The sequence below is a fragment of the Bradyrhizobium sp. Unk1 genome, assembly GCF_059512345.1.
Genome location: NZ_JCAMOP010000024.1, coordinates 57672 through 111768 on the forward strand (window position 1 = coordinate 57672; position 54097 = coordinate 111768).

Annotated in this window: 58 protein-coding genes (2 of these 58 only partly in view); 29 read left to right on the top strand and 29 right to left on the bottom strand. The window is 64.4% G+C overall.

Annotated elements, in window-relative coordinates; all coding sequences use genetic code 11:
• Positions 1–401: the beginning of a GlxA family transcriptional regulator gene (locus AC5ZFO_RS28000; RefSeq protein WP_282519500.1), read on the bottom strand. Its footprint begins 538 nt before the window's first position; the window shows 401 of its 939 coding nt (coding positions 1–401); the start codon lies at positions 399–401; the stop codon falls past the left edge of the window.
• A gap of 94 nt (positions 402–495) precedes the next feature.
• Here AC5ZFO_RS28000 and AC5ZFO_RS28005 point away from each other — a divergent pair, with 94 nt between their 5' ends.
• A complete protein-coding gene (locus tag AC5ZFO_RS28005; protein ID WP_282519501.1) occupies positions 496–1182 on the top strand; it encodes a DJ-1/PfpI family protein in 687 nt (228 codons plus the stop codon).
• A gap of 312 nt (positions 1183–1494) precedes the next feature.
• The gene (locus AC5ZFO_RS28010) at positions 1495–2142 is read left to right on the top strand and encodes a glutathione S-transferase family protein (RefSeq protein WP_282519502.1); all 648 of its coding nucleotides are present in this window, start codon (positions 1495–1497) and stop codon (positions 2140–2142) included.
• 349 nt (positions 2143–2491) lie between these two features.
• Here AC5ZFO_RS28010 and AC5ZFO_RS28015 read toward each other — a convergent pair whose 3' ends face one another.
• Positions 2492–2899, bottom strand: coding sequence for an NADH:ubiquinone oxidoreductase subunit NDUFA12 (locus AC5ZFO_RS28015; RefSeq protein ID WP_028148726.1), 408 nt, complete (start codon positions 2897–2899; stop codon positions 2492–2494).
• A 246-nt stretch (positions 2900–3145) separates the two neighbouring features.
• Between AC5ZFO_RS28015 and AC5ZFO_RS28020 the strand changes: the two genes are divergently transcribed.
• The 4 genes from AC5ZFO_RS28020 (at position 3146) to AC5ZFO_RS28035 (ending at position 11385) form a co-directional block, all read left to right on the top strand.
• The gene (locus tag AC5ZFO_RS28020) at positions 3146–3772 is read left to right on the top strand and encodes a BA14K family protein (RefSeq protein WP_282519503.1); all 627 of its coding nucleotides are present in this window, start codon (positions 3146–3148) and stop codon (positions 3770–3772) included.
• Positions 3773–4018: 246 nt separating this feature from the next.
• Complete coding sequence (locus tag AC5ZFO_RS28025; RefSeq protein WP_496122840.1) at positions 4019–4432, top strand: response regulator; 414 nt, start codon at positions 4019–4021, stop codon at positions 4430–4432.
• On the top strand, positions 4429–6687 hold the full coding sequence (locus AC5ZFO_RS28030; RefSeq protein ID WP_496122841.1) for a CHASE3 domain-containing protein: 2259 nt from the start codon (positions 4429–4431) through the stop codon (positions 6685–6687). Before AC5ZFO_RS28025 ends, AC5ZFO_RS28030 begins: the two co-directional genes overlap by 4 nt.
• Positions 6688–7023: 336 nt before the next feature.
• Entirely contained in the window at positions 7024–11385 is a 4362-nt protein-coding gene (locus AC5ZFO_RS28035) for an autotransporter domain-containing protein (protein ID WP_282519506.1), read from the top strand.
• Positions 11386–11400: 15 nt separating this feature from the next.
• Here AC5ZFO_RS28035 and AC5ZFO_RS28040 read toward each other — a convergent pair whose 3' ends face one another.
• On the bottom strand, positions 11401–12297 hold the full coding sequence (locus AC5ZFO_RS28040) for a DMT family transporter (protein ID WP_282519507.1): 897 nt from the start codon (positions 12295–12297) through the stop codon (positions 11401–11403).
• A gap of 757 nt (positions 12298–13054) precedes the next feature.
• Between AC5ZFO_RS28040 and AC5ZFO_RS28045 the strand changes: the two genes are divergently transcribed.
• The 6 genes from AC5ZFO_RS28045 to AC5ZFO_RS28070 all read left to right on the top strand — a co-directional run bounded on the left by AC5ZFO_RS28045 (position 13055) and on the right by AC5ZFO_RS28070 (position 22946).
• Positions 13055–16822 carry a vitamin B12-dependent ribonucleotide reductase gene (locus AC5ZFO_RS28045; protein WP_282519508.1) on the top strand — a complete coding sequence of 1256 codons (3768 nt, stop codon included), beginning with the start codon at positions 13055–13057 and terminating at the stop codon, positions 16820–16822.
• A gap of 24 nt (positions 16823–16846) precedes the next feature.
• Positions 16847–17617: an ImmA/IrrE family metallo-endopeptidase gene (locus tag AC5ZFO_RS28050; protein ID WP_496122842.1), complete on the top strand. Its 771-nt coding sequence runs from the start codon at positions 16847–16849 to the stop codon at positions 17615–17617.
• A 72-nt stretch (positions 17618–17689) separates the two neighbouring features.
• Positions 17690–19189 (top strand): KAP family P-loop NTPase fold protein, encoded by a 1500-nt coding sequence (locus AC5ZFO_RS28055; protein ID WP_496122843.1) that lies wholly within the window; start codon positions 17690–17692, stop codon positions 19187–19189.
• Between the two features lie 1398 nt (positions 19190–20587).
• Positions 20588–20761: a hypothetical protein gene (locus AC5ZFO_RS28060; RefSeq protein WP_166096372.1), complete on the top strand. Its 174-nt coding sequence runs from the start codon at positions 20588–20590 to the stop codon at positions 20759–20761.
• 131 nt (positions 20762–20892) lie between these two features.
• Complete coding sequence (locus AC5ZFO_RS28065) at positions 20893–21609, top strand: phasin family protein (protein ID WP_282519511.1); 717 nt, start codon at positions 20893–20895, stop codon at positions 21607–21609.
• A gap of 281 nt (positions 21610–21890) precedes the next feature.
• Entirely contained in the window at positions 21891–22946 is a 1056-nt protein-coding gene (locus tag AC5ZFO_RS28070; RefSeq protein WP_282519597.1) for a hypothetical protein, read from the top strand.
• Between the two features lie 219 nt (positions 22947–23165).
• Here AC5ZFO_RS28070 and AC5ZFO_RS28075 read toward each other — a convergent pair whose 3' ends face one another.
• The gene (locus tag AC5ZFO_RS28075; protein ID WP_282519512.1) at positions 23166–23669 is read right to left on the bottom strand and encodes a hypothetical protein; all 504 of its coding nucleotides are present in this window, start codon (positions 23667–23669) and stop codon (positions 23166–23168) included.
• Between the two features lie 278 nt (positions 23670–23947).
• Between AC5ZFO_RS28075 and AC5ZFO_RS28080 the strand changes: the two genes are divergently transcribed.
• Entirely contained in the window at positions 23948–24745 is a 798-nt protein-coding gene (locus AC5ZFO_RS28080) for a transglycosylase SLT domain-containing protein (RefSeq protein WP_282519513.1), read from the top strand.
• A gap of 232 nt (positions 24746–24977) precedes the next feature.
• Here the strand turns inward: AC5ZFO_RS28080 and AC5ZFO_RS28085 are convergent, their stop codons facing one another.
• The 4 genes from AC5ZFO_RS28085 to AC5ZFO_RS28100 all read right to left on the bottom strand — a co-directional run bounded on the left by AC5ZFO_RS28085 (position 24978) and on the right by AC5ZFO_RS28100 (position 27258).
• Complete coding sequence (locus AC5ZFO_RS28085; RefSeq protein ID WP_282519514.1) at positions 24978–25265, bottom strand: hypothetical protein; 288 nt, start codon at positions 25263–25265, stop codon at positions 24978–24980.
• 191 nt (positions 25266–25456) lie between these two features.
• Positions 25457–25738, bottom strand: a complete 282-nt coding sequence (locus AC5ZFO_RS28090) for a hypothetical protein (protein ID WP_071914421.1) — start codon at positions 25736–25738, stop codon at positions 25457–25459.
• 66 nt (positions 25739–25804) lie between these two features.
• Positions 25805–26470 (bottom strand): cell envelope biogenesis protein TolA, encoded by a 666-nt coding sequence (locus tag AC5ZFO_RS28095; protein WP_282519515.1) that lies wholly within the window; start codon positions 26468–26470, stop codon positions 25805–25807.
• A gap of 254 nt (positions 26471–26724) precedes the next feature.
• On the bottom strand, positions 26725–27258 hold the full coding sequence (locus tag AC5ZFO_RS28100) for a helix-turn-helix domain-containing protein (protein WP_282519516.1): 534 nt from the start codon (positions 27256–27258) through the stop codon (positions 26725–26727).
• Between the two features lie 209 nt (positions 27259–27467).
• On the opposite strand from AC5ZFO_RS28100, the gene AC5ZFO_RS28105 reads away from it, so the two are divergent.
• Positions 27468–27818, top strand: a complete 351-nt coding sequence (locus AC5ZFO_RS28105) for a zinc ribbon domain-containing protein YjdM (protein ID WP_282519517.1) — start codon at positions 27468–27470, stop codon at positions 27816–27818.
• A gap of 20 nt (positions 27819–27838) precedes the next feature.
• Here the strand turns inward: AC5ZFO_RS28105 and AC5ZFO_RS28110 are convergent, their stop codons facing one another.
• From AC5ZFO_RS28110 to AC5ZFO_RS28120, 3 genes are all read right to left on the bottom strand, one after another.
• A complete protein-coding gene (locus tag AC5ZFO_RS28110) occupies positions 27839–28240 on the bottom strand; it encodes a VOC family protein (protein WP_282519518.1) in 402 nt (133 codons plus the stop codon).
• Positions 28241–28314: 74 nt separating this feature from the next.
• Positions 28315–29235: a DMT family transporter gene (locus AC5ZFO_RS28115; RefSeq protein ID WP_282519519.1), complete on the bottom strand. Its 921-nt coding sequence runs from the start codon at positions 29233–29235 to the stop codon at positions 28315–28317.
• Positions 29236–29326: 91 nt separating this feature from the next.
• Positions 29327–29743 carry a nuclear transport factor 2 family protein gene (locus AC5ZFO_RS28120; protein WP_282519520.1) on the bottom strand — a complete coding sequence of 139 codons (417 nt, stop codon included), beginning with the start codon at positions 29741–29743 and terminating at the stop codon, positions 29327–29329.
• 122 nt (positions 29744–29865) lie between these two features.
• Between AC5ZFO_RS28120 and AC5ZFO_RS28125 the strand changes: the two genes are divergently transcribed.
• On the top strand, positions 29866–30447 hold the full coding sequence (locus AC5ZFO_RS28125) for a bifunctional transcriptional activator/DNA repair enzyme AdaA (RefSeq protein ID WP_282519521.1): 582 nt from the start codon (positions 29866–29868) through the stop codon (positions 30445–30447).
• Between the two features lie 25 nt (positions 30448–30472).
• Here AC5ZFO_RS28125 and AC5ZFO_RS28130 read toward each other — a convergent pair whose 3' ends face one another.
• The 3 genes from AC5ZFO_RS28130 to AC5ZFO_RS28140 all read right to left on the bottom strand — a co-directional run bounded on the left by AC5ZFO_RS28130 (position 30473) and on the right by AC5ZFO_RS28140 (position 31527).
• Positions 30473–30619, bottom strand: coding sequence for a hypothetical protein (locus tag AC5ZFO_RS28130; protein WP_167541704.1), 147 nt, complete (start codon positions 30617–30619; stop codon positions 30473–30475).
• Between the two features lie 283 nt (positions 30620–30902).
• On the bottom strand, positions 30903–31157 hold the full coding sequence (locus AC5ZFO_RS28135) for a hypothetical protein (RefSeq protein ID WP_282519522.1): 255 nt from the start codon (positions 31155–31157) through the stop codon (positions 30903–30905).
• Between the two features lie 205 nt (positions 31158–31362).
• On the bottom strand, positions 31363–31527 hold the full coding sequence (locus AC5ZFO_RS28140; protein WP_028169565.1) for a Flp family type IVb pilin: 165 nt from the start codon (positions 31525–31527) through the stop codon (positions 31363–31365).
• Positions 31528–31834: 307 nt separating this feature from the next.
• On the opposite strand from AC5ZFO_RS28140, the gene AC5ZFO_RS28145 reads away from it, so the two are divergent.
• Positions 31835–33157, top strand: coding sequence for a hypothetical protein (locus AC5ZFO_RS28145; RefSeq protein WP_282519523.1), 1323 nt, complete (start codon positions 31835–31837; stop codon positions 33155–33157).
• A 6-nt stretch (positions 33158–33163) separates the two neighbouring features.
• On the opposite strand, the gene pdxY is transcribed toward AC5ZFO_RS28145, so the two are convergent.
• The 3 genes from pdxY to AC5ZFO_RS28160 all read right to left on the bottom strand — a co-directional run bounded on the left by pdxY (position 33164) and on the right by AC5ZFO_RS28160 (position 35509).
• Positions 33164–33982 carry a pyridoxal kinase gene (gene pdxY, locus AC5ZFO_RS28150; protein ID WP_282519524.1) on the bottom strand — a complete coding sequence of 273 codons (819 nt, stop codon included), beginning with the start codon at positions 33980–33982 and terminating at the stop codon, positions 33164–33166.
• Positions 33983–34126: 144 nt separating this feature from the next.
• Positions 34127–34768, bottom strand: coding sequence for an FMN-binding negative transcriptional regulator (locus AC5ZFO_RS28155; RefSeq protein ID WP_282519525.1), 642 nt, complete (start codon positions 34766–34768; stop codon positions 34127–34129).
• 96 nt (positions 34769–34864) lie between these two features.
• Positions 34865–35509, bottom strand: a complete 645-nt coding sequence (locus AC5ZFO_RS28160) for a TetR/AcrR family transcriptional regulator (protein ID WP_282519526.1) — start codon at positions 35507–35509, stop codon at positions 34865–34867.
• Between the two features lie 97 nt (positions 35510–35606).
• On the opposite strand from AC5ZFO_RS28160, the gene AC5ZFO_RS28165 reads away from it, so the two are divergent.
• The 3 genes from AC5ZFO_RS28165 to AC5ZFO_RS28175 all read left to right on the top strand — a co-directional run bounded on the left by AC5ZFO_RS28165 (position 35607) and on the right by AC5ZFO_RS28175 (position 37408).
• A complete protein-coding gene (locus tag AC5ZFO_RS28165) occupies positions 35607–36272 on the top strand; it encodes an O-methyltransferase (RefSeq protein WP_282519527.1) in 666 nt (221 codons plus the stop codon).
• Positions 36273–36494: 222 nt separating this feature from the next.
• On the top strand, positions 36495–36839 hold the full coding sequence (locus tag AC5ZFO_RS28170; RefSeq protein ID WP_282519528.1) for a DMT family transporter: 345 nt from the start codon (positions 36495–36497) through the stop codon (positions 36837–36839).
• The gene (locus AC5ZFO_RS28175) at positions 36839–37408 is read left to right on the top strand and encodes a TetR/AcrR family transcriptional regulator (protein ID WP_282519529.1); all 570 of its coding nucleotides are present in this window, start codon (positions 36839–36841) and stop codon (positions 37406–37408) included. The genes AC5ZFO_RS28170 and AC5ZFO_RS28175 overlap by 1 nt, the downstream gene beginning before the upstream one ends.
• Positions 37409–37420: 12 nt before the next feature.
• Here the strand turns inward: AC5ZFO_RS28175 and AC5ZFO_RS28180 are convergent, their stop codons facing one another.
• Entirely contained in the window at positions 37421–37795 is a 375-nt protein-coding gene (locus AC5ZFO_RS28180; protein ID WP_282519530.1) for a hypothetical protein, read from the bottom strand.
• Positions 37796–37883: 88 nt separating this feature from the next.
• Positions 37884–38090 carry a hypothetical protein gene (locus AC5ZFO_RS28185; protein WP_167768232.1) on the bottom strand — a complete coding sequence of 69 codons (207 nt, stop codon included), beginning with the start codon at positions 38088–38090 and terminating at the stop codon, positions 37884–37886.
• Positions 38091–38201: 111 nt separating this feature from the next.
• Here AC5ZFO_RS28185 and AC5ZFO_RS28190 point away from each other — a divergent pair, with 111 nt between their 5' ends.
• Positions 38202–38480: a DUF3551 domain-containing protein gene (locus tag AC5ZFO_RS28190; RefSeq protein WP_282519531.1), complete on the top strand. Its 279-nt coding sequence runs from the start codon at positions 38202–38204 to the stop codon at positions 38478–38480.
• A 15-nt stretch (positions 38481–38495) separates the two neighbouring features.
• Here the strand turns inward: AC5ZFO_RS28190 and AC5ZFO_RS28195 are convergent, their stop codons facing one another.
• From AC5ZFO_RS28195 to AC5ZFO_RS28205, 3 genes are all read right to left on the bottom strand, one after another.
• A complete protein-coding gene (locus AC5ZFO_RS28195; protein WP_224580733.1) occupies positions 38496–38723 on the bottom strand; it encodes a hypothetical protein in 228 nt (75 codons plus the stop codon).
• Positions 38724–38944: 221 nt separating this feature from the next.
• A complete protein-coding gene (locus tag AC5ZFO_RS28200; RefSeq protein ID WP_496122844.1) occupies positions 38945–39964 on the bottom strand; it encodes an SH3 domain-containing protein in 1020 nt (339 codons plus the stop codon).
• 156 nt (positions 39965–40120) lie between these two features.
• Positions 40121–42043 carry an FAD-binding monooxygenase gene (locus AC5ZFO_RS28205; RefSeq protein WP_496122845.1) on the bottom strand — a complete coding sequence of 641 codons (1923 nt, stop codon included), beginning with the start codon at positions 42041–42043 and terminating at the stop codon, positions 40121–40123.
• A 106-nt stretch (positions 42044–42149) separates the two neighbouring features.
• On the opposite strand from AC5ZFO_RS28205, the gene AC5ZFO_RS28210 reads away from it, so the two are divergent.
• A complete protein-coding gene (locus AC5ZFO_RS28210) occupies positions 42150–42614 on the top strand; it encodes a MarR family winged helix-turn-helix transcriptional regulator (RefSeq protein WP_496122846.1) in 465 nt (154 codons plus the stop codon).
• Between the two features lie 121 nt (positions 42615–42735).
• Positions 42736–43167, top strand: a complete 432-nt coding sequence (locus AC5ZFO_RS28215) for a COG4315 family predicted lipoprotein (protein ID WP_282519534.1) — start codon at positions 42736–42738, stop codon at positions 43165–43167.
• 67 nt (positions 43168–43234) lie between these two features.
• Here the strand turns inward: AC5ZFO_RS28215 and AC5ZFO_RS28220 are convergent, their stop codons facing one another.
• Positions 43235–43852, bottom strand: coding sequence for a L,D-transpeptidase (locus AC5ZFO_RS28220; RefSeq protein WP_282519598.1), 618 nt, complete (start codon positions 43850–43852; stop codon positions 43235–43237).
• 335 nt (positions 43853–44187) lie between these two features.
• On the opposite strand from AC5ZFO_RS28220, the gene AC5ZFO_RS28225 reads away from it, so the two are divergent.
• Together AC5ZFO_RS28225 and AC5ZFO_RS28230 are read left to right on the top strand one after the other, a co-directional pair.
• On the top strand, positions 44188–45216 hold the full coding sequence (locus AC5ZFO_RS28225) for a hypothetical protein (RefSeq protein WP_282519535.1): 1029 nt from the start codon (positions 44188–44190) through the stop codon (positions 45214–45216).
• 376 nt (positions 45217–45592) lie between these two features.
• A complete protein-coding gene (locus AC5ZFO_RS28230) occupies positions 45593–45823 on the top strand; it encodes a DUF6894 family protein (RefSeq protein WP_282519536.1) in 231 nt (76 codons plus the stop codon).
• 95 nt (positions 45824–45918) lie between these two features.
• Here the strand turns inward: AC5ZFO_RS28230 and AC5ZFO_RS28235 are convergent, their stop codons facing one another.
• Positions 45919–46701 carry an SDR family NAD(P)-dependent oxidoreductase gene (locus AC5ZFO_RS28235; protein ID WP_282519537.1) on the bottom strand — a complete coding sequence of 261 codons (783 nt, stop codon included), beginning with the start codon at positions 46699–46701 and terminating at the stop codon, positions 45919–45921.
• Between the two features lie 129 nt (positions 46702–46830).
• Between AC5ZFO_RS28235 and AC5ZFO_RS28240 the strand changes: the two genes are divergently transcribed.
• Positions 46831–47220, top strand: coding sequence for a hypothetical protein (locus AC5ZFO_RS28240; protein ID WP_282519538.1), 390 nt, complete (start codon positions 46831–46833; stop codon positions 47218–47220).
• A gap of 110 nt (positions 47221–47330) precedes the next feature.
• A complete protein-coding gene (locus AC5ZFO_RS28245; RefSeq protein ID WP_282519539.1) occupies positions 47331–47579 on the top strand; it encodes a hypothetical protein in 249 nt (82 codons plus the stop codon).
• A 22-nt stretch (positions 47580–47601) separates the two neighbouring features.
• Here the strand turns inward: AC5ZFO_RS28245 and AC5ZFO_RS28250 are convergent, their stop codons facing one another.
• From AC5ZFO_RS28250 to minC, 4 genes are all read right to left on the bottom strand, one after another.
• Entirely contained in the window at positions 47602–47787 is a 186-nt protein-coding gene (locus AC5ZFO_RS28250; protein ID WP_282519540.1) for a hypothetical protein, read from the bottom strand.
• Between the two features lie 239 nt (positions 47788–48026).
• Entirely contained in the window at positions 48027–48308 is a 282-nt protein-coding gene (minE, locus tag AC5ZFO_RS28255) for a cell division topological specificity factor MinE (RefSeq protein WP_028151783.1), read from the bottom strand.
• Positions 48305–49120, bottom strand: coding sequence for a septum site-determining protein MinD (minD, locus tag AC5ZFO_RS28260; RefSeq protein WP_282519541.1), 816 nt, complete (start codon positions 49118–49120; stop codon positions 48305–48307). Before minD ends, minE begins: the two co-directional genes overlap by 4 nt.
• A gap of 21 nt (positions 49121–49141) precedes the next feature.
• Positions 49142–49840, bottom strand: coding sequence for a septum site-determining protein MinC (gene minC, locus AC5ZFO_RS28265; RefSeq protein WP_282519542.1), 699 nt, complete (start codon positions 49838–49840; stop codon positions 49142–49144).
• 371 nt (positions 49841–50211) lie between these two features.
• On the opposite strand from minC, the gene panB reads away from it, so the two are divergent.
• Together panB and AC5ZFO_RS28275 are read left to right on the top strand one after the other, a co-directional pair.
• On the top strand, positions 50212–51033 hold the full coding sequence (gene panB, locus AC5ZFO_RS28270) for a 3-methyl-2-oxobutanoate hydroxymethyltransferase (RefSeq protein WP_282519543.1): 822 nt from the start codon (positions 50212–50214) through the stop codon (positions 51031–51033).
• Between the two features lie 204 nt (positions 51034–51237).
• Positions 51238–52725 (top strand): DUF1254 domain-containing protein, encoded by a 1488-nt coding sequence (locus tag AC5ZFO_RS28275; RefSeq protein ID WP_282519544.1) that lies wholly within the window; start codon positions 51238–51240, stop codon positions 52723–52725.
• A gap of 94 nt (positions 52726–52819) precedes the next feature.
• Here AC5ZFO_RS28275 and AC5ZFO_RS28280 read toward each other — a convergent pair whose 3' ends face one another.
• Positions 52820–53836: an ABC transporter substrate-binding protein gene (locus AC5ZFO_RS28280; RefSeq protein ID WP_282519545.1), complete on the bottom strand. Its 1017-nt coding sequence runs from the start codon at positions 53834–53836 to the stop codon at positions 52820–52822.
• 99 nt (positions 53837–53935) lie between these two features.
• Here AC5ZFO_RS28280 and AC5ZFO_RS28285 point away from each other — a divergent pair, with 99 nt between their 5' ends.
• Positions 53936–54097: the start of a TetR/AcrR family transcriptional regulator gene (locus tag AC5ZFO_RS28285; RefSeq protein WP_306664245.1), read on the top strand. 501 nt of this gene lie beyond the right edge of the window; the window shows 162 of its 663 coding nt (coding positions 1–162); it begins with the start codon at positions 53936–53938; its stop codon lies beyond the right edge, outside the window.

A 54097-nucleotide genomic window follows, 5' to 3' on the forward strand; every position in this document is an offset into this window, starting at 1 on the left:
GGATAGCGCGCGACGAAATCCCGTGTGCGGCCCCAATGCGTGGTGGCGCGGCGCCCATCGAGCAGGCCCGCCTCGGCCAGCACATAGGCGCCCGAGCAGACGCTGGCGACCCGCACGCCGCGCCGCGCCAGCCGCTGCACGAAGGCGCGCGTAACCTCGCAGCGTGCGGCCTCCGTCACGCCTGCGCCACCCGCGATGACCAGTGTGGTGATCGCGTTCGCCGACTTGAAGTCGCGCGCCATCATTTCCACGCCGGACGAGCTGCGCACGGGCCCAGCGTTCAGTGCCAGTACGCGGATCGCAGGTAGCTTGCCGGTGGCGCGCGCCGCGATCTCGAACACCGAGATCGGGCCCGCCGCATCGAGCAACTGGAAATCGGGGAAGATCAGGATGCCGATCATGGTCATGTCCGAAAGTGAGGGAATTACGCCATTTTGGACGGAAGGGCATCATGAGAGGCTGCGTCCGTCAAGCTCATCTTTGGAGGACCTGCCCATGTCGTCACCGCTCCAGATCGGTCTTTTGGTGTTTCCGCGCGTCACCCAGCTCGATTTCACCGGTCCCCTGCAGGTGTTTGCCAACGTGCCCGGCGCAAAACTGCATCTGATCTGGAAGCGCATCGAGCCGGTGCCGAGCGACTCCGTGCTGACGCTGACGCCGACCACGACGTTCGCCGACTGTCCGCAGCTCGACGTCATTTGCGTGCCCGGCGGCGCCGGCACCAACGACCTGCTCAATGACGAAGAAGTGCTGGATTTCCTGCGCAGACAGGCCGAAGGCGCCAAATACGTCACCTCGGTCTGCACGGGGGCGCTTGCGCTCGGCGCGGCCGGCCTGCTCAAGGGCTACCGCGCCGCCACGCATTGGAGCGCGATGGAGATGCTCGGCCAGTTCGGCGCCACGCCGACCAAGACGCGCGTCTGCAACGACCGCAACCGCGTCACCGGCGGCGGCGTCACCGCCGGGATCGATTTCGCGCTGACGCTGGTGTCGATCCTGGTCGACCGCACCACGGCGGAAGCGATCCAGCTCCAGATCGAATACAACCCCGCCCCGCCGTTCACGTCCGGCTCGCCCGACACTGCGCCAGCCGAAGTGCTGGCCTTGCTGAGAGAGCGCGGCGCCGCAAACCAGGCCCGCCGCCTCGAGGCGGTCAAGCGCGCGGCTGAGCGGGTGATGTAGCTCTCATGTCCCGGACGCGGTGCAGCGTGCAACGCTGCGCCGCAGAGCCGGGACCCACACCACACGGATTGCTGAGAGAAATGGGCCGCGGATCAGCAGCGCACCACTTCGTGCTGCGCTGCGTCCGGGCACGAGACACCAACACAAATCCCCAACAGAAAAAAGCTTCCGGCTTCCCAAGCGGCCTTCTGTCTCACGGAGCGCGCCGCTTCTTCAGCACCGCACTGCTGACATGACGCTGTCAGGAGCCTGTCGCGACAATCCGGATCGCGCCCAACACCCACGGTCGCGTGCGCACAGGAGAATCTGACCATGGCGCGATACCGGCTGCATTGCATCGGGGCTTCGGGCAATTCGTTCAAGGTCGCGCTATTCCTCAACTGCGCCAGGCTCGACTGGGAGCCGGTCGGCCTCGACTTCGCCGGCGGCGAGACCCGCACGCCTGACTGGCGGGCCGCCACCAATGTCATGGGCGAAGTCCCTGTCCTCGAGGTCGATGGCCGGCACATGAGCCAGTCCGGTGCGATCCTGCTGTGGCTCGCCGAGACCCACGGCGTGTTCGGTCCGACGCCCGAGGAGACGTTCGAAGCCACGCGCTGGCTGCTGTTCGACAATCACAAGTTCACCGCGAACTTCGCCCAGCACCGGTTTCAGCGCTGCTTCATGCCGGAGCCCGCCCATCCCGCTGTGCTCGCTTACTTGCGCGCGCGGACCGACAGCGCCTTCTCGATCGTCGACAGACACCTCTCCCACCGCAGCTTCATGCTAGGCGATCGGCCGACGATCGTCGATTTCTCAATGTTGGGCTATCTGTACTATCCGACCGAGGAGACGGGCTTTGATCTTGCCGCGACTTTCCCGGCGATTAATGCCTGGCGCCGGCGTGTCGCCGAACTGCCGGGCTGGAAGCCGCCCTATGAGATGATGCCAGTCGGCAACTCACCGACGCTCCATCTCTGAGAAGCGAGCAGAGCAACAGATCAAAGAAAAAGGCCGCTCGGTTTCCCAAGCGGCCTTTCCTGTCTTACGGCGGCTGCACATTCCATCGGGCGATTTCGAACTTCCAGACCGGGGGCCTATCTCCCGATCGAGTCCTGGTCGGCGGCCGCTGCATCTCGGGACAGTCGCGAACTGTTGCCCGAACCGAACGCGATGGTCTCCCATCTCCGTAAGATGGGACCATTGAGCCGCATCGCCCACGTAGCCGCAACGCCCGCGCAAGCGCTGTCCCCGCTGTTCCCGTTGTCCACAGCAGAATGAGGCGGATGCTGGTGCATCCACCCCTACGGCAAGGATTCGGACGGAGAAGCTAGCCAGGCGTCCAGGGCTGATAGTCGCCGGTCGCCTTGGGACGCTTGCCGCTGGCAAGCGTCGAGCCGGAGGGCCGATAGGCGTTGGGCGTACCGGTGGGGTTCGGCTGGTGCGGCTTTTGCCACTCGCGCGGTTGGTAGTTCTCTTCAGTCGGCGGCACATCGACGACGTGATGCATCCATCCGTGCCAACCCGTCGGAATGCGGCTTGCCTCGGCGTAACCGTTATAGATGACCCAGCGTCGCTCGAATCCGAGCGTCGGATCGATCGCGCCGCCGCGGGTCCGATAATAGCGGTTTCCCTGCTCGTCCTGGCCGACCAGTTCGCCGTACCGCTTGGTCCAGAGCTGGGTGCCAAAGGTCTGGCCACTCCACCAGGTGAAGAACTTGAGGAAGAATTGTTTCATACGGCTAGGGCCCTGCTTCGTGAGGCCCTGATGCCATCCGGGCGGCAAAATGTCCAGTTCGGCGGGGGCGGCCGTGCCCCACGCAAATGTGTGCTCCGTCGCAGACAGAGCCGCAAATCGGACGCGATCCGTTCATGCCGGGTACAGCGGCCGCGTGAAAATCTCCCCGTCACACGCGCACAGCCGCGTGAACCCTGGAACCGCAGGCCTTTCAAGAGGTTTGCTTCCGGGAAAAGGAGTTTGAAAATGAACAGTCTGAGAGTTTTGAGCGCCGCGGCAGCAATCGCGTTGGTTCTTCCGTTGGCGACGCCGAGCTTCGCCCAGGGCCGTGGCGGCCACGGCGGCGGTGGCGGCGGCGCTCATTTTGGCGGTGGCGGTGGCGGCGCTCACTTTGGTGGTGGCGGCGCCCGCATGGGCGGCGGCAGCTTTGGCGGCGCGCGGATGGGTGGCGGCGGCGGCAATTTCGCGGGCGGCGCGGCCATGCGCCCGAGCGCCGGCGTAGCCATGCGTCCGACCGCAGGACCAGGCTTTAGTGGTGGCGGCGGCCGTCCCCTCGCAGTCGCGGGTAACAACTGGCGTGGCGGCGGCGGCAACTGGCACGGCGGCGGCTGGCATCGTCGCGGTGGATTCTGGCCCGGCGTCGCCGCGGGTGCGGCCATCGGCGGCCTCGGCTCCTACGCCTATTACGGTGGCGGGTACGACAACGATCCCTACTACTATGGTGACGACAGCTACTATGACGAGCCGTCGGTCGCGGTGGTGCCGGACGGCGGTGGCGACTCGTCGGCTTATTGCGCGCAGCGCTACAGGTCCTACGATCCGGGCTCGGGCACGTATCTTGGGTATGACGGCCAGCGTCATCCCTGCCCGTAAGCAGATCGACAACGCTTGAAGGAAGAGGCGTCGCATCGGTGCGGCGCCTCTTTCGTTTGTCGCGCGCTCATCGCCTGTTTCGCGCGCAGCCCGCGCATCGCGCGCGAGAATCTATGCACCCGAGCGCGAGGGACCTCTATTCACCGCACCGTGCATATCTACAATGATCCAATCCCAAATTGACCCGTCCCGCGATTCGCCTATATCACCGATGAATGTTGGGACTTCGATCTACTGGGAAATGTCATGCCGCGTATCCTCGTGGTAGATGACGATCAGATGGTCGGCGCGACCATCGAGGTTCTGCTCCAACGTCAGGGCTTCGATGTCACGATGGCTGACGGCGGCGAAACGGGCCTGGCTGCGCTCGAAGCGCAGACGTTTGACGTGATGCTGGTCGACATCTTCATGCCGCACATGCGCGGCTTCGAATCCATCCGCATCTTTCACGAGCGCGCGCCGGCGATCCCTCTGATCGCGATGTCCGGCTACGCCTTCGCCTCGTCTGCCTCGCCCTCCCCCGATTTCCTTCGCATGGCACTGGAACTGGGCGCGACACGCTGCCTGCGCAAGCCGTTCACGCCGGACGCGCTCCTGACCACGATCCGGGAATGCCTCGGCGAGGCCACGCAGCCGAAGGACAAGAAAGAAGTCCCTTGATCCCAACGCAGCGCGTCATTCTCGGTGCTGGACTTGCAATCCTCCTGATCATCACCGCCGCCTCGATCGGACTCGACGTCAAGTCGCGGTTCGATGCCGCCTGGGTCAATCACACCATCGAGACGCAGAAGAAGATCTCCGATCTGCGCGTGCTGATGCGGCGCGCAGAGAGCGCCGCGCGCGGCTACGAAATCTATCGCAACCCGAGCTTCAGCGACGAGTTTCAGGCGGTACACGCCCAGATCGCGCCGGCGCTCGCCGACCTCAAGCGCAGCCTGCGTGACAATCCCGATCAGGTCGAGCTCATCGAGGGCACCGAGCCGCTGGCGCTGCGCCGGGTCGAGATCGCCGCAGAGGTGATGCGCCTGCGCGCCGAGAACGACCAGGCCGGTGTTGCCGCGCTCCAGGGCAAGGCCGAGGGCCGCGGCCTGATGGACACGGTGATGGACAATCTCGATCATCTGAGCGCGGAGGAAGAGCGATTGCTCGCCGCCCGCGCCCAGAGTTCCCGCCGTACCGGCATCGTCCTGCTCGGCATCGACGTGATCGGCGCGCTGGTGATCCTGCTGCTGGTCGCAATGCTGATGCGCGAGAGCCAGCGCACCACGGTCGCGCTGAAGAGCACGCTGCTGGAGACCACGGCGGCGAAAGAGCAACTCGAGGCCGCCGTCGCCGAGCGCACCGAGCATCTCGTCAACGCGCATGACGAGCTGCGGCTGTCGGTCAACGTGCTCCAGAGCACATTCCACAGCATGGCCGAGGCTGTGCTGGTGATCGACGCCGAGGGCACTGTCCTTCTGTCCAATCCGGCCGCGGAGCGCATCTTGCTGCATCGCGCCGGCATGAGCCTGCGCAATCTGCGCGCCCTGTCCGACGTGTTTCACGGCGACGGCGTCACGCCGCTCAGGGCGGACGAGCTGCCGTCGACGCGCGTGCTGCGCGGCGAGCACTTCGAGAACCTGGAGATGATCGTCCGCCCGCACAGCGGCAACGATCCCCGCCATCTGATGATCAGCGGCCGGCCAATGCGCGACGGACAAGGCAACGTCTCGGGCGCCGTGCTGGTCTATCACGATGCGACCACTTCGCGCGAAACCGAGCGGCAGCTGCACCAGTCGCAGAAGCTGGATGCGATCGGCAAGCTGACCGGCGGCGTCGCGCACGACTTCAACAACATGCTCACCGTGATCTCCGGCAATACCGAGACGCTGGTGGCGAGCCTGAAGCAGCAGCCCGAGCTCCAGCGCGTGGCACGGCTGATCGACGATGCCGCCGAGCGCTGCGCCGAGCTGATCCAGCATCTGCTCGCCTTTGCACGACGGCAGCCGCTCCAGCCGCGCAATGTCGAGATCAACGGCGCGATCGCCGATATCGCCAAGCTACTGCGCCCCACCCTCGGCGAGCAGATCCAGATCGAGACCGTGCTGGAACAGGGACCGATGACCGCGCACATCGATCCGTCCCGCCTCACCAATGCCGTGCTCAACATGGCGATCAACGCCCGCGACGCCATGCCGAACGGCGGCAAGCTGCTGCTCGAGACCCACCACGTCGTGCTCGACGAGGCCTATGCGCAGGCCCACGCGGAGGTGCAGCCCGGCCCCTACGTGATGCTCGCGGTCAGCGACACCGGCACCGGCATGTCGGCGGACATCCAGCAGAAGGCGTTCGAGCCGTTCTTCACGACCAAGGAGGTCGGCAAGGGCTCGGGCCTCGGCCTCTCCATGGTCTACGGCTTCGTCAAGCAGTCCGGCGGCCACATCAAGATCTACAGCGAGGAAGGCCACGGCACCACGATCAAGCTCTACCTGCCGCCGGGCGACGGCATGACGGATGCGGCGGCCCCCCTGGCGCCGCAGGCCGAAGGCGGCGCCGAGACCATTTTCGTGGTCGAGGACGACACGCTGGTGCGCAACTTCGTCACCGCGCAGCTGCAGAGCCTCGGCTACGACACGGTCGCCGCGCCCGACAGCCGCGCCGCGCTGGACATGATCGAGGCCGGCCAGGACTTCGACCTCCTGTTCACCGACGTCGTGATCCCCGGCGGCATGAGCGGTCGCGAGCTCGCCGAAGCGGTGGCCAAGCGACGGCCGGGCGTGAGGGTGCTCTACACCTCCGGCTACACCGACAACGCCATCGTCCATCACGGCAAGCTCGACGACGGCGTGCTGCTGCTGACAAAACCCTACCGCCGCAACCAGCTCGCCGAGATGATCAGGAAGGCGCTGAACGGCGGCGGGATGACCGCGGGCTAGAGCATTTTCTCTCGGCTTCGAAAGCGCGCGGATTGTGTGTGCGCTCGGCTGAGAACCGCACTGAATTACGAATGCTCACTGACGTCATCCGCGGTCTCGCAGCGGGTGTCGATGTTGTTTCCGGGTGACAGGCGACCGAAATCAAACGGTATTCCTGGCAGGCAAGACCATTCTCGTTGAGCCGCTTCGGCGAGCGAATATGTTGCGGTCTGTTTCTGAGGATTTCACCTCGGAATGGCCTGCGGGTCGGTGCCAGGGCTGCCGGTAATACAATTGATAATTGAATCGAGAATTGGTTCTTGTCCGTCCCGGCGCCGTTTCAGGCTCCCCACATTGTTGGCGAGCACGGCTGTCGCACTGGCGCTGACGATCACGTCGGCGCGCGCCGACGGCGGCGCTGGCGGAGCCGGTGGCAATGGCACGGGCGGCGGCGGTGGCACGGCCGGTACCAGCGCCTCTCCTAGCGGTGGAAATGGCGGTGACAACGCGATCGGACAAGGCGCGGGCGGCGGCGGCGGCGCTGCCGCAGGCGGCACCGGAGGCTCCGGGGGCACGGCGACCTCAGGCGGCAACGGCGGACTTGGCGGTGACGGCGGCAACGTTGTCGGTGGCAGCGGCGGCAATGGCGGCAACGGCAACTCAGCTCTGACTACGGGTAGTGGCGGTGGCGGCGGCGGTGGCGGCGAAGGTGCGCTCGGTGCCGGCTCCGGTGGAGCGGGTGGCGCTGGCGGTCACGGCGGCGCCAGCGCGAGCGGCGCCGATGGTTCTGCTGTCATTGGTGGCCTTGATGCCAGCGCGGGAACGGGCAGCAGCGGCATCGGTGGCGGCGGTGGTGCGGGTGGCGCCGGCGTGCAGGTCACCGTCGGCGGCACCACGCTTTCGATAGCGGTGACCGGCGGCGCGGGTGGGGTCGGTGGCCGTGGTGGCGCCGGTGGCAATGGCGGCAATGGAGCCAGCGCTCTCTCCCTGGGCGTCGCCGGTCTGACCGGCGGGACCGGTGGCGACGTCCTTGGCAGCGGGGGCGCCGCCGGCGGCGGCGGCAATGGCGGCGCCGCCGTGCAGGTCACAAGCGGAGGCACCACGACGATCCTGCAAACGGTCGCTGGCGGCGATGGCGGCAGCGGCGGACGCGGCGGTACAGCGGGTCACGGCGGGAGCGGTGGTGCGGGCGCTTCCGGCGCCAATGTTCTCGGTGCGCTCGATGGCGGGACCGGTGGAAGCGGCGGCAACAGCGGGATTGGTGCCGGCGGCAATGGCGCGATCGGCGGCGGCGGTGGCGATGGCATCCAGGTCACCGGTGGCGGCACCGTGACGATTTTGCAAAGCGTCACAGCAGGGACCGGCGGCGGCGGCGGCGCTGGCGGTGGAGGCGGCGCCGGCGGCATGGCCGGCAACGGCGGCAACGCTGGATCCAGCATCGGACTCGGTGCAGCCGGCGGGCGCGGCGGCAATGGTGGCACTGGCGGCAGCGCTAGCACCAACGCAGGCGATGGCGCCAATGGTGCCGGCGGTGGCGTTGGTCTGCAGGTGACGAGCGGTGGCACGCTCTCAATTTCCCAAACGATCATGGGAGGCGCCGGTGGCAATGGCGGCGCTGGCGGCAACGGCGCCAATGGCGGCGCAAGCGGGATTGGCGGCGCCGGCGGCACAGGCGACAATGGTGCCAACGGGTCCTCCGGCCCTGGCCTTCTCAATGGCAACAACGGTCTGGTTGGTGGCGCTGGCGGCAACGGCGGGAATGGTGGCGCCGGCGGAAATGGCGGCATTGGTGGCAGCGGATCCAGCGGCGGCGATGGCGTCCAGCTCACGAACGGCGGGACTGTTGCAGTTTCGGGCAGCATCGCTGGTGGCACCGGCGGGATTGGCGGCTCCGGCGGCAATGCCGGCAACGGCGCCGCCGGGGGCAACGGCAGTGACGCCGGCACAGCGGGCACCGGCGGTGCTGGCGCGAGTGCCCTTCTCCCGGCCGTCGCTGGCGGCAGCGGCGGCAGCGGCGCCGCCGGCGGAATGGGTGGCAACGGCGGGAGCGGAGGAAGCGCCGGCAATGCCGGCGTAGGTGGTCATGGCGGCGCCGGCGGCGCCGGCGCGACCATTTCAAACGGTGGCACGCTGACCAATCAAGGCATCATCACCGGCGGCGATGGCGGCCGCGGCGGCACCGCAGGCAGTGGCGGCAACGGCGGCGCCGGTGGCAATGCGGGCAACGGCGGTGTCGGCGGCGTTGGCGGCGCTGGCGGCAACGGCACCGCTGGCGTCAACGTGGTCGGCTCGACCGATGGCGGCAATGGCGGCAACGGCGGGACCGGCGGATTTGGCGGTGCCGGCGGCAATGCCGGCAACGGTGGCAGCGCCTCGAGCCGCGGCGGCAATGGCGGCTATGGTGGCACCGGCGGCGTTGGCGCCGCCTTCTCCAACGGCGGCACGCTGATCAATCGCGGCACGATCACCGGCGGCAATGGCGGCATCGCCGGGGCCGCGGGCAGCGGTGGCCTCGGCGGCACCGCGGGCAGCGCCGGCAGTGGTGGTGTCGGCGGCTCCGGCGGCGTCGGCGGTGCCGGGGCCTTGGCCGCCAGCGGCGGCACGAACGGCACCACGGGGACGAACGGCTTCTCCGGCGTGAGCGGCAGCGCCGGCGCGAGCGGTAGCTCCGGCAGCAGCACCGTCACCGCCGGGGTCTCCGGCGCGGTCGGTGCAGGCGGCGCCGGCGTCATCGGCGCCAATCTCGGCATCATCAACAGCGGATCGATTTCCGGCGGTCTCGCCGGCGACGGCGTCACGCGTGCCAGCGCCATCACCTTCACCGGCGGCACCAACACGCTGCAGCTTCAGGCCGGCTACAGCTTCAGCGGCAACGTCGTCGATCAGACAGGCAACGGCACCTTGCAGTTCGGCGGCAACACCAACCCCACTGCTTCTTTCGACGTTTCGCTGATCGGCGCCGCCGCGCAGTATCGGGGCTTCGCGAGCTTCGAGAAGACGGGCGCTTCGACCTGGACGCAAAGCGGCACCAATAGCGCTGCATTGCCGTGGTCGATCGCCGCCGGCACGCTGCTGGTGAACGGCTCGCTGGCCAATTCGACCATGACCGTGAACGCCGGCGGCACGCTTGGCGGCACGGGCACTATCGGCGCAACGACGATCAATGCCGGTGGCACGTTCATGCCTGGAGCCGTCAACACGCCCGGGACGTCAACGATGGTGGTCGGCAATCTGGCCTTCCAATCGGGCGCGCTCTACGTCGTTGCGCTCAACCCATCGACATCGAGCTCCGCCAATGTCACCGGCGCGGCGACGTTGACGGGTGCGACCGTGGTCGCGAATTTCCTGCCCGGCAGCTATGTCTCGAAGACATACACGATCCTGACCGCGGCCGGCGGACGTGGCGGCACGACGTTCGCGGGCATCACCAATGTCGGACTGCCAGCGGGCGCGAGCGATACGCTGAGCTATGACGCCAACAACGCCTATCTGAACCTGACGGCCGCCTTCACCAATTACACCGGCCTCAACGTCAACCAGCAGAACGTCGCCAACGCGCTGACCTACGCCTTCAACAATAACGGCGGCCTTCCGATGGGCTTCTTCGGACTCAGTCCCGCCGGCTTGACCCAGGTCTCCGGCGAGAGCGCCACCGGCTCCCAGCAGACGACGTTCAACGCGATGAACCAGTTCATCGGCGTGATGACGGATCCATTCATCTCCGGTCGCAGAGGTCCCGTCAGCGCCGGCGGGCCGCCGAATGCGTATGCCGAGGACGGCTCGGCCTACGCGGCACGCGGTCGAACTGTTGGCGAGCTGGACGCTTATGCGGCGATGTCCACCAAGGCGCTGGCAGCTCCGACCTTCGAACAACGCTGGAGCGTGTGGACCGCCGGCTTCGGCGGGTCGCAGACCACGGCCGGCAACGCCATCATCGGCTCGAACAACAGCGCGAGCAGCATCTACGGCATCGCGGTCGGTGCGGATTATCGGGTCTCGCCGGACACGCTCGCGGGATTTGCGCTGGCGGGCGGCCGCACCGGCTTCAACGTCAACGGCCTCGGCTATGGCAGCTCCGACCTGTTCCAGGCCGGCGCCTTCGTTCGCCATAACATCGGTGCGGCCTACATCATTGCTGCGCTGGCTTATGGCTGGCAGGACATCACGACCAACCGCATCGTCACGGTCGCCGGCATCGACCACCTGCGCGCCGAGTTCAATGCGAACGCGTATTCGGGTCGCGTGGAGAGTGGCTACCGCTTCGTCATGCCGACGCTGGGCGGTCTCGGCATCACCCCTTACGCCGCAGGGCAATTCACCACATTCGACCTGCCGGCCTATGCCGAAAGCGTCGTCGCCGGTTCGCTGTTGTTTGCACAGACCTATGCCGCCAAGAGCGTGACCGACACGCGCAGCGAGCTCGGCATTCGCACCGACAAATCATTCGCCATGCAGAACGGCATCGTCACGCTGCGCGGCCGCCTTGCATGGGCGCATGATTTCAATCCGGATCGTTCGATTGCTCCGACCTTCCAGTCGCTGCCGGGCGCAAGCTTCGTCGTCAACGGTGCGGCGCAGGCGCCCGACTCCGCGCTGACCACAGCCTCGGCCGAATGGCAGTGGACCAACGACTGGTCCGCCGCCGCGACGTTCGAGGGCGAGTTCTCGAATGTCACGCAAAGCTATGCCGGCAAGGGCGCGATCCGCTACGCATGGTAATGCCCGGTTCTCGAGCTAGCGCGTCGCCAGCACCACGGCTGCGAGCGTGAAGATCAGCGCGGCGATCTGGCCCGGCCCGAGCGGCTCGTGCAGCGCCAGCGCGGAGGCCACCACGCCAATGACAGGCACCGCCATAGTGCCGATCGCGGCCACTGACGCCGGCAGGCGCGCCAGTGCGGCGAACCAGCTGACATAGGCGATGCAGAACTGCACCACGGTGGAATAGACCAGCAGCCACCAGCCGACCGGCGTCACCAGCGAAAGATGCGTGGTCTCGACCAGGAGGCCGATGATCGAGATCGGCAGGCAGCCGATCCCGATCTGCCATGCCGCGGCCGTGATCGGCGGCAGATGGATCGGGTACTTCTTCGAAAACACCGTGCCGATGGCGAAGCCGAGCGCGCCGGCCAGCGCCATGATGATGCCCGGCAATTTCTCCACGCTCGCGGCAAAGCCGTTACCGCCCATGATCGAGGCCAGGCCGACGAAGGCCATCACCAAGCCCAGCGTGCGCAGCACGGTCGGCCGCTCGCCCAGCACCGGCCAGGCGATCAGCGAGGCCCAGACCGGCATCGTGTAGGCGATCAGCGCCGCCTCGCTGGCCGGCAGCCAGAGCAGCGCCAGGCCCATCAGCACCATCCAGCCGGTGACGTTGAGGACGGCGGCGGTCAGGAGCCGCGGCCAGATCCCCGGCCCCACCTTGAGGCTCTGCCGGCGGATCAGCGCGAGGGCGGCGAGCAGCACCGCGCCGACCACGCCGGTCACCCCGCGCAGCGTCAGCGGCGGCAGCTCGGACAGCAGGAACTTCGTCACCGGCCAGTTGAAGCCCCAGCCGATCGAGGTGATGGCGAGGAACATCAGGCCGGCCGGGGCGATGCGCGGTCGCGCATCCCGGCGAGTCGAATCAAGCATGTGGGTATCCGGCAATTTCGGGGCAGCTTGGCCCGGATTCGGGGCCCCCGCCACCACCCCGGCGGGCATGCCTGCCCTCACCTTCCGTAGCCCTACGTGAGTCCCGCTGAGGCAACCCCGGTCCCGAAAAATATACCTGCCCTGTGAACAGTGGGGTGAAGGGACCGTATCGTCACGGCATGCAAATTTTTTTGGTTGGGAATCCCTGAGGACTCACTGATACTTGGCTCAACAACAGGCGCGGGCTTGCCCCCTGTTATCCCCCGCAATCCACCATATTTAGTATTTGATTCAGGAACTCGCACTAGTTCTTGACGGGCGCAACGGAGAGTCCTAGCTTTCGGTCCGTTCGGCGCGAGTGAGTTTGCGTCCCGCCGGCACTCCCCCAAAGGGTCTCGCAAATCGTCACTCCGCCAAGCCAGCCAAAGGCCGCGGATGAGGGCTTGTCTGCCCTCGAAATGCAGACCTTCGGGCGCCAGAACGGGCCGGCAACAGGCTCGGATGGCATTGGTTGAAGTAGCGTGTGGGGCGTTGAACGCATGTCGCGCACATCCCCTTGGGGGCGGATGGGTGTGGACATGCCGGCGGATGCAAGGTGCTCGCACCAAGCCATCGCGCCGGGAGAAACTGGGCCGGATCCACCGGCTGAACTGCGAAGCCTTTGGGCCGATGAGGCCCTTGGAGGAATCGCGAACTGAAATAGCGATCCGGGCGCCTTGCGGAGGCAGTCCGGCACATAAAAGGACGGGGCAAGACCATGCGGATTGAGCGGCGCCACACCACTTCGGGACAGTCACCCTACGCGGGAATCGAATTCCGGCAGACCACGTCGGAGATCCGGAATCCCGACGGCTCGGTCGTGTTCAAACTTGATGGCGTCGAGGTCCCGACCGAGTGGTCGCAGGTCGCTTCCGACGTGCTCGCCCAGAAGTATTTCCGCAAGGCCGGCGTCGCCGCGCGCCTGAAGAAGGTCGAGGAGGAGTCCGTCCCCTCCTTCCTGTGGCGCTCCGTGCCCGACACCGAGGCCCTCGCCGCTCTCCCTGAGAAAGAGCGCTTCGTCAGCGAGCTCTCGGCCAAGCAGGTGTTCGATCGCCTCGCCGGCTGCTGGACCTATTGGGGCTGGAAGGGCAACTACTTCTCCTCCGACGAGGACGCCCAGACCTTCTATGACGAGATCCGCTACATGCTCGCCATGCAGATGGTCGCGCCGAACTCGCCGCAATGGTTCAACACCGGTCTTCACTGGGCCTATGGCATCGACGGCCCCGGCCAGGGCCATTATTACGTCGACCCCTTCACCGGCAAGCTGACCAAGTCCAAGTCGGCCTACGAGCACCCGCAGCCGCACGCCTGCTTCATCCAGGGCGTCGGTGACGACCTCGTCAACGAGGGCGGCATCATGGACCTCTGGGTCCGCGAGGCCCGCCTGTTCAAGTACGGCTCCGGCACCGGCTCCAACTTCTCGCGCCTGCGCGGCGAAGGCGAAAAGCTCTCCGGCGGCGGCCGCTCGTCCGGCCTGATGAGCTTCCTCAAGATCGGCGACCGCGCGGCGGGCGCGATCAAATCGGGCGGCACCACGCGCCGCGCCGCCAAGATGGTCGTCGTCGACGTCGATCACCCCGACATCGAGACCTATATCGACTGGAAGGTGAAGGAGGAGCAGAAGGTCGCAGCTCTCGTCACCGGATCCAAGATCAACCAGAAGCACCTCAAGGCAGTGCTGAAGGCCTGCGTGAACTGCGAAGGCTCGGGCGACGATTGCTTCGACCCCGAGAAGAACCCGGCCCTCCGCCGCGAGATCAAGCTCGCGCGCCGCAGCCTCGTGCCTGACAACTACATCAAGCGCGTGATGCAGTTCGCCAAGCAGGGCTACAAGGACATCCAGTTCGACGTCTATGACACCGACTGGGATTCGGAGGCCTATCTCACGGTGTCGGGCCAGAACTCCAACAACTCGGTCTCGCTGAAGGACGACTTCCTCCGCGCCGTGGAAACGGATGGCGACTGGAACCTGAACGCGCGCACCTCCAAGAAGGTGACGAAGACGCTGAAGGCGCGCGACCTCTGGGAAAAGATCGGCTACGCCGCCTGGGCGTCGGCAGATCCCGGCCTGCACTTCAACACCACCATGAACGACTGGCACACCTGCAAGGCGTCCGGCGACATCCGCGCGTCCAATCCGTGCTCGGAATACATGTTCCTGGACGACACCGCGTGCAACCTCGCCTCCGCCAACCTGCTGACCTTCTACAACACCGAGACCAAGCAGTTCGACGTGAAGGGCTACGAGCACCTCTGCCAGCTCTGGACCATCGTGCTCGAAATCTCCGTGATGATGGCGCAGTTCCCGTCGCGCGCGATCGCCGAGCTCTCCTACGAGTTCCGCACGCTCGGCCTCGGCTACGCCAACATCGGCGGCCTCCTGATGACCATGGGTCTGTCTTATGACTCGAAGGAAGGCCGCGCGCTCTGCGGCGCCCTCACCGCTGTGATGACCGGCATCACCTACAAGACCTCGGCGGAGATGGCGGCCGAGCTCGGCACATTCCCCGGTTACAAGAAGAACGCCGCGCACATGCTGCGCGTCATCCGCAACCACCGCCGCGCCGCCCACGGCCAGTCCAACGGCTACGAGGCGCTCTCGGTCAACCCGGTGCCGATGGATCTCGTGTCCTGCCCGCAGGCTGACCTCGTCAGCCACGCGCAGGCCGCCTGGGATGCGGCGCTCGAGCTCGGCGAGAAGCACGGCTATCGCAACGCCCAGACCACGGTGATCGCGCCGACCGGCACGATCGGCCTCGTCATGGATTGCGACACCACCGGCATCGAACCCGACTTCGCGCTGGTGAAATTCAAGAAGCTCGCCGGCGGCGGCTACTTCAAGATCATCAACCGCGCGGTCCCCGCGGCGCTGCGCGCGCTCGGCTATCGCGAAGCTGATATCGCTGAGATCGAGGCCTACGCCGTCGGCCACGGCTCGCTCTCCAACGCGCCTGCTATCAACGCCTCGACGCTGAAGGCCAAGGGCTTTACCGATGAAGCCATCGCCAAGGTCGAAAAGGCCCTGCCGACCGCCTTCGACATCAAGTTCGCCTTCAACAAGTGGACCTTTGGCGAAGATTTCATCCGCGATCAGCTCGGCATCGGTGCCGAGGCAATCGCGGCCCCCGGCTTCGACCTCCTCCAGGCGGTCGGGTTTACAAAACGCGAGATCGAGGCAGCCAACGTCCACATCTGCGGCGCGATGACGGTGGAAGGTGCTCCGCACCTGAAGGCCGAGCACTATTCGGTGTTCGACTGCGCCAATCCCTGCGGCAAGATCGGCAAGCGCTATCTGTCGGTCGAGAGCCACATCCGCATGATGGCGGCCGCCCAGCCCTTCATCTCGGGCGCGATCTCCAAGACCATCAACATGCCGAACGACGCCACGGTGGAGGACTGCAAGTCCGCCTACATGCTGTCGTGGAAGCTCGCGCTGAAGGCCAACGCGCTCTATCGCGACGGCTCCAAGCTCTCCCAGCCGCTCAACTCGCAGCTCATCGCCGACGATGAGGACGAGGAGGATGCGGTCGAGTCGCTCTACGAGAAGCCGATGGCGGCGCGTGCCGCCCAGGTCTCGGAAAAGATCGTCGAGAAACTGGTCGAGCGCATCATCGTGATGCGCGAGCGCGAGAAGATGCCGGATCGCCGCAAGGGCTACACCCAGAAGGCGGTCGTCGGCGGCCACAAGGTGTACTTACGCACCGGCGAATACGATGACGGCCGTCTCGGCGAGATCTTCATCGACATGCACAAGGAAGGCGCAGCTCTGCGCTCCTTCATCAACAACTTCGCCATCGCGGTGTCGCTGGGCCTCCAGTACGGCGTGCCGCTCGACGAATATGTCGACGCCTTCACCTTCACCCGCTTCGAGCCGGCGGGCCCTGTGCAGGGCAACGACAGCATCAAGTACGCGACCTCGATCCTTGACTACGTCTTCCGCGAGCTCGCGGTGAGCTACATGTCGCGCTTCGACCTCGCCCATGTCGATCCGACCGAGTCGAATTTCGACGCGCTCGGCAAGGGCGTCGAGGAAGGCAAGGAGCCGGACGAGACCCAGCACGCGACCAAGCTGGTCTCGCGCGGCCTCACCCGCTCCCGCACCGACAACCTCGTCGTGATGCGCGGCGGCTCCGCCGCGATCGCCCCGGGCAACGACAGCGCCCCGACCGGCGGCAGCAAGGTCACGGCGCTGGCCTCTCACGGCACCTCGGCCCGCGCCGGCGATGCCATCGAAGGCGCCGTCGCCCTGAAGCAGGAAGCCAGCCACGACCTCTCGCCTACGGAGAAGTTAGAGGCCCTCCAGTGGAGCAAGGCCGGCAGCACCGCACAGACGCTCGTCCCCACCAAGGCCGAGCGCCGCGCGGAAGCCAAGGCCAAGGGCTACGAAGGTGAGATGTGCTCAGAGTGCGGCAACTTCACGCTGGTGCGGAATGGCACCTGCATGAAGTGCGACACTTGCGGCTCGACGACGGGATGTTCGTGAGGCGGTAGCACTATAAGGAAGGCAATGGATTACGAGGAACACGACGACCGTCGCGTTGCCCGTCGCTCAAACGGCGAATGCCGTTGCATTGCCCAAAACACAAAGGCCTATTTTGGCATCAAGAGAACCTGGCCGGTCTACATCGGCCAGGTTCTGCGTTTTGGAAAGGTTCTCACGCTTCGGGGGGAGAAGCCCCTCGAATACCGAATTGTCGACGATCACGTCCTAGGCACCAAGGATGCTCGAACCGAAGAAATCAATGGCACCATCGTCGTCACGGTTAAGAGAACGATCGATTCGCAGGCCTGTTGGGGAGACGATCGGCCAAGAATGACCTTGGCTCACGAACTTGGGCACGCCGTAATGCACGCCACTCCCGGAACGATGGATCACCGGCCAGCCGGCGCCACGGGTACGACCAGCCTATCGAAGCTCAACGCTTCCGAGTCGGCAGAACATCAAGCGAAGGTCTTCGCATCAGCATTCCTCGTTGATGACCGCCGTGCAGCGGAGTTAACATCGCCCCTCGAAATTTCAACTGAGTTCCTCGTTAGCCTGTCCGCCGCGGAAATTTGTTACGAACGGATCCAAATCGAGCGCGAGAGGGCCGAAGCCGCGGCCCGCGTCCTCAAATCAAATGAGGCGCATCAGGCCCTGATGAAACGAAGCGATCGACGGGCGAATTACCTGCAAGCTATCTGTCCCAGCTGTAAGTGCCAAACGCTACTGCCCCTCGCGACCAAGGTAGGGTGCGAGACTTGCGGCTACGTGGGCGATCACCCCGAAGACGACTAAGAAAGCGGGCACCCACTCTCGCTCTTATTCTAACAAAGATTGCACATCAGGCACCGATTCGGCTTAATCAACATGCCCCAAAACAAATCAGCTCCAGCAACTGAGCCGGGCACCGGTGAAATATGGACCGAGGACAAGCTTGGCCGGAGCGAAGAGGCCGCCTTCCTAAAATCATTTCTTCTAAATCGGGTAGGCGAACGAAAGCGATCGAGCCTGCCAGCATCCTACGTGCTGAACATCGACGCCGAATGGGGACAGGGCAAGTCGTTCTTTTTATCTCGCTTCGGAAGAATGCTGCGCAAGGATGGCTTCATCGTCGCCGAGGTCAACGCATGGCAAGACGACCATGCAGATGACCCTCTTCTTTCAGTTATGGACGCCATCGACCAAGCAGTGGCACCGCTAGTAAAGCGTGAAAAGAAGGTTCGGGAACGTTGGAACGAAGCTAAACGAACCGGCGCAGCAATTGCGGTCGCCGCGGCAAAAGGAGCCACCGTTCAGATAGCGCGGAAATTCATAGGATCGGGCGTTGACGAGATTGGCACAATTCTCTCGATCGACGCGCCGACTATCACCGAAAAACTCTCAGATGAGGCGGCCAAGTCTCTGGGCGAAATTGTTGACGAGCAAGGCAAAGTCCTCTTGGCCAGATTTCGCCAAGGAAAAAGGACGATCGACAAGTTCAGGACGACCTTAGACGAATTCCTACAAGAGGCAGCACACAGGGACCAAGCCCTCCCACTCTTTGTCTTGATCGATGAACTTGATCGGTGTCGCCCGCCATTTGCCATTGCCATGCTGGAGCGTGTCAAACATCTCTTTGAGATCGATCAGCTTGTGTTCGTAGTTGCGACTGACACTCCGCAGCTCAGCCACTCCGTCGGAGCCATCTATGGCGGCGCTTTCAATAGCGCGGGCTACCTCTCTCGCTTTTTCAATCGAACCTACTATTTCGATCAAGCATCGAGAAAAGATTTCGTGGAAGACTTGCTAACGCGAACCGCTCTCCGCACAGAAAAGTTGTCGCTACCTCCTCGGGTAGACTTAATAACTTACTTATCTGAAGGTTTCGACTTCTTCGGCCTCGCACTACGGGATATCGAGCAGGTCTATGATATTCTAAGGAGCGTGGTCACCGTTTGGGCAAACAAGTCAAAATTGGAAATCTGTGTGCTGTTTCCAATCGCGGTGGCTCATCAACAGAGATGGAACCTACCTTTCGATCGCAACTTTTCCTCTTCACTTGGACAACTACGCCAGAGACTTGGCGGCACTGGTAACTGGTCAATTCAATTTCCATCGCCCCATTATGGGCAACCGTCTGACGGAGTTTCAGGTCTCAGCCTAGCGAGCGAATTTGTAATTCAATCCGAGCGTGGGTTGCATGATATCAACCACGAAGGAACGTCGGCCCATTCTCGGTGGGTTGCCCAACAACTATCTGCAGAATTTGCTACTAACCATGGAAACAGCTGGATAAGGGGTTCCGAGCCGTTCTCCATTGTACGGCAGTATCCAGAAATGGTCAGAAGCGCGGGCCGACTATTGCCTCAAACCGGAAAGGTCGACTAATCGGCTCGCCCTGCTGTTGAGCTCATCCGTCATTGGGCCTGGCAGGCACGAAGGGCTCCAATCATGGGTAGTCATGGCTTTCGCTGAGTGCACAAAACACTGTAGTTCGCGTAGCCGCACTTGTTGCCATCATGAGAGCCGAGCACTGTTACCGTTGACTTTAAGCATCGTTGTTGGGCCCATTTTCCTACATCCGCATAGCAATAGAGATACGCATCGTGCGGAAATCCGCAGTTGCCCTCGTACTCGCCAGTGCACACCCTAATTTGGTTAGTAACGGTATCAGAAACTCCAAGATAGCCGACAAGCGCGTACGCTCCCCCTGCTAAAGTTACAAACAGCGCAACTACCAAGCTGAAGCTAAACGCAAACGAACGTCGGCTCGGTTTTGGTAGGAGGAGCGGTGGCGGAGACGGAGGCAATTCGGATTCAGCGGGAGGAGGCTCTCTGCGCGCTTTGTTGATCGCGTCCGTTGCCACCCTCTTCAATTCCTCGATGCTCTGAGCCTGTCGCCGCGTTAACAGCCACGTAAAGAACGCCCAAAAACCGCCAATAACGGTGGTAGCGAAACCACCGAGTAGTTTAAGGATGTCGAGATTGATGGGATCGTGAAGCCAAACCATTACATGATCGAGCATTTCAACGGCCCTCCCCCTGGCTCAACCAAAGCGAGCATAGATCACTGCCAGGCCTATTTCTATCCAATTGTCGTACCGGCCGAAGCGAGCGCAACCCAGATGAGCGTAGCGATATCCGGGAAGGGTGTAGGATGGGTGGAGCGTTCGCTCCACCCATCCTAAGAGACCTCACGGCTCATCATTCGCCGGCGCGTTGCGGCGTGCTTGTCTTGCGGCTTGTCTTGCGTCTTTTCTGGCAACCCAGTGCGCGCGAAATCGCTTCGCGGCATGAAACGCCCGCGGCGCCACGACCTGAAACGCCATCGAGGCAACGCCGGCGACAAATCCCTTCACCACGTCAAAAGCGAAATCGGGTCCAAAATACTCCCACATGACCCTGCATCCTTCTTCGCGAAGGCGCCGCCGGGCAGTCGTGGGCTGACATCAAAAATGGAAAGGCCCCGTCCGTCACCGGCGGGGCCTCAAGAAAAATCCCTGCACGCGCCATTGCGCGCACGCGAAATCTCTCGGTTCACCCGCTCATGGTGGACACGATGAAAGAGCTGCAAAGCATGGCCGTGCGATTGAAAACGTCCATAGCGATCATCCCGAAATTGCCAAATGCCGACCCACACGGTGCGCATCGCCGAGCGGCGCACGAGGGTCTGGTGTCGGAGCCACTGAAGCAGACCTCAGGGCTGCCGTCTGTGTGCCATTTCACAACTACCGGAAGACATTTATAAGGCATGATGAGCAGGCGTGGCCCGCAGGAAGGACCGCCATGAACGGCAATCGCTACTACGGGGTTCGGGTCGAGGGCGCCAAATACGGCGTGGGTTTTGGGTCCGCACTCGCCATCGCAATCTCCTACACCAACAATCATTCGATCCTGTGGGCGATCATCCACGGGATCTTGGGCTGGCTTTACGTGGTCTATGTCGCCCTGTTCGGGTGACGACGAATGCGCGAGGATCGATCTCGCCAACCACGAGATCGATGACGCGGATGGGGCGAGCATGGTCTCGCGCGCAGGACGGTCAAGACCGGGCAGGATGGCCTTGCCGGTGCCCGGCAAAATCTCACCACATGGCCGCCACGCAAGCGACAACCCACAATCGCGATTTCAGCGCAAACACGACGGAGGCTTGCGGCTTCAGCGATATTCGGGAGCCATTTGCAATGTTGGGTACGATCGAAAATAAGCCAAGGGGAAAATCCGGCCGGCGCGGCGCGAAGAAAAAGCCCGGGCAACGGACCGGGGCCGGCGAGCAACACGCAACTGCGGCCCATCAATTGCCGGATGCCTCGGCGGAGATCAGCCAAGAGACTAAGCAAGAGACTAAGCAAGAGAACAAGCAAGAGACCAGGCAACAGCACAGCCAAGAGACCGAGCAAGAGATAAGACAAGAGACGAGCCGAGAGATCAGTGCGCAGGCCCCCTCGGCTGCGGCCTTGCCTGGCGAGGCTTCCGGGATGGAGATCGCTGCAAGCGCGCCCGTCGCACCGGTGGAACCCGCCCAGGCCAGCACGCAGGCGATTGCCGATGCCTATAGCGACTACACGAGGACGTCGCTTGAGCACGCCTGGACCTTCCTGGGAAAGCTCGCGACGGCGCGCTCACCCGTCGAGGCCTTTGAGCTTCAGATGGAGTACGCGAAACAAGTGTGCGGATCGTTGATCGCCGAATCCCGGAAAATCACCGAGTTGCATGGACAGTTGACCAGACAAAGGGTCATGCATTTTGAGGGGTTCGTGGCCAAGCTCACCCAGACGACGCTCGAAATCCGCGCGACACGTCACTAACGACAGCTGCGTATTCCGACGCCGCGGGGCCGGAAGACGCATGAGCCAGCGAGCGTAGCCCGGATGGAGCGTAGCGAAATCCGGGACCGGTGTACCTGGTGGCAACATCCGGATTGCGCTTCGCTCCATCCGGGCTACGAACTCCAGTTCGGTGTCGGGCCTCGATCCGCCCGCCCCCACCCCCGCCATAATTTCTCCTTCGCACGCGCGTTGTGTTGGACAACGGTGAGGCCTATCCTTCCGACGATCGGACTGCCGCACTCCCATTGACGCCCGACTGGATGGAGCGCGCATCGGTGCCTGAAGCGAACGACCCCAAGGCTGACGAACCCAAGCCTGACGACCCCAAGCCTGAGGCCTACAAGCCTGAGGCCCACAAGCCTGAGGCCCACAAGCCTGATGCCGCCAAGCCGGACGAGGTGCGCGCCGATGGCGGGCTGGCGCGGGCCTATGACCAGATCAAGAGCGCAGAGCAGGACCTTGCGCGGCTGGACCGGCTGGTTTCCGGAATGGAACGCGGCAGCGAAGGCCCGCGGGCCCCGCAAGCCAGCGCCGGTGCGAAGGCAGCCGAGACTCCCAGGGACGCAGCGCCGTCACCGGATAGCAGGGGTCGCAATCAAGGCCTGAAGGGAGATCGGACCATGCTGCGTGCCTTGGTTGGCCTCGTGCTGGCGATCGGCCTTCTCGGTGCCGCCTTTGCTTCGCAATATCGCGATGAGGCCAAATCGATCATGGCGCGATGGGCTCCGCAGGCCGTGAGCGAACCCCGGCGAGCGTCCGCGGTCGAAAGTCCGGCGCAGCCGCCGGCCGTGCAACTGGCTGCTGCGGATGAGCCTGGTTCGTTGCCCGCACCGCCGCTCGGCAAGGAAACGGAAAGCGCTCCAAAACCTGACGCTGCAAGACCTGACGCGCCAAGAACGGGCGCCACGGCGCCTGACCAGTCATCGTCCGATCTCGCGCAATCGCTCAAGACCATCACGAGCGAGCTTGCGAGCATCAACGGAAAGCTCGAGCAACTGAAAAGCCGCAACGAGCAGGCGCTGCGCGAGCAGGCCGACACCATTCAACGGCTCAAGGCGGCGCAGGAGAAGGATGCGGCGGACAATGCGCGCCTCGCCGCACAGGTCCAGGCGCTGCAAACGCAACCGACGACGTCATCCGCGCCCGCACCCGCGAAACCCGCCGTGCGGAGCGTGACGAGCAACGAGACGGCGGCGCCCGCACGGCCGCACGTGCAAGCGGCCGCACCTCGGCGGCCCAGGCCTCCGCCACGAGGACCCTGGATGCCCCCGCCCTATATGGGCGACCCCTACGGATACGGCGATCCGGATTGGTGAGCCGTCAGCGTTCTCGGCCACATCTGTGCGAGGTCACGACGGGCCTCGGCATGTCCGGCCACGTCGCGTCCGCGTCCGCCTTGCGGCGGTTCAGATGACGTCTGGGACTCCGGCAAACGGGCTTGTTTCCCGTCCGTGCGCGATTGGCTTTGAAGCCCAGCCCGCAGGATGGGGGCGCGAGCGCTCACCCCATCCTGCGAACGACGCTCTACGCCCGCCTCACCGTACCTCGTACACCGACACTTTCGCGATCTCGGTCGGTTCGGGCTCTTCCGTCGCAAGCTCCTCGTTGCAGGACTCGCCGACCGAGACGTCCTTCATCCTGCGCTTGACCTCCTCGCACGTCTTGCGGACGTCTTCCGTGAAGAGCGCGCATTCCTCGATGCGCTTGAAGATCTTCCGCCCCTCGTCGCGATACCCCGCTGCCGTCTCGCGCATGAAGGCAATCGCATCATGGACCTGGACTGTCAGCGCCTCGCATTTTCGCGCGGCATCGATCAGCTCGGCGCCCATGGCCTCGATCTCTTTTGCAGCGGACTCATAGTCACGAATGACCGCCTCTGCACTGAGCGCGCCCACCCGCGTGACCCCCTCGGTGTGCTCGACGTAATCGGGCAGCGCAATGGAAGCAATCGAGCTTCCCGTGCGCACCGATGCAATGTCGGCCTCGAGCTGGACCAGGTTTACTCCTTCACGTCTGCGCAATTGTTCAACACTTGCCATGATTGACCCTCCCAATACGCACCCCGAACCCTAAACGGGACCGAGTGTATTACGTGGATAAGCGGCCTTACCAATCAGATATGTCGTTGACAGTCGCAACTTTGCCATTTTTGCGCAGTTGCCGCCGTAGCACGCAACGATGATGGATGTCATCAGCGCTCAACCTCTCCTGGTTGCGGTTCGCGAAGGTGATAGATTTCGCAGGAATCCCCCCATCAACTTCGCTAGATGATGTATTTCGCAAGGCCTCAACTCATCCACGCGCTCCCACCAGACCCATGCCTAGGAAAAGCAAGAGCCTCCTCCCCCGCCTTCGCGGCGTCCGGCGAGGCGCGCGGTGGGCACGAAAGAGGTTCGCGCGCGCACCGCGGGCGGTCCGGATCGCGGGCAGCGTGGCGATCCTGCTTGCGGCCGCAGCGCTTCTGAACATCGTCTATCAATTGGTCCGCAAGCCGACCGAGCTGTTCGTCTTCGTCGGCAATGCGCTGGACAAGGAGCCGGCCGAGAACTGGCGGCAATACGGGCCGCTGTTCCGAAGCTTTTCCACCGCGACGATCACGCCCGAATTGCTGGCCGCGCTGGCGCAGGTCGAGAGCTCGGGCAATCCGGTGGCGCGCACCTATTGGCGCTGGCGATTGAGCCTCAATCCGCTCGCGATCTACCGGCCCGCCTCCAGCGCCGTCGGCCTCTACCAGATGACCGATCCGGCTTATGCCGACGCCGCACGGTTCTGTGTCCGCGGCAACGCGGTCACGGAGACCGGCTGCGGGTTCACGGGCCTCTACACCCGCGCGATCCCGAGCCACGCCATCGAGCTGGCCTCGGTGTATCTCGACCGCAACGTGGCTGATGTTCTCGCCCGCGCGGGCGATGTGAAGGCAAGCGCGCAGCAGAAGCAGGATCTGGCCGCCTTCATCCATCTCTGCGGCGCCGGTCCCGCCACAGCCTATGCGCGCCGCAAATTTCAGATGATCGCCGACGAGCGCTGCGGCGATCACTCGGTTGCGGCTTACATCTCCAGAGTCAACGCGATGAAGCGGCAGTTCCTGCGGCTATCGGCGGATGACGGCAATTAGCTCGGGAGATGGTTCCGAGCAGTCAGCCCGTCCCTTGCACCAGCCTGGACATTCATAGTCGCGAGGGCGCGTGCTTCAGCGGGCTGGCCGGCACTTTGAGGCGCGTTGATATCCTTCCAACATTCATCGCTTTGATGGACTGCGAGAATGTTGATGTCGAGCGCCATAAACCGGTAGCCATTGTCCTTGAGCCATCCTTGTAGGAGCGCGCTTTCCGCCGTGCGCTTGCGCCCTACCTGATCTTCGCCAGGCACTCCTTCAGCCGCTCCAGCTCGGAACGAACCTGCGCCTCCATCGCGTCCTGCAATGCGAGTATGCCCCTGCTGGACAATTCGGCGGAGGCCTTTCGGTCCAGATTCTGCTTCCAGTCCCGGATTGCCTGCTTCGTGGCCCTTTGCGCCTCCGACGTCGCCTTGAGGTACTCCTTCATGCAGGCGTCGGCCATGGAGCACGTCTGGCACTCCTGGGCGGCGGCCGGGCTTGAAAAAAGCAAGGCGAGTATCGTGGTAAGGACCTTCATGCCGATTCCTCCCCCCGGGAGCATAGCACGTCTCGGGGATGCCTCGAGGAGCAGCGCGCAGGATGGGAGGAGTGCTTGCGAAACCCATCGGGCCGCGACAGCTATCGATCGGTTTCGCTTCCGCCTTCGCGCTTCGAGCTACGGCGGACAAGTCGCTCTACGCTATTCCGTTCCGCGTCCGTCCACGGCCTTCACCACCAGTACGGCCACCGCCATCCCTCATAGCGGACCCATGACGACACATAGGGCGGACCGTTCGGATCGACCCGGTCGTCCTCAGGGCGATAACGATATCGTGGAACAATGTAGTAATCCCACGGCGTCGGCCTGAGCACGGGCGCCGTGACGATAAGCCTCTGCTGTGGCTCGCGAACCACCTGCGCCTTCCGCGTCCGCGCTTCAGCGCCTGATATCCCGAGGTTGCACAGCACCAGGGCCGTTCCGAGCGCACACGCGGCGGTGATGATCTTCATGCGTTGGTCTCCTTCCCTGGAAGAGTGCAAAAGGACGCAAGGCAAGGCAAGCTAAATTCGCTCGCGCTACGTGCGCGCGCGGCGCAGAGCCTCCTCGAGCTTTTTCCTTTGCTTGTCCCACCGGCCCTGCTCGGCCTCGGCGCGTTCGTCGAGCGCGGCCCGCTCGGCTTCGATCGCCTCCGCCTTCGCGTCGTACTCCCGCCTCGCTGCGTCCAGCGCCGCCTGGGCCGTGGCAACCGCCTTGTCTCGGCGCACTCGCTGCTTGGCGCGCTCCTTGGCGCGGGCGGCCTCTTCCTTGCGACGCTCGGCGTCTCGCCGCCGCTCTTCCTTCTCGAACGCCGCGGCGGCTTTGCGCGCGTCTTGACCGTCAATCTTGCGTGACTGTGTTGTTGCGCCCTTGGCCGGACGCTGCTTCGACTCGGATCTGGACTCGGATTTGGGTTTGGATTTTGGCTTGGCCTCACCGTCGACGAGATCGGTCGGCAGCTCGGCGCTCTCGCTGAACGGGCCATCGGAGCCGACCGGACGCCTGAGCACGACGCCCGGGCTCGCCATGGTCGCGGCGACGATGTCGGGGTCGTCGGTCTCCTTCGCGGCGCCCTGATGGAAGAGATTGGAGCTGGCGCCCCAGGCCTCCAGCGCCGCCTTCATCGAGGGTGCGGCGACAGCCTGGTCGTAGAAGCCGAGCGAGGTCTGGTAGGTCTTCAGTTTTCTCTTCAGGTTTTTTGGCATGTCGCCCCGCGGCCCCGGCGACGCACCTCTCCGTCGCACCGGCGCCACCATGCCATAGTGCCCCTGTTTTGCCCGACGAGTCAAATTTTATTCGGGATCGCCGAAATCGATCCGGGATAAGCGACGACCCAGATTGCCGACGGATCGACACAATATTCGGTCTCGCAGCCCCCTGAAGTCATGCGTGTTTTCTACGGTGCATGGGGTTGTTTTCGACATTTTTGCCGGGCGGACGATTCCGCGAGGTGTGCCCCCTACGCGTCGACGTCTTCAGGCGCCGGACCTGCCACGAGCCCGTCGAGACCGACCATCAGCAAATCGGCGATGTGCATCAGCTGGTAGAGCGGAATGTCGGCCTCGCCGTTCTCGGCCAGCGCCAGGAAGTCGGGCGTGACGCCGATGCGCTCGGCCAGCTGAGCTTCGGTGTAGCCGCGGGTCTCACGCGCCGCTCTGACGCGCGCACCGATCCCGAGCCGGTGCCGGGACTGCTCGTCCGCGGTCATCATGACGGCCTGCTCGTCCGGGCTCGCATAACCCTCGGCGAACGCGCTGCCGATCAGTCTCCCCTTGCGCCAGGCGACGCGGCAGTCCTTGCGCAGTCCGCTGCTGAAGACCAGCGTGAACTGCTCGGCGACCCATAACGACGAGTTGAGTTGCAGGCGAGCGCCGGTGCCGGAGACATCGCGAATCGTGCAGGGCACGCTGACGATGCTGCCGGTGCCGTTGTCGAACTCGACAATCCCGGTTCGCAACGTGTGATGTCTGACGGCGGCGCGATGCTCGCTCATGATCTGGACTCCGTAAGCTTGCGGCAGCGTCGAACGGCGTATCCGACGCATCCGTATGATCAGGACATGGATACCGCGGAATTTTTCTCGAACTCCTAAGGTTCCAGCGCTTCAACCGGGACCGGACGCCATGGTAAAGGATTTGCTCCCAATCCATCTTTTCCGGCGGAATGCGTGCGGCGCGCCCGTGACGGGCGACGAGGCAAGCGATGACCGAACCGATGAAATGCCCGAACTGCCAGTCCGAGCACGCCTATCAGGATCGCGATCTCTGGGTCTGTCCCGAATGCGCCCATGAATGGCGCGCTGCGGGCGATGCGGCCGCGCAGGCTCCGCAGGAGGCCGGCGTGCGCGATGCGCATGGCAATGCGCTCACCGATGGCGACAGCGTCATCGTGATGAAGGACCTCAAGGTCAAGGGGGCGTCGTCGGTCGTCAAGGGCGGCACCAAGGTCAGGAACATCCGCCTCCAGGACGCCACCGACGGCCACAATATCGCCTGCAAGATCGACGGCATCGGCGCGATGAATTTGAAATCGGAGTTCGTGAAGAAGGCCTGAGCCGCCCGCGTCCGCTCGAGCTATTCCTCCAGCAGCGCGTCATACCCTTTCGTGCTGAATGCCAGCAGGCAAAAGCCGTGGCCGAACGGATCGGCCAGCATGGCGATCCGGCCATAGGGCGCATCGCACGCAGGCGCCTCGAGGGTCGCACCGGCGGCAAGTGCACGCGCGACTGCGGCATCGACGTCGTCGACGACGACATCGATATGCAGCGGCGTCCAGTGCCGCTCATAGCGGCGGCGGTCGCTACCGGCGCCCGGCGTGCCGGCCTGCTTGGTCAGAAGACACAGCGGCGCAGGCCAGCCCAGCAGCTCGACGAAGTCGGTGCCGAAGCGGCGGCCGACCGTCAGGCCGAAGGCGGCGGTGTAGAAGGTGGTCGCTTGCGCTGCGTCGGGAACGTCGATGTTGAGCAGGATGGTCATGACGGGCAGCGTAGCCTGGATGGAGCGGGAGCATAATCCGGGATGTTGCCGCACCTTTCGGTCGCGCTACGCGATCACCGCTGCCGCTGGGCCAGATAGAACCCGCACAGCACCGTGACCAGACCCGCCGCCTGCATCATCGTCGGCGGCTCGCCGAGCAGCAGCCAGCCGACCAGGAGCGTCAGTGCCGGCACGCAGGCCGGGAACACGGCGGCGCGGGCGACGCCGAGGCGCTGGACCGAGACGGCGAACAGATAAAGCGCGGCGGGGCCGGCGAGCACGCCCTGCGCCAGCGCCTGAATGGCATTCTCGGTCACGCCGATCGCCGCGACATGGGCGAGACCGACGGTGGCGAGATAGATCGGCAACAGCAGCAGCGACAGCACGTTGATGACGAGCGCGGCCGATACGGCGGAGACGCGCCAGTGCCGCAGCAGCGCGCCAAAACCGGCGAACATGAATCCGGTGAGCACGAAGATCAGATCGCCGAGCACGCCGTCGGCTCCGATATGCCCGATCGATTCCGCGCCGATCACGCAGAGCCCGCCGACGATGACCAAGGCGCCGGCAAGGCGCGAGGCGGAGATGTGCTCCTTCAGCACGACCGCGGCGAGCAGGAGGCCGCCGAGCGTCGCGCAGGAGGGCTGGATCACGCTGCCATGGCCGAGCGGCACGAGCTGAAATCCTGTGTAGGAGATCAGCGACATCACGGGACCGCCGAGCACCATCAGCACAAGGCCCCTGCCCCAGCCGATGCCGCAGAGATCACCGATTCCGGCGCGCGCAACCAGCGGCAGGAACGCGACGCCCGACCAGACATAGCGATGCACGAGCAGGTCGACCGGGGTGAAACCGACCTTGAGGCCGTGCCGCGTGCCGACAAAACCCAGTGCCCAGAACAGCGCAGCCGACAGGCCGCAGACGACGCCGAGCAACGCCGGCGCCGCATCGTTCTTCTGAATGAGAGCGTCAGCGCCGCTCGTTCGCTGATCCATCGGCAAGCCTTATGTCAGCGCGTGGACCGCCTCAACCCACGCCGTTGCAGGTCTGGCACGCGGCGTAGCCCGGATGGCGCGCACCCAATCATCATGCCTCCTCGCCGAACACCATCCGCCATCCCTTGCGCGTGTCCATGTATTCCCGCACTTCGCGAATGCGGTCCCCGGCCACCGTGAACACGAAGCAATAGTCGTTCTCGTAGGGCTTGCCGCCAGGGAGCGTGGCACGCATCCGCTCCTCCACGATCACGACATCGCCGTCGGCGTAGACGCCGCGGAAGGCGATATCGACCTCGGAAAACATCCTGTGCATCTCCTGCGCGATGAAACGCGCGATCGCTCGCGCGCCCACCATGTGATCGGTGTGATCGAGCGCGACGGCGGTGGCGTTGCCCTTCGGCGCGATCCATTCGGCATCGTCGGTGAACAGTGCGGCGATGCGGCCGGCATCGCGCGACGAAAAGGTCTTCCAGGCGTTGAGGACGATGTCTTTCGGGTTGGTCACGGTGCGCTCCTGAACTGGCATTGAGGGGGCTTGCATTGAGGGCCGCCTTCTAGGCCGGCATGCGCGTCGCGGCTCGCCACAATCGGACTCGGTCATCCCGCGGCCCTTCCGCCCGCGCGGGCATGCGTTATCATCCGGCCATGCTGAGTTTTGACGATTGCAACGCCGCGCGCCTGCGCAGGGATCCCCGCTATGACGGCCGCTTCTTCACCGCGGTGAAGACCACGGGCATCTATTGCCGCCCGGTCTGTCCGGCCAAGCAGCCGCTGACGCGCAACGTCGTCTATTACCCGACGGCGGCCGCGGCCGAAGCCTCCGGCTTCCGGCCCTGCCTGCGCTGCCGCCCCGAAACCGCGCCGTTCTGCCCGGCCTGGAACGGCACGCGTTCGACGGTCGCGCGCGCGGTGAAGCTGATCAACGAGGGCGCGCTCGATGACGATTCGGTGGTGACGCTCGCGATGCGGCTCGGCATTTCCTCGCGTCACCTGGCGCGCTTGTTCGAGCGCCATGTCGGCGCGACGCCGCAGCAGCTTGCCAAGACGCTGCGCGTCCAGCGCGCAAAACGCCTGCTCGATGCCGGCGAACACACCATGACCGACATCGCGTTTCACGCCGGCTTCGGCAGCCTGCGGAGATTCAACGCCGCGTTCGCCGAGCTCTACGGAAGATCGCCGTCCAGCCTGCGCTCATCGAAGCGTGCGTAGCTCGAATCGAGCTGCGCAAGTTCGCTCAGAAAAATCCGGGGCTGAGATCGAGCCCATAGGTCAGGCTCAGCACGAACACGAACAGCGCGGCGGCTGCGAACAATGCGAGATGCCTGAGAATAAACGCGCGCGGCGAAGTGGTGGCAATAACGGCTTTCTGCGCAACGGGCATGACGGCTCCATTATGAAAACGATTTTTGGCCGCCAATAAGCGGCGCCCGCATCAAGCGCCGCGATCTGCAAAGCAACTATTAAAGAGATCACACTCGTCTTGAACGGCCGTACACAACCGGCGCGCGACGGCGATTTTTCTTGCCGCAACTTTCTCAACCCGCGCACGGCTGCGCCAGATCACGTCTCACCTCTCAAAAAAAGACCGCACTCCCGAAAGAGAGCGCGGTCCGTGCAGGCTCGGGAGGAGACGACTGCTTCGTGTTGTCTTCAGACGATTGAGATCAGCGGGCCGTGCCCGTCGTGACGTCCGCGGTCTTGACCTTGCGCGGCGTCAGCACGCGGGCCTGGTGGACCGAGGCGACCGTGGTCGGCACGGTTGCCTGCTGCACGACATGCGCGGCACCAAGCACGCGCACCTGCAGGGGGGAGACCGGAAAACCGTTGGCCTCATAGGTCGGCAGTTCGGCGGCGAAAGCCGCGGTGCTGCCCGCGATCGTCAGGATGGCGGCGGCGATCGACAGAGTCTTCTTGTTCATTGGTGATGCTCCTGAGTGGAAGGTTCGGAGCACATTTAAGTGCAATTTGCTGCATTGCGACATGCACTGTTGCATCGCAACAACGTGCCCACTGCATGGCAATATGTTTAATGCGCACAAGCGCTTGGTCGAAGCCCCGCCGGACGCGACATGACACTTTTGTGAGCCGCGGTCAGCCGCCAAGCGCTGCCCGTGTCCCCGCAGCCTATTTCAACGCCGTCGCCAGCGATTGCAGCTTTGCGACGAGATTGGTGCCGAGCGCATAGATGATCTCGATGATCGCCAGCGCGATACCGGCTGCAATCAGGCCGTATTCGATCGCGGTGGCGCCGGATTCATCGGCGGCAAATTCGGTCAACAGGCATTTCAATTTCACAACTCGCATCCTTCCAACTCTACCGCACGTTGCCGGCGCGGAAGAGATACCAAGCCGCAATCCAAGATTGAGTAAATTCAATCCCTTCAATTTGATGACAATGAATGGCTGCTGCTTTTCAGCCACTTGCCGCCCCTGAAACCGCAGGGAACTCGCGTTGCACCTCGGCAACACCCGCCCGAAAAGCCCCGTTTCGCCCATTTGCGCCATTGCGCCGCCACACCATCCTCCGAACAATTGACGCGTCGCGTGCCTGACTATGCAAGATTGGTTCGAACAGAACCGTTTGGAGGCAGGGATCATGAATGATCGGCGGTCTCTTCTGGTGGCGGTCTCGTGCCCCTCGGCCGTTCTCGCCGGCTGGCTGGTGCTCTCCCTGTCCGCCTCCGCTCCAGCCCTCATCGAGAAAAGCAGCGCCAATGCTGCCGCCGCGTCGCGCGCGAAAGATCTTGGCCGGCTCGAGCTCGCCGACGTCCCGCATGCTGCGGCCATCGAGGATGGCATCGCCCTGACCGCCGATATCGCGGCCACAGTCGCTGCGACACCGAATCCGGATCCGGCCCCCGAGGCCGCAACAGCCGAGATGCCCGCCGCCGTCATCAAGCTCGCCTCGGCCGATCCGGCGCTGATCTTGCCGGCGGAGGCACCGCCGGCGCTACAGATTTCACCTGAACCCGCGCCCGTCCTCAGCGAGGCTGCACCGGCAGAAGCCGCACCGGCGCCGGAGCCCGTGGTCAAGCTCGCATCCGCCGATCCCACCGAGATTGTGCCGACAGATGCGCTGTCGCCCGCGGCGATCGCGACCGGCCCAGAGCCTGCCGCGAGCAAGCCGTCGCCGCCGGCCGACACCGTCGCCGTGCTCGATGAGTGCTTTGTCATGGACGCCTGCATCGACCGCTATCTGTGGACGCTCTATCAGCGCACCGCGAAGGAGGATTCGATCAAGGTCGAGGACCGCCGCCCCGTCACCATCAAGCGCAGGGGCAAGATGATCACGGTGATGCGCAGCTTCACAAAGCTGGTCGATCAGGATTTTGGCTGGAAGGATCCGAAGGCGGCCGAGCGCGCCAGCATGCCGATGATGGATTACGTCATCGGCGGCATGGACAAGAGCTTCAAGCGAAAGCTGTTTCGCATGATGCTCGCAGCCGAGGCCGCCGGCCTGTCGCCGGGAATCACCAGCGCGTTTCGCGACGACTACCGCCAGTCGATCGCGAGCGGCCTGAAGGCCGCCTCCGACCGCTCCTATCATGGCGGCAGCACCCGCGGTGGCTACGGCCATGGCATGGCGGCCGACATCGTCAGCACCCAGGGCAACAACCGCGCGCAGCGCTGGGTCTCGACCGAAATCCTGTGGAAGTGGGTTGACGCCAACGGCAAGGCGTTCGGCATCGGCCGGCCCTATCTCGGCCGCGATCCGCCGCATGTCGGCCCGGTCGACGGCCAGGAATACCTCTCGAAGCGTGGCACGGGAGACCGCAAGGAAGCGGCCAACGTGAAGTCCAAGAAGGTGACGCGGGCCGCGGCCCACGCAAAGCTGCGAAAGACACACGCCGCGCGCGAGCAGAAGAGTTTGGCCAAGCCGCAGAAGTCGGCGCAATCGGCCGGCAAGCGCGCGACCTGACCCCTGTTACGGCTTCCGCCCGGGGATCGGCAGCGGTACGAGGCGCATCTCGGCGGTGCCTGCGTCTTGCGTGCGCACCAGCACCGCAAAGATGGTTTCGACCGCAAGCCGCACCGCCGCCTGCATCGCCTTGCCCTTGGCCAGATGCGCCGCAATCAGGCCGGTGAGCAGATCGCCGGTGCCTGAGGGGCGGATCGGCAACCGCGGCGTCGCAAAGCGCGACAGCTGGCCGTCGGCGCACAGGACCGTCTCCACCTGCCCTTCTGCCGTGTCAGCGAGCGTGCAGCCGGTAGCGACGACGTCGATGCGACGTTGCCCCGCCAATGCAGTGCATGCCGCGCGCAGGCTCTGCGTGTCCGCGATCGTGACGCCCGACAGCAGCTCGAGCTCGAACTGGTTAGGCGTGGTCAGGTTGGCGGCCGGCAGCAGCCGGTGCTGCACCACGTCCAGAATGCCGTCGGCGACATAGACACGGCCGTCATCGCCGATCACGGGATCGCAGAGATAGACGAGTTTCGAATTCCGCGTCAGCGCCCGCTCGACGAAATCGGCGATCACCTCCGCATTGCCGGGGGAGCCGAGATAACCGGTGACCAGCACCGCGGCCTCGTCGACAAGGTCGCGCTCCTCGACACCTTTCAGGAGATCGGCGACGAGCTCGGTCTCGAGCACCCGCCCGCGCAACGTCGGATAACGCGGATGGTTCGACAGCAGTGTCGTCGGCACCGCCGCGACGTTCACACCCTCCGCCTGCATGGCATAGGCGGCCGCGCTGTTGCCGACATGGCCGTGGACCACCTGGCTTTGAATGGAGATGACGAGCATGCAGAGGTCCGTAGGGTCAAATGCTGAGCGAAGCAAGCGTAGCAGGAACGGCTCGCGTAGCCCGGATGGAGCGAAGCCTAATCCGGGGTTCTCAGATCGCGGCATGAATCCCGGATTACGCTGCGCTCCATCCGGGCTGCAAGTTTAGAGCATCTCATACCCCAGCCCCGGCCGCAGCGCCTGCATCTTCCGCGCCAGCCGCCGGTGCCCCGTCTCCTCCGACCGCGCCAGCCGGTCAGCGACCGCGACATGGTCCGCATCGCTCTTGTGCTGATTGAGCTTGGCCTGTCCCTCGACCGTGTCGACCACGAGATCGACGACCCGGATCGCAGCCAGCATGCTCTCGCGCTTGCTTGGCTCCATCTGCGCGAGGTCCCAGGGCTGCTTCGGCAACCGCGCCTCGGACACCGCAAGCAGCGCATCGCCATGCCCGCGGTTCTCGTCCAGTTCGCGCAGATGCGCCACGCCCGACAGGTGCACGGCCTCGTAGAGCCAGGTCGAGACATTGTCGCGCGAAAAATACCAGTCGTTGGAGACGTAGGCGTCGTCGCCGGCAACGATCAGCAGGAAGCGCCGCGTGCCGTCCGCAAGGGCAACCAGCGGATTCTTGGCGGTGAAATGGATCTGCACGAACACCTGCCCGTCGCGCTGGTCCAGCACGAACGGCACGTGCGAGGCGCGCGGACCGTGCTCGTCCGCCGCGACGATCATGCCGAAGCCGCGTTGCCCGGCAAATTCCAACGCACGCTGCTCCTCGATGCGAAACTGGGGGCGAAGCAGATGCATGGCGCGGCGCTCGATGGCTCGAATAGGGGACGGCGAGCGAAGGCTAACCCATGACCTGGCAAAATCTGAAGAATAATCGGCCCGCAAACGCAGATGTCAGGAATGATCTCCGCGTCGTGCAAGCTCTTCGAGATAGGCACAGAACATGTCGGCCAGCCCATCGGCATGGCGCACGATCTCCGCCTCGCTGCGGGACGTCTCCGAGAACCGCTTGCCGATCTCGCTCAATGTCGTCTTGATCAGCTCCCCGGCGAGTTCGCGCGACGCCTCGGGGGCCTCTGGCAGCGCCTCGCGCATGAAGATCGCGACGATGCCCTCGCCGGCTGCTCGCGCCTCCTGTGCCTCGGGCGCATCACGATAGAGCGGCGCGGCATCGCTGAGCGCGCTACGGATCGCGGCCTCCTCGCATTCAGAGCGAATGAAGGGGTGGACCAGCGCGCGCAGCCGCGCCGGCGGCGGCTTCGTCGGGTCCGCCAAAATGCCGCGCAGGAGCTCGCTTGTGCTCCGCCACTCATCGCTCTGGAGACGGAACAGGATCGCCGCCTTGTTCGGAAAATATTGGTACAGCGATCCGACGCTCACCCCGGCCCTCTCCGCCACCCGCGCGGTGGTGAATCGCTGCGCACCCTCCTTCGCCAAGACCTGAACAGCGGCGTCCAGAATAGCCGCGACCAGCTCGTTGGAGCGGGCCTGTTGCGGCTGTTTTCGTGAGGAAACTGAACGGCTTCGACGATCGGCCATGGTGCGCTCGGGGTATGCGAATAGGAAATGCGACGAATTAGTCGTATTTCAATTCACACGCAAGCACGCGTATTGCCGCGAACTCTGGAGACACCAAATGAGTACCCCTACTATCACCTCGCTTGCGCCGTTGCTGGATCGCCTGTTCGACGAGGACGAAGCAGCACGCGGCGCAACGCGAGCCGCCTTCGCCCACCTGACCGACGCCGACCGCGCACGGTTGATGCGAAGCAAGACCGACTACCGCGATCTCTATTCACGCCTGAAGGACGCACCGCTCGCGGTCTCTCGCGAGACCGGTCACCTGCTCTACATGCTGGCGCGCAGTTCGCGCGCCAAGGTGATCGTCGAATTCGGGACCTCGTTCGGCATCTCGACCCTGCACCTTGCCGCAGGCTTGCGCGACAATGGCGGCGGCCGCCTCATCACCAGTGAGTTCGAGCCGTCCAAGGCGGCGCGGGCGCGGGACAACCTCTCGGCCGGCGGACTGATCGATCTCGTCGAAATCCGCGAGGGCGATGCGCTGAAGACGCTCAGCGCCGATCTGCCCGACACGATCGACCTCGTGCTGCTCGACGGCGCCAAGGCTCTCTACCCGGAGATCCTCGATCTGGTCGAAGGCCATCTCAAGCCGGGCGCGATCATCGTCGCCGACAACGCCGACGACAGCCCCGACTATCTCGCGCGCGTACGCAGGCCCGCAAGCGGCTACATGTCCACGCCCTTCGCCGACGACGTCGAGCTTTCCGTGCGGATCAGCTAACGCTGCATAAAATCGACACTCTGAGCCGTCGTGCGATCTGTCGCGCGGCGGCTTCGTCTTCTCGGCGAAACAGCTAAAACTCCGGCAAGCCGCCGCCGACAGGCTCCGCCCTGTCGCAGGCTCGTCACTCACACGTGATAATCCCACCCGCCAAAAGCCATGTTCCGCGTGCTAAACATACCTACCGCGCGGTATCTTTCGCGCGCCACATCTGAGCTCGCCATGACCGCCGCCTTCAATGCCTACTCCGCGCTTGCCCTCGCCATCGTCTTCGAGGTGACCGCGTCCGCCTTCCTGCAGCAGTCCGCGCAGTTCACGCGGCCATGGCCGACGCTGGCCATGGTGCTGTTCTACGTCGCCTCCTTCTACGCGCTGTCGGTCGCGATCCGGGTCATTCCGCTCAGCATCGCCTATGCGATCTGGGGCGGCGTCGGCATCATCCTGACCGCCACCGTCTCCTTCGTGCTGTTCCGCCAGATGCTGGACGCCGCAGCCTTCGTCGGCATCGGACTGATCGTGTCAGGGGTCGTAGTCATCAACCTGTTCTCGCAGACGACGGCGCATTGATGCCGGCCAGCGCCTACACCCGCGCCAAGCAACCCGAGCAGGTCCGGCGCGCCCTGCTCGACCATGCCGCGGCGATCGCCATGGATCACGGCGTATCGGGGATCACGGTGCAGGCGGTGGCAGCGGCGGCCGGCGTCACTAAGGGCGGGCTGTTCCATCATTTCGGCAGCAAGCAGGCGCTGATCGAGGGCCTGTTCGCCGATCTCCTTGCCCGTGTCGATGCCGAGATCGACGCCGCGATCGAAGCAGACCCGAAGCCGCGCGGCAGCTTTACGCGGGCCTATGTCAATGCGGTCTTCACCGGCAAGGCCTTCGGCTTTGCGACGCCCTGGGCGACGCTGAGCATGGTCGTCGTCACAGATCCGTCCCTGCGCCGGCTCTGGAACGACTGGATGAAGGCGCGCCTGAAGCGCCATCGCACCAATGACGCAGCGCCCGAACTCCACGTCGTGCGCCTGGCCGCCGACGGCGCCTGGCTGTCCTACATCACGACGGGACAGACGCGCATGGGCGCGGACTTGCGTGCCGTGCACGACCGCCTGATCGCACAGACCTATCGGCGCGGATAGCCGGAACGACAGCTATTGGCTCTGTACTGCCTTGGGCGGACGCGGCGCGGATTTGGCCGGCTTTGCACCGGACGTTGCTCCGGACTTGCCCGCCGCGCGCGGCGGCGGTCCGTCGACGGACTCCAGGTACGCGGCGAGTGTCTTGGCGGAGTCGGCACTGGTCGCGTAATGGTCCTTCAGGAACCAGGTGAGCGTCAGGCTGAAGCGCCCTTTCGCCAACCCCCGCGGGCTGCGATGGCAGGTCGCACAGCCGTCCGCGAAAAGCTTTGCGGGCGCCTTGCCGGCATCGAGATTTTGCGCGGACGCGACCGTCACCGTCAGCGCCGCGGCGGCGAGAGTCAGCAAGGGCGCGATCACATCGCGCCCCGGTCGAAACAGCGAAATCAATGTCGTCCCCCAGAGCGTTTTCGAGCGAAGTGGATTCCGGTTCGCGTAAAGAAAACGCGTCAAAAGAAGAATCGGCTCCGTCGCGCGGTCACGCCGCCAATAGCTGATCGAATTCGGGCGGAGTATAGGCCTTGCCGTCCGGGTCGGTGATGACGACCTTCCATCCCTCGCTCGCCCACACTTTTGCCTTCGCCACGATGAGCAACCGGCTCTCGCGGGCAAAACTGCACTTCTCATTGTCGCGTTCTGCGACCATCTTATAGGCCAATGCGCATCCCCTTGCGTCGTCCTGCACCCGCTCCCTCGTGGCAGCGGGCTTTGGCGGCAATTCGCCGGGAGCGTGGCAATTTGGTGCCATCGACGGCAGCATTGTGCCTTGGTTCCAACTGAGCGAGGGAGATTGATCGTGCGCCGCATCAAAAATGCGATTCTGCTTGTCGCGGGCTTGCCTGGCGTGGCGCTGCTTACCATCGCACCTGCGCGGGCGCAGACCTACGATCCGCGCTATCCCGTCTGCATCGAAATTTACACCATCGACGGCAGCAGCATCGATTGCAGTTTCACGTCGATCGCGCAGTGCGCCGCGACTGCTTCCGGGCAGTCCGCCCAGTGCTACGCCAACCCTTATGCCCTGCGGAGCCGGGCACCGGGCCCGAGTCCATCGCCGCCGCGACGGAACCGTTAGGGGATCGCGATCCGCTTAGTGGACGCGGATGATATGGGGACGGCCGAGATCAATCAGCCCCTGCACCGCCGAGAGGCGGTCGTCCAATGCTGCGATGGTCAGCAGCAGATTGTTGCGGCGCTCGTCGAGCATGCCCATCTCGGCACCGGTGAGCTTCGTGCTCGTCCGCTCCTTGTGAATCCCGTCGAGGGATTTGCGCAGCCCGGCGATCAGGCTGGACAGTTGTTTGGCCTCCTTGGTCATCGACCGCTTCGCGACATTTTGGCGGCGCGTCTCCGCCTGGCTCTGTCTCATCATCATCCTCCCGTTGCCCCGCTGCCCCGAGTGGATGCTTACAGCTTTGAGTACACATATTACGATCGATGAAATCTGCCCGCGAAGAACTTTCTTAAATTAGACGGGCCGGGAACCCGAGGGCGCGCCAACAGAAAGCCCGGCACGAAGGCCGGGCCTTCTTGGCGATGTCAGTGTTTCTGGTGACCGCCACCAGGCCCGCCAGCCGGCGCGCCGCCGCCGCGCGGAGCGGCATTCATATGCGGAGCGCCACCGCCGCCGTGCGGCATCGCAGGTGCTGCCGCGCGCGGCGCCGGCATCTGCGCACGCGCATTCATCGGCGAACCGTGGCTCACATTCGGCTGAGCCATGTGCGGCGCTGCAGGACGTGCGACAGGCGCGGCCGAGACACGCGGCGCGTCGTGCGCGCGGGCCATCGGCTGTGCACGCGCCGCGCGGCTTTGTGTCTGCTCGTGCATCATGCGCGCCTGTGCATCACGCGGATTGCGGGTTTGCACATTGGCGCGTTCATGCGCGATGCGCTCGCTCCGTCCGGCGCGGGTCCGGTCGGCCGTGACCACAGCGTCGCGCTTCGCGATCACAGCGTCGCGTTTCGCGATCGCGGCGTCACGCTTGGTCATCGCGGCGTCATGCCGTGCGGCCCCAGCGTCACGCCCGGAGATCACGGCGGCGCCCCTGTCGCCCTTGCCGCGCACACCCTCGCGTCCCAGCGCAATTGCGGCGTCATGCGTCGCCGCACGGCCGATGCGGGCCGCACGCGGATCGATCGTCATCCGCGCCGCAACGTTCTGATGCGAGGTCCAGTAATTATTCCAGTAGGCGTGGCGTCGATAAAAGGGACGCCCCTCGTAATAGTTCGACCAGTACGAGGTCAGCACGAACGGAACGATCGGCACATCGATCTGGTCGGCGTAGTCAGGCAGATAGACGTAGTGATTGCGGTAGAGATATTCGAGATATTGCGACGACACCCAACCGCGATCGTCGGAGAAGCTCACGTCGCACCAGGCATTGCCGCGCAGGCAGCCATGGATGTTGACGCGGGCGCCCTCGGGAACGCGGTCGACCAATGGAAAGCCCGGCCCCGGCCCGGCGCGCAAGCCGGTCGATACCGTGACGACTCCCGGCGCGGCCAGCGCGGCCGTCGGGGCAAGCAACAATGCTGCAACTAAAGCGGTTCTGAGTCTCATGGCGAATTCCTCCTCGTTCGAGTCGGAACGCGCTGGCGCAATGACCGTTCCGCGTGCAGTCGTCACATCCGTCGAAAGATTTGAGACGGACGCCGCGCGCGGTTCAATATTCATTCGCCATTCATCGGCGCGGGGCGCCGAGGGTGTTTTAGTCCGTCAATTCGCTTGGAGCATGAAGCCATCGAAGTACGACGCAAGCGCAGCAAACTCGTCGAGCGGCAGCACGGCCGCAACATATTGGTCTGGCCGCACCACGACCATGCAACCGGCCTTCCGATCAATGCCGCGCATCGCGAACACGTCTTGGCCGCTCTTGAGGTCCGGACAGAACATCTTCTCGTAATCGTACAAGCCGTAACGGCCTTTGCTCGGGAGCAACATCGGCGGCATCGCCTCGATCGCGAGTTCGCGATGATCCTGCTGAAACACCGCGCGCAGATCGATCACGCTGTCGATATCGGTGCTTTTGGGCGTATATCGCCGGATCGGAGATTCCCGGGACTCAGCGAGGAAATTGCACAAGGCACGGATGGCCGAGCTCGACGCTGCGGGATTCTCGGCGGGAGAGAACGCGTAGATTCGGAAGCGGCCATCGGCCTGCGATGCGTGGCCGAGCTGGACCGGCTTGGCGTCGCCAAGCCGAATGACCGGCGCGGAATGGAAGCGCGTGCCTATAACGAGTCCTTCGGCGAGATGCTGGTGAGTCGTTGCGCCGGTGAGGAGTGACGGCCTGTAATGCGTCGCCGTGCCCGCGGTGTAACGGCCGTGCCTGACAAAATAGTCCTGCGTCTTGGCCGCATGGGCGCCGCCAGCCTTGGCGGCGGAGGCGAGAATGCCCGCCCACTCACGATCGAAATCGATCAGCTCTTTCGCAACCGCCTGGCGCTCGGCCGAATAGGAATGCAGGAGGCTCGGTGCACACTGCCCCCGGAGGACGGCGGCAAGCTTCCAGCCAAGATTGAAAGCGTCCTGCATCGAGACGTTCATGCCCTGCCCCGCCTTCGGGCTGTGGGTATGGCAGGCATCGCCGGCGATGAAGATGCGTGGCAGGCGGGAGGCGATCTCGGGCTCCGGAACGTCGTCGAACTTGTCGGTCAGGCGCTGGCCGATCTCGTAGACCGACCACCACGCGATCTCCTTCACATCCAGCGTGTGCGGCTTCAGGATCCGCTGCGCTTTCGCAATCACGTCATCGGCGGTGATGTTGCGATTGGCGACGCGCTCGCCGACATCGAGTTTTGCGAGCTCGACATAGAGGCGGACCATGTAGCCGCCCTCGCGCGGAATGATCAGCAGGCTGCCGTCCTTCGCCGACTGGATCAGGGCCTTGAAGCGGATATCGGGAAAATCGGTCACCGCCAGCACGTCCATCACGCCCCAGGCATGGTTGGCGGAATCGCCATGCAGCTCGCGGCCGATCGACTTGCGCACCGTGCTGCGCGCGCCGTCGCAGCCGACGACATAGCGCGCCTTGATGGTCTCGATCTTGGCCTCGTGTGCGCCATCGCCGCGTTCGAGTCGCACCGTCACGGCATGGTCGGCGGGGCCCGCGGCCGGATCGACCTCGAGGTCGAGCAGGCGCCGGTTGTAATGCGGTTCGAGCTTGGCCGGCGCTCGGCGCATGATGTCGAGAAAGCCATCATGGATGCGCGCCTGGTTGAGGATGACGTGCGGAAACTCCGACAGCCCGTCCTCGACGTCCTGCACCCGGCCGCTGCGCAAGATCTTCTCCGGCGTCCGTTCGTCCGGCTTCCAGAACGTCGTCTCGTTGACCCAATAGGCCTCCTTCAGCACGCGCGCGCTGAAGCCATAGGCGTGGAACATCTCCATGGTGCGGCAGGCGATGCCGTCGGCCTGCCCGACCAGCAAACGGCCCGGCTTCTGCTCGACGATGCAGGTCTTGATGTCGCCGAATTGCGCAAGCTGGGCCGCGAGCGTCAGGCCCGCAGGGCCGCAGCCGACGATGAGGACGTCGACCTCGTCAGGCACGGCCCCGGTTGCGCCCGAAGCCAGAATGCGGTCGGCGGGATCGGCGATTTCAGGATCGCCCGGCTGAAATCCATTGAGATGGAATTGCATGAGCACCTCTCCCGGCAAACGTTCTGTTTGGATATTGCTCAGTATGCTGACTATCAGTATACTTGTCAATGATCGCGAGCCGTCCCTGCCCCAAACGGAGAATTCGGTGAAAGACAACAACGACATGCCCGGGCATCTGGCGCGCCGGTTCCAGCAGATCGCGGTGGCGGTGTTTCTGGCCGAGGTCGGCGAAGCCGGCTTCGACCTCACACCGGTGCAATACGCGGCACTTGCGACCATCAAGGCCAATCCGGGGCTCGACCAGGTGACGCTCGCAGGATCGATCGCCTACGACCGTACCACCATCACCGGCGTCATCGACCGCCTCGTCCAGAAAGGCCTTGCCGAGCGCCGCGCCTCCAGCCGCGACCGCCGCGCCCGCGAGCTCGAAATCACCGACGAGGGCCGACGCACGCTACGCAAGATCACTCCGGTGGTGGAGTCCGCCCAGCGCGTCATGCTGCGCGGTCTCAGCGCGAAGGAAGGCGAGGAGCTGATGCGGCTGCTGCGCAAGGCCATCGCCGCCGGCAACGAGCTCAGCCGTGCCCCGCTGCGCGAGGTGCAGGCATAAACCCCGTATTTCCATCCGTAATTGTCGCAGTGCCGCGAAACCTGGAACTAACCTTCGGCTGCTACGGTCGGCAACATTCGGCGTTTAACACGCGATTAACTTTGCCGCTCGGGAGTTTCGGATGTTCAGGTTCCTCATTGCGGCGACGGCCATTGCGCTCTCGGCCGGTCCCGCGCTTGCCAACGGCCATGGCGGTGGCGACCCTGCTCCGCCGAAGCCCGAGGCCACGAGCGCACCGGCGAAGGTGGTCCTGACCAAGCAGGGTCCCACGCTCGTCGACCTCAAGGGCATGACGCTCTACACTTACGAGCGCGACACCACGGGCAAGACGTCGAACTGCAACGGCAAGTGCGTCGAGAGCTGGGTACCGCTGCCCGCAACGGTCGACGCCAAGGCCATCGGCGACTTCACTGTGATCAGCCGCAACGACGGCAGCAAGATGTGGGCATACCGCTATCGTCCGCTCTACACCTCGCCGGCCGACAAGGCGCCAGGCGACGCCAACGGCAATGCCACGACGCTGCAATGGCGCGTCGCCCGGCCTGAGAACTAGGTCTCGACCGGCAGCCCTGCCCACGACGAAAGCCTCGTGAGCAGTGGAATCACCGATCGCACCGCGCTTACCCGCGCCAGCTAGACCCCGCGGCGACCCGCGCGTTCTGCCCGGGCGGCAGCACCACCACCGTCGCATTCAGCTTCACCCGGTCGAACAGATCGATCACGTCCTCGTTGCGCATCCGGATGCAGCCGGACGAGATCGCCTGCCCGATATATTCCGGCTGGTTGGTGCCGTGGATACGGTAGAGCGTGTCCTTGTTGCCGAGATAGAGATAGATCCCCCGCGCGCCCAGTGGATTGGCGGGGCCACCGGCGACCCGCGCCGGATATGGTCCGAGTCGCGCCTGGATGTCCGCCGTCGGGACCCAGTCGGGCCATTCCGCCAGACGGCCGACGCGCGCGACGCCGGAGAAGGCCATGGCTTCCTCGCCGACCGCGACGCCATAGCGGATCGCCTTGCCTTCGGGCAGGACGAAATAGAGGTAGCGCGCATCGGTATCGACCAGGATCGTGCCCGGCTGCTCCTTGCGCGGATAGTCGACGATATGACGGAGATATTGCTCAGGCACGTTCGCCTGCGCGTAGGGCGTGTGCGCAAGCAACTGCCGGTCGCGCGGCGTCATGCTCGCATCCGTCGATGGAGAAAGCGTCGTCTGCATGCAGCCAGCGAGCGGAAGCATGGCCATGACGAACAATACGATTAAAGATTTTGGCACCACCGGCCCCCCGATAGCGGATAGTTGCGCTCCCAGCGACGCCAGATGCTGCCCAAATCGTGCTGAAAAAAAGGCAGTGCGGAACACGTGCGCGTGTTCCACCGGCATGGTTCCATCACCACAAACGGCGGAGAAGCGTCGCACAGTCTCCATCCCCTCGCCTTGCTTTGGTCAAACCCGGCTGGACTCGTGGGTCATCGTGCTGACTCACCGGATTTGGGATGGGTTCACCTCGACAGATCGGCTCGCGCCAATGCGGACGCCCATACATTAAACACTCGGACTGCAAAGGAGCTGCAATGCTCGCGACGCTGAATTCCAGGCAAATCGTCGATGAGATCGTGAAGGACACGGTCAAGGACAACGATCCGCACGACGCCATTCAGATTTCACCCGACATGGTGCTGGCTTCGCGCCCCATCAGCGTTGCGCCCGCGTTGGCCCCTGAGATCACGCCCCGCCCCGAGCCGAAAACAGATCCGAAGTTCGCGCCGGAGCGCACCATCAATCTGGAGCCGAAGTTCAGTCCCGTCTCGGAGCCGCAGACGGCAGTGCCCTCCTCGGTCGACACCGCCGTGCGCGTCGCGGCCGGCGATGGTCCCAACCGGCGGAAGCGATCCGCCGCCGGCAAATGGCTGCGCGGCGCGTTCGTTACGATCTTGTTTGCGGGCGGAAGCGCGGCCGCCACCGTCGCCTGGGAGAAACATGGCGACACGGCCAGGCAGATGCTCGCCGAATGGAAACCAGCATTGACTGCGTTGACCTCGCTGCTGCCTTCGACATCGCGAACGGCGGCGCCAGTCACCGCCGAGCCGGTCACCGCCGCGCAGGCCGCGCCGCCCGCTGAGCAAGCCGCAACGGATCAAGCGGCCGATCAACCTGCGACGCCGCCTCCGGTTCAGGTTGCAGCAGCCGCGCCGGTCGCGGCACAGCCCGATCCCGCGCAGTCGGTGCAATCGATGACGCGCGATCTCGCGGCGATGGCGCAGCAGATCGAAGGGCTCAAGGCCAACATTGCCGAGTTGAAGGCCGGGCAGGAGCAGATGGCGCGCGAGATGGCCAAACCGCCCGCGCCGAAGCCGGTGACTGAGGTCAAGCCGGTCGATCCGCGCGCGCGCGTGTCCACGCTCCCGCCGCGATCTCCGGCGCCTCCGGTGCGCAAGCCGAAGCCAGTCGTGTCGCAAACCTACATGCCGGCCTATTCGCCCGCGCCGCCTGCGCCTTCGCAGGCTGCCGCGGTCGCGCCGACAGCAGCACCGGTCGCCACGACGCAAGCCGTTGCCGATGACGACGGACCTGTCGTGCGTCCGCCGATGCCGCTGCGCTAGACCAGGCGCGAGCGCAGCGTCGCTGTCGCGACGTCGTCCAAGCTGTCCGAGTCGATGCGATGCGTTGAGTCCGGGCGATTACGGAGACGATATTTCGATCGTCTTTCGTCAAGAGAAAAGGCCGTCGGGATTTATGCCGCCGGCCTTCTCTTGCAGCTGCCGGTTCCCGGAGCCCGGTTCTGCTGCAATTCCATGCCTTATGATCACGTCGACATATTTAATAAAATCTTAACACACGCGAATGCTGCACATGATTTCTGCGCCATAAGCACAGAGATTGCGCGACCCGTTCATTCGAAAATATCGACTCAGTGGTATCATCCGAAATCTGTTGAGACTTCCACTGAAGCTCACGTCGTCACACCGGGGAATTCGAATGCCCTACTATTCCTTCGATCTCGTGGTTGGTGAAGAGTTCAAGAACCAGGGTGGAATCATCCTCGAAGACATCGAGGGCGCTTCCGATCGCGCCGTTCAATTGGCTACCGAGCTGTCGCAGGTGAAGCCGGAGCTGCAACGGAAAGGTTGCGCGGTGCGCGTCACCGATCGCGATCACAATGAGGTCTATCGCACGCCGCTCGATCCCGTGCCCGCCTGGCGACGCTAGGCCACAGCGTTTTCGAGCGAAATGGAAACCGGTTCGCGTAAAAGCGCGTCGAACCGGGAATCAAAAGCACCGTTCCGAGTCATCGGAACGGGGCTTTAGTGGTCCAGCTCCGGCGGCTCGAACCAGTTCGTCAGCGACAATCCACCGTCGATGACGAAGGCTGCGCCGGTGACGTAACCCGAGAGCTTGTTCGACAGCACCGCCAGCGCCATCGGCGCGAGGTCCTCGGCCTCGCCGAGACGCCCGAGCGGGATGTGCTTCGCCAGCGAGGCGTCGGCAACGAACCCGCCCGCCGCGATCGCGCCGGGCACCAGCGCGTTGACGCGGATGTCGTGACGGCCGAGCGTCTTCGCGAGCTCCTTCACCAGCATCGCCATCCCCGCCTTTGCCGTCGAATAATGCGGCAGGTTGCGCGGCGTGCCCGCATGCAGCGAGGTGAGAAACAGGAACGAGCCCGGTCGTTTCGCCGCGATCAGCCGGTTTGCCAGCCCGCGCGCCAGATGGAATCCGGCATCGAGATTGACGGCATGCATCTCCTGCCAGGTCTTGCGGTCGACCGCGAGCGCATGATCGGCCTCGCGCCGCGGCGGCGATGCGCTGTGCACGAAATGCGAGACCTCGCCGAGCCCGTCTGCGGCGGCCAGCAGGGCATCGCAAGCGTCTGCCCTGGCGAGATCGCCGACCCACGGGACCGCCAATTCAGGCCTGCTGCTGGCGCTGATCGCCGCACTCACCCGCTCCGGGCTCACATCGGCGAACAGGGTCCGAACGCCCTCGCCGACCAGCGCCTGCGCGATCGCGCGACCGATGCCGTTGCCTGCGCCGGTGACGAGCGCCGTGTCGCGTGCGGGGTCGAACGGCGTGCTCAACAGGCTCATGTCGCTCTCCGTGGCCAGGGACGGGTGACGATAGCGCACCGCACCGGGGAGCGACAAATACGTCCCGGCACCATTGCGGAGTGGCTTGCCGGACGCTAGCCTCCCAAAAAAACGGAGGAGATACCAAGGATGCGCACCGGTTTCCTGATCGCAGGTCTGTTACTGCTCGCCGCGCCGGCCCAAGCGGCGGACCGTGCACGCTCGACCTATGTGACGCTGGTCTTGCAGGCCTTCGCCGCCAAGGTGGAATGCCCGAACACCGATCTCGTCTATCAGGATCTCGTCCAGAAGGCGCAGCAGATGCAGCTGCCGGACGGCACCACCGAGAAGGTGCGCAAGGCGATCGCCTGGATGCACACCGGCGGCAAGATGGGCGAGAAGCAGGACGACGATTTGATGGCCGAGGTCGCGGTCGCGACGCAGGCGACCGACATGGACCAGCGCCGCCTCGGCATGCCCGGCTGGTGCGAGGCCCAGAAGACCAACCTCGCCGGCCTGATCCGCAGCAAGGGCGGCTAGGCGTTCTCTCGCAGCGTTAAGCACCCCGCGGCGGAACCGTCGCGGCGGCTAACTATCGTCATATTCCTCGACACCATGCGGCCTCTTCGAATTCGAACAGGAGAGCCCACATGCGGAGTATCCATTTCGTTTTCGCCGGCGCATTTGCGGCCGCCACGGTGCTGACCGCGCCCGCTCTGGCGAAGAATTCCGATGCCCAGAAAGGCGAGGAAAAATCCACCTCGTCATCCTGTAGTGCCTACCAGCAGGCGCCCGACGGCTCGTGGGAACCGCTGCCCTGCAAAGAGACAGGCGAGCGCCCCCAGCCGCAGACACAAAATCGCACCTCGCAGCCGGGCGCCGACCGCGGGGAGCGTTGAGCGCGCTCACTCTGGCCGCGTGTCAGCTCTGGTGCGGGCCGCGGATGATCTTCATGGCGTCCTCGATGTGACGCCACTCCTTGGCGTCATCGGCTTCGCCGCGGCCCTCACAGGCCTGGGCCTGTTCGGCCGCCTTCGCTATCGCAGCGAAACCATGCCGTTCCAGCATCTGCCGCGCGACGGTGTGAACCTGGATCTCGGACATCATGGGCGCTCTCCCGTTCAGGAAACCGCAGCGCCTGGCTCGGCGCTCCGCGGCCTCTGACAACGATTTCGCCGCAGGTCGCGTTCCGCCCACGAGCGATCACATCGGCGGGCCTTCAAACAGGACGCCTTCAAACAGGACGCCCGCAAACAGGACGCCCGCAAACAGGACAAAGGCGGTCCGCTATGCCCAGCGGACCGCCTTCTCACCCACCCCAAATCGGACGTCTTCGGCCGCGCCCCCTACCCGACCGCCGCGCGCTTGCGCTCGATATCGTTCGGCACCTCGATATCGACCTCCAGGGTCGATACCTCGTCGCCGCGCTCGAGCCGGACGATGACCTTGGTCGGGTCCAGCGTGACGTGCCTGGACACGACAGCGAGAATTTCCTCGCGCAGCACGCCGAGCAGGTCGGGCTGGCCGCGCAATCCGCGTTCATGGGCAAGCAGGATCTGCAACCGCTCGCGTGCGACGGGTGCAGAGGCCTTCTTGCCGCGGAGAAGTCGAAGCAAACCCATGCTCATGCAGCCCTCCGTCGCAGCAGGCGATCCATGAAGCCTCTGCGCTCGGCGGGAACATGCATCGTCACGTTCTCGCCGCCGAGGCGCTTGGCCGCGTCCATATAGGCCCGCGCCGGCGCCCCATCCGCGTTCGACAGCGTCACCGGCGTGCCGACATTGGAGGCCTTCAACACGTCCTGGCTCTCGGGGATGATGCCGAGCAAGGGCGTTGCGAGGATCTCGAGGATGTCGTCGATGGTCAGCATCTCGCCGCGCGCGGCGCGCGAGGCATCGTAGCGGGTGATGAGAATGTGCTTCTGGACGTGCTCGCCCTTCTCGGCCCGTACCGTCTTGGAGTCGAGCATGCCGATGATGCGGTCGGAATCGCGCACCGAGGAGACTTCCGGATTGGTGACGATCACGGCCTCGTCCGCAAAGCGCATCGCCATCGAGGCGCCGCGCTCGATACCGGCCGGGCTGTCGCAGATCACCCAGTCGAAGCGGTCGCGCAAATCGTCGATGACCTTGCCGACGCCCTCTTCCGTCAGCGCGTCCTTGTCGCGGGTTTGCGAGGCCGGCAGCAGCCAGAGATTTTCCAGCCGCTTGTCGCGGATCAGCGCCTGCGGCAGTTTGGCGACGCCCTGCACCACGTTGATGAGGTCGAACACCACGCGGCGTTCTGCGCCCATGACGAGATCGAGGTTGCGCAGGCCGACGTCGAAATCGACGACGACGACCTTTTCGCCGCGCTGCGCCAGCGCAGCCCCCAGCGCGGCGGTCGTCGTGGTCTTGCCGACCCCGCCCTTGCCTGATGTCACGACCAGTACCTTACTCATCTGAAATGTCTCCTTTGCTGGTCAGTTCAGTGCTGTAATTCGCATGGTATTCCCCTGTAGCCAGGCCTGCGCCGGCTTGCCGCGCAAGGCGGCGTCGATGTCGTCCGCAGTCTGGTAAAATCCATCAATTGCAAGCAGTTCAGCCTCGATCTTCTGACAATAAATGCGGGCGCTGGTGTGCCCGTTGACCCCCGCCATGGCACGGCCGCGGAGCGCGCCGTAGATGTGGATGGAGCCGCCCGCGACGACCTCGGCACCGGAGCCGACCGAGCCCAGAATGGTGACGTCGCCCTCCGGGAAGATCACGGTCTGGCCCGAGCGCACCGGGCTTTCGAGCAGCAGCGAGGTCGGCTTGGCTTCGGCCTTCACCTCAGCCTTCTTCGGCGCGCTCGGTTCGACCACGCAGCTGCGCCCGCCCGAGAGCAGCGGCGGCATAGACGGCGTCAGCCGGCCCTCCTCCACCCCCTCGATCCCGAGCACCCGGATGTTCCGGTCCTGAAGGTTGGCGAGCAGATGGCCGATGCCGGACTGGCTGAGATCGACCGAGGACAGATCGATCACCACGGGCCGGCCGGCGAAGAAGCCCGGCGAGCGCGCGATCGTGGCGTCGATCTCCTGCAGCCAGTCCTGGATCGGAACCGTCGGCACGAACACGAAGGCCACATAGGAGCGCCCGCGCAGGCGAACCATTTGACGTTGGACTTTTGCTGCAGCCTCCATAGCGGCCGACTCGATCCCTGTTATTGAATGGTTAACGATGCGGCGGATTTGGTTAATGGCTGGTTAATTTATCCGTGGGTACGTGGGGGGTGGACGGGCTGGGCGTGCGGAAGGGCTTGGGCGAGCGCTTCCGCGCAACACACCGCTGTCATGCCCCGGCTTGACCGGGGCATCCAGTACGCCGCGGCTTATCCGCATCATGGCACGGCCTCTGGAATACTGGATCGCCCGCCTACGCGGGCGATGACACGGAGAATGTCGAGACAATGGGCCCTCACGCCGTCCATTGTGATCGCAGGCCCCAGTCATCCCGCATTGACATGCTCATGGCATCTGGCTTCGATCCGCGTCCCCCGTGGACGGAGCCGATCATGTCAATTCAGTCTTCCATCAGGCGCAAGACCGCGCCGGACATCCGTGCACGCAAGCGGGGCGAGCCGATCGTGATGCTGACGTCGTATCACGCGCATACGGCCGCACTGGTGGATCGGCATTGCGACGTCATCCTGGTCGGCGATTCCCTTGGCAACGTCATGCACGGCTTCGAGACGACGGTGCCTGTTACGCTCGACATGATGATCCTCCAGGGCGCCGCGGTGATGCGCGGCTCGAAGCAGGCGCTGGTCGTCGTCGATATGCCGTTCGGCTCGTATGAAGCTTCCAGGGAGCAGGCGTTCAACTCCGCAGTGCGGATCATGAAGGAGACGCAATGCGGCGCGGTGAAGCTTGAAGGCGGCGTTCGCATGGCGGAGACGATTGCATTCCTGTCTGGGCGCGGCATCCCGGTGATGGGTCATATTGGCCTCACGCCGCAATCCATCAACACGCTCGGTTCGTTTCGTGCCCAGGGGCGCAACGAGGTGGACTGGGGCCCGATCGAGGACGATGCGAAGGCCGTCGCCGATGCCGGTGCATTCTCGGTCGTCGTCGAAGCCGTGGCCGAACCGTTGGCGCGCAGGATCACGGAGACGATCGCGATCCCCACCATCGGCATCGGCGCGAGCGCTGCCTGCGACGGTCAGGTGCTCGTGCTCGAGGACATGCTCGGGCTGTCGCCACGAACCCCGAAATTCGTCCGGCGGTACGGCAATCTTGGTCCGGCGATTGAAGCGGCGATCGAAGGCTATGCCACCGACGTGCGCTCACGCGCCTTTCCCGCGCCCGAACACGTCTACGAGATGAAGAAGAGCTGACGATACGCGGCAAGCGGTCGAGGACTGCTCGCGACAAGCCGAAGATACGCACTCCTTGAAATCGCAGCACAATTGCCGCACGCGTTCTGGCACAAACTGCATAGCCAGCCTCGCGGCGTCGTTCTACTCTCACTGCAAGCTCTTACCGCTGCGCGCGCGTGCCCACGTGCCGCAGAACATTCGGCTGTTGCGGAGAGAAAAACGATGCCGAAGATGCCTGCGACCTCCATCGTGGCCTCAACCCTCCTCACCATCATCACATCGACAAGTCCCGGCTACGGCCAGGACTCCAAAGCGCCTCCCCTCGTCAACCAGATCAACAACGGCAACTGGCTCTCGCAAAGCGAAGCCGAGGCGATGCGCGACGAGCTGTATTATCAGCGCGCCGTTCATGCCTACATCACCATGCTGCCCGCGCTCAACACCATCGGCATGAGGGATGGATCGGAGGCGGCGTTCGGCAAGGGCTACAACGTCCTGCCGATCTGGAAGGACCGCATGGATGCGCGCACCTGGGTGCCGACGCCCAACGCGGACGTCATCTATTCCATGAACTATCTAGACCTCAAGGAGACCGGTCCGCTCGTCGTCGCAGCGCCGCGCGACGTCATCGGCATGTTCACCGATTTCTTCCAGCGCACCATCACCGACGTCGGACTGATCGGCCCGGATCGCGCGCGCGGCGGGCTCTATCTCCTGCTGCCGCCGGACTACACGGGCGAGATCCCACAGGGTTATTTCGCGTTCAAATCGCGGACCTACAACGTCTTCCTCTTCTTCCGCACCGTGATGCCCAAGGGCGACAACGGGCCGGACCCGAAGCCGGCGGTCGCGCTTGCGGAACAGACCCGTATCTATCCACTCTGGACGCCTGAGAAGGACGTCAAGCCGATGCAGTTTCCGAACGGCAGCGGCAAGCGCGTCAACATGATGTATCCGGTCGATAACGCGTTCTGGACCAAGCTCAAGGCGTTCGTCGATTACGAACCCGTCTCGGCCATCGATCCCGAGCTGCGCGGCGTGCTGGCCTCGATCGGCATTATCAAGGGGCAGCCGTTCAATCCGACCCCGAAACAGCAGGAGCTCTTGAAGAAAGCGGTTGAGACGGCGCCGAAGATGATCTTGGCACAGCGGCAACTAGGTCGGCCAGACAAGCGCGAACTCTATTACAACGACCGCCAATATTTCAACGCGTGGGCGGGCGGCACTGCCGAATGGATGCAGGACAGCTATCTCGACGTGGATCAACGCGCCACCTTCTTCCAGGTCGCCTATTCGTCGGCTTCGGCCATGGTCATGCACACGATCGGCGCGGGCTCGAAATATCCATCCACCTTGAAGGACGCTGCGGGTGAATTCCTGAACGGCTCGAACGCCTACAAGCTGCACCTGCCTCCCAATCCGCCTGCCGCGTTGTTCTGGGCCGTTACCCTCTACAACATCACTGACGGGACGATGGTAGAAGCACCGCAACTGATGCCATCGATCAACAGCTTCAACAAGGTCGCGACCAACAGCGATGGCTCCGTCGATCTGTGGTTCGGCCCATCGAAACCGGGCACTGCCCCGGAGTCGAACTGGATTCAAACCGTCGAGGGGCGGAGTTTCCTGGCGACGATTCGCCTCTATGGCACGGGCGTCGCGTTCTTCGACCAGACCTGGAAACCGGACGACGTCGTCAAGGTGAAATGAGTTCGCGCGAGGTCACGAGCGCCCTGGGCCGCGACCTCGGCCGCCGGGCGGCGCTACGCGCCGACCCGTTGGCTCCATCCGGGCTACGGATGCCCTACTTCTTCACCTTGCTCGCATCCATCTTGACGGCAGGGTCGAGCATCTTGGTCGTGAACGCCGTCGACACGTCGAACGGCTTCTCCATGCCGAGATAAGTCTGGACCAGCTCGTAGTCCTTCTTCATCCGCTCGCCGTCGATCCAGCCGAGACCCTTGGTGGTTGTGAACTCGTCGGTCATCAAATACTTGATGCGCTCCCACTGGCGTTCCTGGTTCTCCTTGTCGAGACCGGAGACCTGGTCGAGCAGCGCCTTCAGGCACGGCGTGACGTCGGCGACGCAGGCCGCAAAGGCCTTCTGCGAGACGCGCACGAACTCCTCGACCAGCTTGGGATTCTTCTGGAGATAGGCGCCGTTGACGATCAACGAATTGCCGTAGGGGTTGAGCCCGATGTCCTTCCAGTTGACGAAGCCGAGATCGGGCCCGAACTCGATCACCTTGAGATCGTGCTCGTTGTAGAAGTCACTGATGATGTCGACGGTGTGGCTCTTCAGCGCGGCGATCTTCGCGGTCGGGCCGATATTGACGAAGCTGACGGCATCAGGCGCGATGCCTGCGGCCTTGGCAAAAGCCGGCCACATCACCCGCGAGGCGTCGCCGGGCGGGTTGCCGATCTTGTGGCTCGGGAAATCCTTCACGCCATTCACGCCGTAGCTCTTCAGCCAGTAAAAGGTCTGGCCGGTGTTGGCGTAGATGCTCATCAGCGCGACGTCGTCAGCGCCCTTGCTCTTCGCCACCAGCATGGTGGCGAGATCGGCGATGCCGAACGGCGAGCCGCCGGAGCCTACCTTGGCGGCGGAGACGCCGGAGCCCTTGCCGACCTCGATGGTCAGGTCGATGCCGGCCTTCTCGAACCAGCCCTGCGCCTTGGCGTAATAGAACGGCGAATGGTCGGCCGTCGGCGTCCAGTTCAGGATCAGGTTGACCGCCTCGCCCGCGCTCGCCGGCACCGCCGGCACACCGAACGCCAGGGCCAAAACCAAAGCCGAGCCCGCAGCCTGCAAACGCTTCATCGCATCCCTCCTCATTGCCGCGACCCGGCTTGTCGCTCTCCCCGTGTGAGGCTACCAATGCAACAAGCCGCTCTCGACTTGTCAACTGTCTGGTTGGAAATGCCCGCAAAACGTTCAGGCGACACCGTGCCGCAGCGGCGCGACCCCGTCGCCACCCGCAAGAAGCTGCTCACCGCGGCGCGCCTGGAGTTCGCCCGGCACGGCTTTGCCGGCGCCCGCGTCGACGAGATCGCCGAGCGCGCCGGCGTCAACAAGCAGCTC

What these genes read in the sequence shown, in the direction of transcription:
- AC5ZFO_RS28155 (WP_282519525.1), bottom strand. Translation starts at nt 34,768, where the DNA reads ATGCATCTGCTTCGCCCCCAGTTTCGCATCGAGGAGCAGCGTGCGTTG.
- AC5ZFO_RS28245 (WP_282519539.1), top strand. Translation starts at nt 47,331, where the DNA reads ATGCGGAGTATCCATTTCGTTTTCGCCGGCGCATTTGCGGCCGCCACG.
- AC5ZFO_RS28225 (WP_282519535.1), top strand. Translation starts at nt 44,188, where the DNA reads ATGCTCGCGACGCTGAATTCCAGGCAAATCGTCGATGAGATCGTGAAG.
- AC5ZFO_RS28040 (WP_282519507.1), bottom strand. Translation starts at nt 12,297, where the DNA reads ATGCTTGATTCGACTCGCCGGGATGCGCGACCGCGCATCGCCCCGGCC.
- AC5ZFO_RS28145 (WP_282519523.1), top strand. Translation starts at nt 31,835, where the DNA reads ATGAATGATCGGCGGTCTCTTCTGGTGGCGGTCTCGTGCCCCTCGGCC.
- AC5ZFO_RS28220 (WP_282519598.1), bottom strand. Translation starts at nt 43,852, where the DNA reads ATGCTTCCGCTCGCTGGCTGCATGCAGACGACGCTTTCTCCATCGACG.
- minE (WP_028151783.1), bottom strand. Translation starts at nt 48,308, where the DNA reads ATGAGCATGGGTTTGCTTCGACTTCTCCGCGGCAAGAAGGCCTCTGCA.
- AC5ZFO_RS28215 (WP_282519534.1), top strand. Translation starts at nt 42,736, where the DNA reads ATGTTCAGGTTCCTCATTGCGGCGACGGCCATTGCGCTCTCGGCCGGT.
- AC5ZFO_RS28250 (WP_282519540.1), bottom strand. Translation starts at nt 47,787, where the DNA reads ATGATGTCCGAGATCCAGGTTCACACCGTCGCGCGGCAGATGCTGGAA.
- panB (WP_282519543.1), top strand. Translation starts at nt 50,212, where the DNA reads ATGTCAATTCAGTCTTCCATCAGGCGCAAGACCGCGCCGGACATCCGT.
- AC5ZFO_RS28275 (WP_282519544.1), top strand. Translation starts at nt 51,238, where the DNA reads ATGCCGAAGATGCCTGCGACCTCCATCGTGGCCTCAACCCTCCTCACC.
- AC5ZFO_RS28135 (WP_282519522.1), bottom strand. Translation starts at nt 31,157, where the DNA reads ATGAACAAGAAGACTCTGTCGATCGCCGCCGCCATCCTGACGATCGCG.
- AC5ZFO_RS28015 (WP_028148726.1), bottom strand. Translation starts at nt 2,899, where the DNA reads ATGAAACAATTCTTCCTCAAGTTCTTCACCTGGTGGAGTGGCCAGACC.
- AC5ZFO_RS28045 (WP_282519508.1), top strand. Translation starts at nt 13,055, where the DNA reads ATGCGGATTGAGCGGCGCCACACCACTTCGGGACAGTCACCCTACGCG.
- AC5ZFO_RS28130 (WP_167541704.1), bottom strand. Translation starts at nt 30,619, where the DNA reads ATGCCCGTTGCGCAGAAAGCCGTTATTGCCACCACTTCGCCGCGCGCG.
- AC5ZFO_RS28200 (WP_496122844.1), bottom strand. Translation starts at nt 39,964, where the DNA reads ATGAGACTCAGAACCGCTTTAGTTGCAGCATTGTTGCTTGCCCCGACG.
- AC5ZFO_RS28025 (WP_496122840.1), top strand. Translation starts at nt 4,019, where the DNA reads ATGCCGCGTATCCTCGTGGTAGATGACGATCAGATGGTCGGCGCGACC.
- AC5ZFO_RS28080 (WP_282519513.1), top strand. Translation starts at nt 23,948, where the DNA reads ATGCCTAGGAAAAGCAAGAGCCTCCTCCCCCGCCTTCGCGGCGTCCGG.
- AC5ZFO_RS28235 (WP_282519537.1), bottom strand. Translation starts at nt 46,701, where the DNA reads ATGAGCCTGTTGAGCACGCCGTTCGACCCCGCACGCGACACGGCGCTC.
- AC5ZFO_RS28160 (WP_282519526.1), bottom strand. Translation starts at nt 35,509, where the DNA reads ATGGCCGATCGTCGAAGCCGTTCAGTTTCCTCACGAAAACAGCCGCAA.
- pdxY (WP_282519524.1), bottom strand. Translation starts at nt 33,982, where the DNA reads ATGCTCGTCATCTCCATTCAAAGCCAGGTGGTCCACGGCCATGTCGGC.
- AC5ZFO_RS28195 (WP_224580733.1), bottom strand. Translation starts at nt 38,723, where the DNA reads ATGACCAAGGAGGCCAAACAACTGTCCAGCCTGATCGCCGGGCTGCGC.
- AC5ZFO_RS28065 (WP_282519511.1), top strand. Translation starts at nt 20,893, where the DNA reads ATGGCCGCCACGCAAGCGACAACCCACAATCGCGATTTCAGCGCAAAC.
- AC5ZFO_RS28100 (WP_282519516.1), bottom strand. Translation starts at nt 27,258, where the DNA reads ATGAGCGAGCATCGCGCCGCCGTCAGACATCACACGTTGCGAACCGGG.
- AC5ZFO_RS28110 (WP_282519518.1), bottom strand. Translation starts at nt 28,240, where the DNA reads ATGACCATCCTGCTCAACATCGACGTTCCCGACGCAGCGCAAGCGACC.
- AC5ZFO_RS28010 (WP_282519502.1), top strand. Translation starts at nt 1,495, where the DNA reads ATGGCGCGATACCGGCTGCATTGCATCGGGGCTTCGGGCAATTCGTTC.
- AC5ZFO_RS28050 (WP_496122842.1), top strand. Translation starts at nt 16,847, where the DNA reads ATGGATTACGAGGAACACGACGACCGTCGCGTTGCCCGTCGCTCAAAC.
- AC5ZFO_RS28105 (WP_282519517.1), top strand. Translation starts at nt 27,468, where the DNA reads ATGACCGAACCGATGAAATGCCCGAACTGCCAGTCCGAGCACGCCTAT.
- AC5ZFO_RS28115 (WP_282519519.1), bottom strand. Translation starts at nt 29,235, where the DNA reads ATGGATCAGCGAACGAGCGGCGCTGACGCTCTCATTCAGAAGAACGAT.
- AC5ZFO_RS28090 (WP_071914421.1), bottom strand. Translation starts at nt 25,738, where the DNA reads ATGAAGATCATCACCGCCGCGTGTGCGCTCGGAACGGCCCTGGTGCTG.
- AC5ZFO_RS28020 (WP_282519503.1), top strand. Translation starts at nt 3,146, where the DNA reads ATGAACAGTCTGAGAGTTTTGAGCGCCGCGGCAGCAATCGCGTTGGTT.
- AC5ZFO_RS28060 (WP_166096372.1), top strand. Translation starts at nt 20,588, where the DNA reads ATGAACGGCAATCGCTACTACGGGGTTCGGGTCGAGGGCGCCAAATAC.
- AC5ZFO_RS28055 (WP_496122843.1), top strand. Translation starts at nt 17,690, where the DNA reads ATGCCCCAAAACAAATCAGCTCCAGCAACTGAGCCGGGCACCGGTGAA.
- AC5ZFO_RS28240 (WP_282519538.1), top strand. Translation starts at nt 46,831, where the DNA reads ATGCGCACCGGTTTCCTGATCGCAGGTCTGTTACTGCTCGCCGCGCCG.
- AC5ZFO_RS28170 (WP_282519528.1), top strand. Translation starts at nt 36,495, where the DNA reads ATGACCGCCGCCTTCAATGCCTACTCCGCGCTTGCCCTCGCCATCGTC.
- minD (WP_282519541.1), bottom strand. Translation starts at nt 49,120, where the DNA reads ATGAGTAAGGTACTGGTCGTGACATCAGGCAAGGGCGGGGTCGGCAAG.
- AC5ZFO_RS28165 (WP_282519527.1), top strand. Translation starts at nt 35,607, where the DNA reads ATGAGTACCCCTACTATCACCTCGCTTGCGCCGTTGCTGGATCGCCTG.
- AC5ZFO_RS28205 (WP_496122845.1), bottom strand. Translation starts at nt 42,043, where the DNA reads ATGCAATTCCATCTCAATGGATTTCAGCCGGGCGATCCTGAAATCGCC.
- AC5ZFO_RS28005 (WP_282519501.1), top strand. Translation starts at nt 496, where the DNA reads ATGTCGTCACCGCTCCAGATCGGTCTTTTGGTGTTTCCGCGCGTCACC.
- AC5ZFO_RS28070 (WP_282519597.1), top strand. Translation starts at nt 21,891, where the DNA reads ATGGAGCGCGCATCGGTGCCTGAAGCGAACGACCCCAAGGCTGACGAA.
- AC5ZFO_RS28230 (WP_282519536.1), top strand. Translation starts at nt 45,593, where the DNA reads ATGCCCTACTATTCCTTCGATCTCGTGGTTGGTGAAGAGTTCAAGAAC.
- AC5ZFO_RS28175 (WP_282519529.1), top strand. Translation starts at nt 36,839, where the DNA reads ATGCCGGCCAGCGCCTACACCCGCGCCAAGCAACCCGAGCAGGTCCGG.
- AC5ZFO_RS28125 (WP_282519521.1), top strand. Translation starts at nt 29,866, where the DNA reads ATGCGTTATCATCCGGCCATGCTGAGTTTTGACGATTGCAACGCCGCG.
- AC5ZFO_RS28075 (WP_282519512.1), bottom strand. Translation starts at nt 23,669, where the DNA reads ATGGCAAGTGTTGAACAATTGCGCAGACGTGAAGGAGTAAACCTGGTC.
- AC5ZFO_RS28095 (WP_282519515.1), bottom strand. Translation starts at nt 26,470, where the DNA reads ATGCCAAAAAACCTGAAGAGAAAACTGAAGACCTACCAGACCTCGCTC.
- minC (WP_282519542.1), bottom strand. Translation starts at nt 49,840, where the DNA reads ATGGAGGCTGCAGCAAAAGTCCAACGTCAAATGGTTCGCCTGCGCGGG.
- AC5ZFO_RS28280 (WP_282519545.1), bottom strand. Translation starts at nt 53,836, where the DNA reads ATGAAGCGTTTGCAGGCTGCGGGCTCGGCTTTGGTTTTGGCCCTGGCG.
- AC5ZFO_RS28085 (WP_282519514.1), bottom strand. Translation starts at nt 25,265, where the DNA reads ATGAAGGTCCTTACCACGATACTCGCCTTGCTTTTTTCAAGCCCGGCC.